The sequence below is a fragment of the Pseudomonas syringae pv. tomato str. DC3000 genome, assembly GCF_000007805.1.
Classification (GTDB): Bacteria; Pseudomonadota; Gammaproteobacteria; order Pseudomonadales; family Pseudomonadaceae; genus Aquipseudomonas; species Aquipseudomonas avellanae.
In genome coordinates this window covers 1002738-1059870 of record NC_004578.1, presented here as the reverse complement: position 1 = coordinate 1059870, position 57133 = coordinate 1002738, and the positions used below count along the sequence as shown (strand labels likewise).

Here is a 57133-nt window from a genome sequence, read left to right as displayed (position 1 = left end):
GCGTCAGGCGCAGAACAACGACCCTTCCGATGCAACGCTGCAAGTGATCGAGGCTCAACAGGCCAGCCGTGAGCTTCTTTCTGCAGACGAAGTTCTGTGCAGCAAGAAAGTGGCGACCAACATTGGCAGCGATCTGGACAGCCTTGTCGACAACCTGCGCCAACGTTTGCCAGGTCTCTGAAACCAACGCATGGCCGTTTAGCGGGTAATGCTTCACGGCCTGACAATGATGGCGATATACTGGCGCCATAATTCCAACGCAATCACAAGCACGAGGCCATCATGAGCCAGCCCAAACAGATCGACTCACCCCTTTATATGCTGCTGCGCCAGGATGATGTCGAAGGTTTCAATCAGGAAAAACCGCGAACCGGCACGATCGACATGACCGGAGGCGACTTTCGAGGGCTGGACCTGCGTGCGCTGGACACAACAGGTATCGATTTCACCGACGCCTACTTTCGCTCCGCCGACCTTCGCGGCCTGGACTTGCGCCATATCCCGATGGAAGGTGCAAGCATCGCCCACGCACAGATCTCCGGCGTATTCTTCCCCGCCGAGCTCTCGGCTGACGAGATACTGATGTCGGTAAACTTCGGGACGCGCCTGCGCTATCGCAGCCACTGAAACTGAAACCGTAAAAACGTTGCAGCCTGCATGCGCAAAGCATGACGGGCTGGCGATGTGTTGCTGATCACCACCCCTCTTGCTTCCTGCATCCCTTCTGAATGTGCAGCCTCTGCGCTTTGTCAGCCGCCTGCGGCGCCACCCGTTTGTGTCAATTGCAGCTCAAGGCCAGTCACCCGCCAGCACGCCGAAGCCGTCCAAAAGAAATGTTGACTTACAAATGAGAATCGTTATGATTATCACGTCCGGTCGCGAGACTGGACGGTAACTGAAAGACCTTGGTTCGGACTTTCAGATTATCTCCTCATCAGGCTAATCACGGTTTTTGACCCGGCTCTTTGCCGGGTCTTTTTTTGCCTGTCTGAAAAGCGACCAAACCCTCAAAAGCCGCTGCTGCTAGCTTCGAGCAGGCCCAGACTTGCCAGCAAATCGTCCAGCAAACTGGAGCCACCCAGCCGCACCCGCCTGATATTGACCCACTGCGGCCCGAAACGGCCACGGGCCATAGCCATGTACGCGCGCGCCTCTTCAAAGGTGCGAAGCCCGCCCGCGACTTTGAGCCCGGCCTGCCCGCCGACATCAGCCAGGGCTCCCAGCATGATGCGTGCAGCCTGTGGCGTGACATGAACGGCTGCCTTGCCGGTGCTGGTCTTGATGAAGTCAGCGCCCGACGCAATCGCATCGCGACAGGCGTCGAGGATCATTTGCGAGTCACGCAGGTCACCGGTTTCAAGCGTCGCCGTCAACGTTGCGCGCCCGCTGCATAACTTCGCACAGGTAGCGAGCAATTCCATACCGGTCTGCCGGTCACCGCCCAGCAGCGCGCGGAACGGATAGACAACATCGATTTCGTCAGCCCCGGACATCAGGGCTGAGCGCACCTCGGAGGCCACCAAATCGACGTTGCTGCCGCCATGCGGGAAGTTGACGACGGCCACCACTTTTATATCCCTCGCGTACATGCGGTCCAGGGTCGTTCGCGCCAGGCACACGAAGCGCTGCTGGACACAAACGGCAGCGACAGGTCCCACGGGCGTCCACGCGCGCTGGCAGACACCGACAATACGCTGCTCGGTATCATCGATATTGAGGGCGAACAGCTCCAGCAACTCTATGGCCTTGCGCGCCAGTCGCTCATCATCTGCCGTCAGTTCTTTCATGTATTCGCGCTCCTTAAACCATGAGCGGGACGATATAGGGCTTGGCGCGCCAACACGCGCCGGCCGGTCACTGCGGGAAGAGAGCTACGCAAATACCGGAAACGTCCGACTCCGCTCGGATTAGGCAATGCGCATGATGCGCTTGCGCGCAGCCGCCCGCATAAGCTGTCAAACTGAGCGGGCCGAGCACCGGCCGTAAAAAACATCTGGAGGCGTCTTGAAATTCCTTTGCGCATCGAGTCACCTGCCCGAAGCCCGGAGCAGAGGTTTCGAGCTGGGTGAACACAAGCTGTTGGCGGTACGTCGCCTGGGAACAGTGTTCATCTACAAAAACCGCTGCCCACACCGAGGCATTGCGCTGGAATGGCAGCCAGACCAGTTTCTGGACAGCAGCGCGAGCCTGATCCAGTGCGCCATGCACGGGGCGCTGTTTTTGATCGAAAGCGGCGAATGCGTAGCAGGGCCTTGCGAAGGTCAATCATTGACCGCGCTGGAATGCCGCGAGGATGGCGAGGGAATCTGGGCATCGCTGCCCGACGACGATAACTGACAGACCATGCCGCGCCCTCGCTTCAATCCGGCCAGTGCACCTCGAGATGCCGGTCGATATATACCGCTTCTGGCGTCAACTGCACCCCATACGCGAGGATCTGCACGCCGGCATCGACCGCTTCGCGTAGTGCAGCGGCGTACGCCGGGTCGATCTCTTTGGCCGGGCGCACAGCCTCTATGCCCGTGAGATTGACGCAGTACAGCAACACCGCTCGCACGCCTTCACGGGCCAGCGTGGCCAGTTCGCGAAGGTGCCGCGCCCCACGCTGGGTGACCGCGTCGGGAAACGCTGCCACCGCAGAGTCGGCGAAACCCAGGGTCACACTTTTTACCTCCAGGTACAGGTAGCCGTCCGGGTATTCCAGACGAAAGTCCACACGGCTTTTTTCCTGCCCGTAGGCCACCTCACGCTTGAGCGCTGTAAACCCCTCAAGTTCGCGGATCACCCCGGCGCGCAATGCTTCTTCGACCAGCGTATTGGCCCGTCCGGTATTGATACAGGCCAAGCGGCCTTGCGGCGTCTCGCTGATTTCCCAAGTGCCCGGCAGCTTGCGCTTGGGGTCATTGGAGCGACTGAACCATACCCGCCCACCGGGCATCATGCAGTTGAGCATCGAGCCGGTGTTGGGGCAGTGAATGGTCAGCAACTCACCGCTGTCGGTTTCGATATCAGCCAGAAAGCGCTTGTAGCGCACCAGCAGGCGACCCTGTTCGAGCTCTGGGGAAAAACGCATCAGGCGCTCCAGCTACGCAAGCCACGAGCAATTCGCTCAACCGCCTGCTCCAGGCGTGGCAGGCTTTGCGTATAAGCGAACCGTACATGATGCCCCGCCTGGAAACGGCCAAAGTCCAGACCGGGCGTAAAGGCGACGTGCTCGGTTTCCAGAAAATGTTTGCAGAACGCGAAGGCATCGCCGCCAAATGCTGAAATATCGGCATACAAATAGAACGCTCCTTCTGGCTCGACGGCAATGCCGAAACCCAGTTCCCGCAGGGCTGGCAGAAGAAAATCCCGACGACGACCGAATTCGGCGCGGCGCTGCTCCAGAATCGCCAGCGTCTGCGGCTCGAAACACGCTAGCGCGGCATATTGCGCCATGCTAGGAGCACTGATGTAGAGGTTCTGCGCCAGTTTTTCGAGATCGGCCACCGCCTCCGGTGGCGCAACCAGCCACCCCAGGCGCCAGCCAGTCATGCCGAAATATTTTGAAAAGCTATTAAGGACGAACGCTTCGTTGTCCACCTCCAGCACGCTGCTGGCGTCCACGCCATAAGTCAGGCCGTGGTAGATCTCGTCCACCACGAGGTGACCGTTGCGGGCTTTGAGCGCGCTGGACAGCGCCGCCAGTTCATCACGCGTCAACAGGGTGCCGGTGGGGTTGGCGGGCGATGCCACCAATGCGCCCACGCTGTTCGGGTTCCAGTGACTCGCCACCAGCTCGGGGGTCAATTGATAACGTTCCTGCGGGCCGACCGGCACCAGTTGCGCCTCGCCTTCGATCAAGCGCAAAAAGTGTCGATTGCACGGGTAACCCGGATCGGCCAGTAACCAGTGCTTGCCCGGATCGACCAGCAGGCTGCTGGCCAGCAACAGGGCTCCGGAGCCACCCGGCGTGACCAGAATTCGCTGCGGATCGATATCGAGCTGGTAGCGCTGGGCGTAGAACCCGGCAATCGCTTCGCGCAGTTGTGGCAGGCCGCGGGCGGCGGTATAGCGGGTCTTGCCGTCTGCCAGCGCCGCCTGTCCTGCCTTGATGATCGGCTCTGCGGTAATGAAGTCAGGCTCGCCAATTTCAAGGTGAATGACATCATGACCTGCCGCCTGCAACTCATTGGCACGCGCCAGCAACGCCATGACATGAAAGGGTTCGATGGCGCGACTGCGAGCGCTGTAGGGCTGGGTCATGGGTATTCCTTTATTGGCGCGAGCATCAAAAACATGATTGTCATGACAACGACGCATGATTCTACCTAACCGCCTGCCCGGAGGTGCGTTCACAGGGTGAAAAACCGGTCGTAGAACACTGGATAAAAGAAAGCTACGACGGTGCACAGCAGCTAGAGTTCATTTAAGTGAAGCGCAGATGCGAAATGGCCATCTCGGCGAGCAGACCGGGTCCTCATGCTCGACAACCGGGAGTAGCGCACTCCGATTTGATCTGGTAAGTTCGCCCGCTTGCAGCTGCAGGGCCGACGGGTGTCGGTGATGGAACAATCCTGCGCAATTGATTAGAAGAGTGAGAGGCGGTCCATACATGCCCACCCCAGAAAAGCAACAGAACCATCTAATCGGCGGCTTTGAACCCTATGTAGCGACAAAGGGCGAAGAGTACATGAGCGAGCCCATGCGCGCGCACTTCACCAAGATCCTGAACAAGTGGAAGCAGGACTTGATGCAAGAGGTCGACCGAACGGTGGATCACATGAAGGACGAAGCTGCCAATTTCCCTGATCCGGCCGACCGTGCCAGCCAGGAAGAGGAATTCAGCCTTGAACTCCGTGCCCGTGACCGCGAGCGCAAGCTGATCAAGAAGATCGACAAGACGCTGCAATTGATCAAGGACGAAGAATACGGCTGGTGCGAATCCTGCGGCGTAGAGATCGGCATCCGCCGTCTCGAAGCACGCCCGACTGCCGACCAGTGCGTCGATTGCAAGACCCTTGCTGAAATCAAGGAAAAACAGGTCGGTAAATGACCTGAGGCCTGCCTTGAACCAGAAAAGACGCTTAGCAGACTGTGTGAAAACCTAGCAATCTGCGCAGCGCTCAAAGAAAATGCTCCGTATCGAAAGATACAGAGCATTTTTCGTTATGGCCTACATCCAAGGTGAGTCCCGCAGCCAGACCAGCCTATTCCCGGTCTCGCTGGAAGAGTTGATCCCCGAGGATCACCTCGTTCGTGTCATTGACCTGTACGTTGCCAAGCTCGATCTGGTGCAACTGGGCTTCGATAAAGCGATTCCAAAAAGCACGGGGCGCCCTGCTTATGATCCCGCCGATCAGCTAAAACTCTACCTCTACGGCTATTTTCAGCGGATTCGCTCATCGCGACGTCTTGAAGCCGAGTGTCAGCGCAACATCGAAGTGATGTGGCTGATCAACCGGCTCAAGCCCGACTTCAAGACCATCGCCGACTTTCGCAAGAACAATAAACCCGCCTTCATCGCGACCTGCCGTGCTTTCGTTCGATTTTGTCGCACAGCAGGCTTGATCGCCGGTGAATTGGTGGCCATCGACGGCAGCAAGTTTCAGGCGGTCGCCTCCTCACGGCGTCATGTGAATTTGAAGCAGCTCAAGCGCCAGGAAGAAAAACTGGATAAGCGCATCGCTCAGTATCTGGCCGAGCTGGATGAGGCCGACAAGGCTGAAACCACAGATTCAATTGATCGCAGCGCAATCAAAGCAGCACTGGCACAGCTTGAGGCTCGACAACAGGATAATCAGAGTTGCCAGGCACTGATGCGTTCGATGGGCATCGAGCAGTTCAACACTCATGAAAGCGATGCCCGAATGATGCGCACGGCCAAAGGGCCACGTGTGGCCTACAACGTGCAAACCGTCGTGGACGCCGAGCATTGCCTGATTTTGCATCATGAGGTCACCCAGGATGGCGATGACCGAAAGCAACTGGAGCCGATGGCCAAGGCCGCCAAAGCAGAGTTACAGCAAGATGAGCTGACGGTCACTGCCGATGCCGGCTACTCCAATGGCAAGCAGTTTCAGGCCTGCGAGGATGCTTCGATTACGGCCTATGTACCGCCCAATCGTTCGAAAAACCCTGGCAGTCAGGAAGAGCAGCTCTTTGAGCGAAAAGACTTTATCTATGAGGCCGGACACGATCGTTTCCAGTGTCCGGCAGGCAAATGGTTAACGCTAAAACAGCACAACAAAGGTGATCGGATCTATCAGGCTGAGGTCGATGACTGCGCCAACTGCGCGCTGAAAACGCAATGCACTCGAGCCCAGCGCCGTTATGTCTCACGACATGCCCATGAAGAGGCTTTCGAGCGGATGGAGCAAAGAATGCAGGCGCATCCTGAGATGATGGCCAACCGAAGATCCATCGTTGAGCACCCCTTCGGCAACCTCAAGCAATGGCTATTTGGTAATGGCCGTTTCTTGCTGCGACAACTGGAGGGGACAAAAGCTGAAATGGCCTTGGCGGTGAATGCTTATAACCTGAAACGAGCGATTAAAGTGCTCGGTGTGCGCCATCTGATGGCTTTGATGGGCTGAGCGGTCATTTTTTCGTCTGCTGCCAATACAAAACAAAACGCCCCGAACAAGTCGGGGCGTTTGCTTGGGCCTTCATCAGTGTGTTTTCACACAGTCTGTTAGGCGTCTTTTTTTGTGCTCGCTCCAGCGTGGATTATCGTACCGACGCTCTGCCTCGCATGCAGTTCTGGACGCTTCGCGTCCGGTCTTGAGCTTGGGATGCCTGAGATTCAGGCTCGACTTGAGTCACCTTTTCGCCCCTCGGCGACCTACTTTGATGGGGCCAAAGTAGGCAAAGCCCCCCGCTCCGTTTCCGGCCCGACTTCGTCGGGTTCCTTCGCCCTGTCACTGATCCGGGGGTCGCCGCAACGGGCCATCCTTGGCCCGGTGCGGCTTGCTCGGCGTCCTGCCTCGCATCCCCCGGATCAGCGACAGGACTCAGCCGTCACTTACGTCGCACTCTGCGTCGTCAGTGCCATCGCGACAGAAAAGCGCTTTTTTATAGGCAGTGACGACGCACAGGGCATGGCGTTGTGTTGCAGCATAACGTGGCGACCCACCGCGTTTCGCTTGCCCACTCAAGCTAGCCACCCGTAACATCCCGCCCATGAAAAAACCGGCCTATATCGGGCGCTTTGCGCCGACTCCCAGTGGTTATCTGCATTTTGGCTCGCTGGTCGCAGCGCTGGCGTCTTATCTGGATGCCCGTGCGGTGGGCGGTCAGTGGCTGTTGCGCATGGAAGACCTCGACCCTCCGCGCGAGGTGGCTGGCGCGCAAGTGGCGATTCTTGAAACACTCGAGCGCTATGGCTTTGAATGGGACGGCGAGATGGTCCGGCAAAGCGAGCGCCATGACGCCTACGCCGATATTCTTCAACGCTGGTTCAATCATGGCCTGGCCTATGCCTGCACCTGCTCGCGCAAGCAGCTCGAGGCCTTTGAAGGCGTGTACCCCGGTTTCTGCCGCGATGCAGGGCATGCGGCGGAGAACGCTGCTATCCGCATTCGCGTGCCGGAGCTGGAGTATCGTTTCGAGGACCGGGTTCAGGGCACATTCCACATGCACCTTGGGCGCGAAAGCGGCGACTTTGTGATCCGCAGGCGCGACGGTCTGTATGCCTATCAACTCGCCGTCGTCATCGATGACGCCTGGCAAGGTGTCACTGATATTGTGCGCGGTGCCGATCTGCTCGACTCCACCCCCCGCCACTTGTATCTGCAGGAATTGCTGGGCCTGCCCCAGCCGCGCTACCTGCATGTACCGTTGATTACCCAGCCGGACGGTCACAAGCTCGGTAAATCCTATCGCTCCCCGCCTTTGCCTGCCGATCAGGCGACACCGCTCCTGCTGCGGGCGCTGCGAGCACTGGGGCAACCGGTCGACGCGCACATGGCCGATGGCACCGCGCAAGAAGTGCTTGCCTGGGGTATCCGGCACTGGAATGCTTCGCTCATACCGCGACAGCGCACTATTGAAGAAGCCCGGATAGCCTGATCCAGAGCGGTCGCTGCAAACTGCGATGCAAGGATGCTTGCAGGTTGTCCGGCATCCGTTAACATGCCGCTCCTCATCTACCAGCGCAGGGAGACCAGATGTACATTTACCGGTTGGTTTTGCTTCTGGTGGTAGGCATTTATCTGTTTTCTCCGGCCATCATGGACTGGTGGATCGACGCGACCGGCGCCTGGTATCGGCCCTACATGCTGTGGCTGATCCTGATCGTGGTGACTTTCATTCTGCAGAGCCAGCGAGATGCCGATGAGCTTTAGCCTGACGCAGATGCTGCTGGTCAGCGCCGCTTATCTGCTGGTGCTGTTCGGTGTGGCCTGGATCAGCGAGCGCGGGCTGATTCCGCGCTGGATCATTCGCCACCCTCTGACCTACACCCTGTCGCTCGGTGTATACGCCAGCGCTTGGGCGTTCTACGGCACGGTCGGTCTGGCCTACCAGTATGGCTACGGCTTTCTGTCCAGCTACCTCGGGGTTTCCGGGGCGTTTCTGCTCGCGCCAGTGCTGCTATACCCGATCCTGAAAATTACCCGCACCTATCAGTTATCATCGCTGGCCGACCTGTTCGCCTTCCGCTTTCGCAGCACCTGGGCCGGCGCGCTGACCACGGTGTTCATGCTGATCGGCGTGCTGCCGTTGCTGGCCTTGCAGATTCAGGCCGTGGCCGACTCCATCGGCATCCTGACCCGCGAACCCGTGCAAGACCGCGTCGCCGTGGCATTTTGCGCGTTGATCACCCTGTTCACGATCTTCTTTGGCTCGCGACACATCGCAACCCGTGAGAAGCACGAAGGCCTGGTGTTCGCCATCGCCTTTGAATCGCTGATCAAGCTGATCGCCATGGGCGGCGTCGGGCTGTATGCCTTGTATGGCGTGTTCGACGGCCCGCAACAGCTCGAGCTGTGGCTGTTGCAGAATCAGACCGCCCTCGCCTCGCTGCACACACCGTTGCAGGAAGGCCCGTGGCGCACGCTGCTGCTGGTGTTCTTCGCCTCAGCCATCGTCATGCCGCACATGTACCACATGACCTTCACGGAAAACCTCAACCCGCGCTCGCTGGTCAGTGCCAGCTGGGGGTTGCCGCTGTTTCTGCTGTTGATCAGCCTGGCCGTGCCGCTGATTCTGTGGGCCGGGCTCAAGCTGGGTGCCACCACCAGCCCGGAATATTTCACCCTCGGAATCGGTATCGCCGCCAACAGCAAGTCGCTGGCCTTGCTGGCCTATGTCGGCGGGCTTTCGGCCGCCAGCGGGCTGATTATCGTCACCACCCTGGCGTTGTCGGGCATGGCGCTCAACCACCTGGTGCTGCCGCTTTATCAGCCACCGGCTGAAGGCAATATCTATCGCTGGCTGAAGTGGACCCGACGCGGCCTGATCGTAGCGATTATCGCGTTGGGTTACGGCTTCTACCTGATGCTGGGCGCACAACAGGATCTGGCCAATCTGGGCATCGTGGCTTTCGTGGCAACCCTGCAGTTCCTGCCCGGCGTGCTGTCGGTGCTGTACTGGCCGACCGCCAACCGGCGTGGCTTCATCGCCGGCCTGCTGGCCGGGATCAGCGTCTGGGCGGTCAGCATGTTGCTGCCGCTGATCGGCAACCTGCAGGGCTTCTATATTCCCTGGCTGAACATGATCTACGTGCTGGACGACACCAGTTGGCACATGGCAGCTATCGCGTCGCTCGCAGCCAACGTGCTGCTGTTTACCCTGATCTCGCTGTTCACCAACGCCAGCCCCGAAGAAGTCAGCGCCGCCGAGGCCTGCGCCGTCGACAACATGCGTCGCCCGCAGCGCCGCGAGCTGCATGCCGTTTCGCCTCAGGAGTTCGCCACCCAACTGGCCAAGCCGTTGGGCGCGAAAGCCGCACAAAAAGAGGTCGAACAGGCGCTGCGCGACCTCTACCTGCCGTTCGACGAGCGCCGCCCTTATGCGTTGCGCCGCCTGCGTGACCGGATCGAAGCCAACCTGTCCGGGCTGATGGGGCCAAGCGTCGCCCAGGACATGGTCGAAACCTTCCTGCCGTACAAGTCAGGCAGTGAAAAATACGTCACCGAAGACATCCATTTCATCGAAAGCCGGCTTGAGGACTACCACTCGCGCCTGACCGGCCTGGCCGCCGAACTCGACGCCTTGCGCCGCTACCACCGTCAGACGCTGCAAGAGCTACCGATGGGCGTCTGCTCGCTGGCCGAAGATCAGGAGATCCTGATGTGGAACCGGGCCATGGAAGAACTGACCGGAATCGTCGCCCAACGGGTGGTCGGCTCGCGCCTGGACACCATTGCCGAACCCTGGAAAGGCCTGCTGACCGGTTTCACCAGCCTTCCCGATGAGCATTTGCACAAGCAGAAGCTCGGGCTGGACGGGCAGACCCGCTGGCTGAACCTGCACAAAGCGGCCATCAACGAGCCTCTCGCGCCAGGCAACAGCGGGCTGGTCGTGCTGGTCGAAGACCTCACCGACACTCAGATGCTCGAAGACAAACTGGTGCATTCGGAACGCCTGGCCAGCATCGGCCGCCTGGCGGCAGGCGTGGCGCACGAGATTGGCAACCCGATCACCGGCATTGCCTGCCTTGCGCAGAACCTGCGTGAAGAGCGCGAAGAAGACGGCGAACTGAAAGAAATCAGCAGCCAGATCCTCGAGCAGACCAAACGTGTGTCGCGCATCGTTCAGTCACTAATGAGCTTCGCCCACGCAGGCGCGCACCAGCACAGCGACGAAGCCGTCTGTCTGGCCGAAGTGGCCCAGGATGCCATTGGTCTGCTGGCCCTTAACCGGCGCAATTTCGAAGTGCACTTCTATAACCTGTGCAACCCCGAGCATTGGGCCGTTGGCGATCCGCAGCGGTTGGCACAGGTGCTGATCAATCTGCTCTCCAACGCGCGCGATGCCTCCCCGGCAGGCAGCGCCGTGCGGGTCAGAAGCGAAGCATCCGAGCACACTGTGGACCTCATCGTCGAAGACGAAGGCAGTGGGATTTCAAAGGCAATCATGGACAGATTGTTCGAGCCGTTCTTCACCACCAAGGACCCTGGCGAGGGAACCGGACTTGGCCTTGCGCTGGTCTATTCCATCGTTGAAGAGCATTATGGACAAATCACCATCGACAGCCCGGCAGATCCCGAGCAGCAGCGTGGTACCCGTATTCGGGTGACCTTGCCACGCCATGTCGACGCGACGTCCACCGCGAACTGAGACCGTCGAGAGAACTGAATCAATGCCGCATATTTTGATCGTCGAAGACGAAACGATTATCCGCTCAGCCCTGCGTCGCCTGCTTGAACGCAATCAATATGAAGTCAGTGAAGCCGGTTCCGTTCAGGAGGCTCAGGAACGCTTCAGCATTCCCTCGTTTGATCTGATCGTCAGCGACCTGCGCTTGCCGGGCGCACCGGGGACCGAACTGATCAAGCTGGGCGAAGGCAAACCGGTGCTGATCATGACCAGCTACGCCAGCCTGCGCTCGGCGGTCGATTCAATGAAGATGGGCGCGGTGGACTACATCGCCAAGCCTTTCGATCACGTCGAAATGCTCCAGGCCGTTTCGCGCATCCTGCGCGATCGCCAGACTGTCAAAAGTCTCCAGGATGAGCGCAGCGTGCTGGCCGCCAAGGCGAGCAGCGCCGACACTCCCGCAGTGCAGAACCACAATGGCGAGATCGGCATCATTGGCTCCTGCCCCCCCATGCTCGATCTCTACAGCAAGATTCGCAAAGTCGCACCGACCGACTCCAACGTTCTGGTTCAGGGCGAGTCGGGCACCGGTAAAGAACTGGTTGCCCGCGCGCTGCACAACCTGTCGCGCCGCGCCAAGGCGCCGATGATTTCCGTCAACTGCGCGGCCATCCCGGAATCGCTGATCGAATCCGAATTGTTCGGTCACGAAAAAGGCGCGTTCACCGGTGCCAGCGCAGGCCGTGCAGGCCTGGTTGAAGCAGCCGACGGCGGCACGCTGTTTCTCGATGAAATCGGTGAACTGCCGCTGGAAGCTCAGGCCCGCCTGCTGCGCGTGTTGCAGGAAGGTGAAATTCGACGCGTCGGCTCGGTGCAATCGCAGAAGGTCGATGTGCGCCTGATCGCCGCGACCCACCGGGACCTCAAGACGCTGGCCAAAAATGGCGAGTTTCGTGAAGACCTGTTCTACCGCCTGCACGTCATAGCCCTGAAGCTGCCGGCCCTGCGTGAGCGTGGCAGCGACATACTGGAAATTGCCCGTGCGTTTCTCGTGCGCCAGAGCGCCAAGGTCGGTCGCGACGACCTCAAGTTTGCCCCCGACGCCGAACAGGCCATCCGTCATTACAGCTGGCCGGGCAACGTGCGCGAACTGGAAAACGCCGTGGAACGCTCAGTGATCCTTTGCGAGAACCCGGAAATCACCGCCGACCTGCTGGGTATCGACATCGAACTGGACGGTCTGGACGACGATGAGTACATGGGCATGGCACCGCTGCCAGGCTCTTCCAGCTCGACAGGCAACGAGCCGGCCGAAGACCTGTCGCTTGAAGACTACTTTCAGCACTTTGTTCTGGAGCATCAGGACCACATGACCGAAACCGAGCTGGCGCGCAAACTGGGCGTCAGTCGCAAGTGCCTGTGGGAACGCCGTCAGCGTCTGGGCATTCCGCGTCGCAAGGGTGTGGCCAACGAAACGTAAAGCGCTGCGCAAGGCTCTGGCACGCGGTGCACAGGGCTGCGTGCAAACTGTTACCGCAAGCACTTCACGTAACAAAAGCCGGGTCTTACGGTAACGCAGGCCCGGCTTTTTTGTGCTCCGGGAAAACCGCCAATCACCGCAAAGCCCCGGTTTATGGGGCTTTGCAAAAGTTGGCACAGCTTCTGCTATATGCTTAGTACAAGAAAAACAACAAGCAGTACGACACCCATAACAAGAACAATACGAATCGACTCACGCATAACAAGAACAACACGGCGGAGGCGCAGCTAACTGATTCTTTTGGAGAGGAGTTGTATTTGGGGCTTGCCCCGCAACCAGGCCGAGAACAATAAAAACTACCCTTAGGTAGCGCCTGAACTGGTTGGATCGAATGATCATTGCAACGCAGCGACCAAAGCAATCCGTTTGCTCTTGACTCCCGACTGGGAGGGTTCACAGACAAAAGTCTCGTGAATGGGCACTCAACAAAAACAAGAAGCCCGTACAGAAAATAAAAATAAAGAGCACACACTTTGGGGGAGCTTCGGCTCCCCCAGTAGCTTCCAGACCCTATCTGCGCCGTAGTGTGTCCCTTCCGCGACAGCTTCCTACACCATCCCTCGACTAAATGCTAGAATCCCCGCCCATCATGCGGTCATTCCACGTTTTTGGCCGAATATTCCTTCAAACAGTGCATCCCATGCTGAAGAAGTTGTTCCAGTCATTTCGTTCCCCACTGCGCAAACCGCAGCAACACACGCGCACCACGCCTGAAGTGCTCAATAGCAGCCAGCATTCGCTGCAACGCAGCCAGTTCAGCCGTTATGCCGTCAATATTGTCGAGCGTCTGCAAAATGCAGGCTATCAGGCCTATCTGGTCGGTGGCTGCGTACGCGACATGATGCTCAATATCACGCCCAAGGATTTTGACGTCGCCACCAGTGCCACGCCTGAACAAGTGCGTGCCGAGTTCCGCAATGCGCGGATCATTGGCCGCCGGTTCAAGCTGGTGCACATCCACTTCGGTCGTGAAATCATCGAAGTGGCGACGTTCCGCGCCAATCATCCACAGGATGATGAAGAAGAGGACAGCAACCAGTCCTCGCGCAATGAAAGCGGACGCATCCTGCGTGACAACGTTTACGGCACGCTTGAAGAAGACGCTCAGCGTCGCGACTTCACGATCAATGCGCTGTATTACGACCCGGTCAGCGAGCGTGTTCTGGATTACGCCAACGGCGTGCATGACATCCGCAATCGTCTGATCCGCCTGATCGGCGACCCCGAGCAGCGTTACAAGGAAGACCCGGTGCGCATGCTGCGTGCCGTGCGCTTCGCGGCCAAACTGGATTTCGGCATCGAGAAGCACAGCGCTCAGCCGATCCGCGCACTGGCACCGATGCTGCGCGATATTCCTTCGGCGCGCCTGTTCGAAGAGGTGCTCAAGCTGTTCCTCTCCGGCTACGCCGCGCCGACGTTCGAGATGCTGGTTGACCTGGAGCTGTTCGAGCCCCTGTTCCCGGCCAGTTCAAAAGCGCTGGAATACAACCCGACCTACACCCACACGCTGATCAGCAATGCGCTGATCAACACTGACCTGCGCATCAAGCAGAACAAACCGGTCACCCCGGCGTTCCTGTTTGCCGCCCTGCTCTGGCCTGCGCTGCCAGCCAAGGTGCTGCGTGCCCAGGAACGTGGCATGCCGCCGATTGCAGCCATGCAGGACGCCGCTCACGAGCTGATCATCGAGCAGTGCCAGCGCATCGCGATTCCCAAGCGCTTTACCCTGCCGATCCGCGAAATCTGGGACATGCAGGAGCGCCTGCCGCGTCGTTCGGGCAAACGTGCCGACCTGTTGCTGGACAACTCGCGCTTCCGTGCCGGCTACGACTTCCTGCTGCTACGCGAAAGCGCGGGCGAGCAGACTGACGGTCTGGGCCAATGGTGGACCGATTATCAGGACTGCAACGACAGCGAACGTCGCGACATGATTCGTGACCTGAGCAACAAGCCAGAAGCCGCCGGCGCTGCTCCGCGCAAGCGTCGTCGCAACAGTGGCGCCAAACGCAAGCGCAGCAGTGGCGAGGCGCAAAGCGGTGAGTAAACCGCTGTTGACCACCGAACGCGTTTACATTGGCCTGGGCAGCAACCTTGCTGACCCGGCCGAGCAATTGCGCAGCGCCCTCAAGGCGCTGGCGCAACTGCCAGACAGCACGCTGATTGGCGTGTCTTCGTTCTATGTCAGCGACTCGCTGCTGCCCGGTCAACCGCGCTTTACCAATGCCGTCGCCGCGCTGGACACCACCCTGCCACCGCTGGCACTGCTTGATGCGTTACAGGCCATCGAGCTGGATCAGGGCCGTGAACGTCACGAACGCTGGGGGCCGCGCACCCTGGACCTCGATATTCTGCTGTTCGGCGAACGAGTCATGGACGAGCCACGCCTCAAGGTGCCGCACTATCACATGCAGGCACGCGCATTCGTGTTGTACCCGCTGGCTGAGCTGGCACCAGAGCTGACCCTGGCCGACGGGCGTGAGCTGACCCACCTGTTGAGTGAATGCCCGTTTACAGGTCTTGAGCGCCTGCCCGCCAGCGTATGAAGCCTGACTGTCACCGCACATGTGTAACCGGTTCGGCACACAGGTAACACCTGCAATTGACTTCACGCCCCCTCCTCACGAAGATAGGCCTCCCGCCGCTGCCGCACTGGCGAACGGGCGCGAAACAGGCCTTTGCAAAACACCGCGACACGACGGTGTGCCTGCTTTTCCAGGATGACTCTCACGCGCTGAGCACTCGGGTTCACAGCGCCTGATGGAGAACTTTACATGCCGAACATAACCGTTACGTCGCTGCTGGCCATGAAGCACAAGGGTGAGAAAATCACCATGCTGACCTGTTACGACGCAACCTTCGCCCACACGGCCTGCCAGGCGGGTGTCGAAGTGCTGCTGATAGGCGACTCGCTGGGCATGGTTTTACAGGGGCACGACAGCACCTTGCCGGTCACCACCGCCGAGACCGCCTATCACGTGGCCTGTGTGAAACGCGGCAATCAGGGCGCGCTGATTCTTGCCGACCTGCCGTTCATGGCCAACGCCACGCTGGAACAGACCTTCATCAACAGCACCACGCTGATGCAGGCCGGTGCGCACATGATCAAGGTCGAGGGCGCTGCGTGGCTGGGCGAATCGATCCGCCTGCTGGCAGAGCGCGGGATCCCGGTGTGCGCGCACATGGGCCTGACACCGCAGTCAGTCAATGTGCTGGGCGGTTACAAGGTTCAGGGCCGACTGGAAGCGCAGGCGCGGCAGATGCGCGCCGACGCCATCGCCCTGGAACAGGCAGGCGCCGCCATGATCCTGCTGGAGTGCGTGCCGAGCGAGCTGGCCGAAGAAATCACCCACGCGGTAAAGATTCCGGTCATCGGCATTGGCGCAGGCAGCGCCACCGACGGCCAGGTGCTGGTGTTGCACGACATGCTGGGCCTGTCCATCACCGGACGCGTACCCAAGTTCGTGAAAAACTTCATGATCGGTCAGCCCGACATTCAGTCGGCCATTCAGGCCTACGTCAGCGCCGTCAAAGACGTCAGTTTTCCGGCTATTGAACACGGATTCTCGGCATGAACACAGTAAAGACCGTACTGGAACTGCGCGCCGCCGTTGCGCGGGCACGCAGCGAAGGCAAGCGGATCGCGTTGACCCCGACCATGGGCAATCTGCACAGCGGCCACGCCGCACTGGTGAGCAAAGCGGCCCAGCGCGCTGACTTCGTGGTGGCGAGCATTTTCGTCAACCCGTTGCAGTTCGGCCCCAACGAAGACCTGGCCACCTACCCGCGTACGCTGGCGGCCGATCAGGAAAAGCTTCTGCAAGCCGGTTGCAACCTGTTGTTCACCCCAGGCGTCGAGGAAATGTACCCGCACGGCATGGCCGATCAGACCCTGGTCAGCGTCCCGCACCTGTCACAAGGCCTGTGTGGCGCCAGCCGCCCCGGCCATTTCGAAGGTGTCGCCACGGTGGTCAGCAAGCTATTCAATATGGTGCAGCCTGATCTGGCGATCTTCGGCGAGAAAGACTTCCAGCAACTGGCGGTGATTCGCGCCATGGTCCGCGACCTGAACATGCCTATCCAGATCATCGGCGAGCCGACCGTGCGCGCCGATGACGGTCTGGCGTTGTCATCGCGCAACGGCTATCTGGATGAAGCGCAGCGCGCTGCGGCACCGGCGCTGTATCAGGCCATTCGCCAGACAGCCGAGGCGATCAGCGCAGGCGAGCAGGACTTCGAGACGCTGTTGAACAGCAAGAAACAGCAACTGCAAGCGGCCGGCTTTCGCATCGACTATCTGGAAATACGTAATGCCGACAGCTTGCGCCCGACCACCGCCGAGGATCCCGACCTGGTGATTCTCGCCGCTGCGTTCATGGGTAAAACCCGCCTGATCGATAACCTGCACCTGACCAGGGGCTGAACGACTGCGCTGGCGGCAGTGAACTAAGCCACACCGCCAGTGCCCTATCGTTAACCATGACCGACAGCATTCGATTGAAAGCCCCGGCTCACCGTGTGCGAAAAAGTACCGGGGTCAAGTAAGGCGAAGCGCAGACAAACAGGTACGCGAAGGGTAGTCTGCTCTGCATAGCCAGTGAGAAAGCGTGCAACCTCGCTCCAATAATATCCAAAGACAGAATCAGTTAAAGGAAACCCGCAGCGATGGCGTACTACCGCAATCCTTCCGATGTGACCGCTATGCCTGCCTGGCAAGCGCTGACCAAACACCGCCAGGCCATGCAGGACTTCAGCATGCGCGAAGCGTTTACGGATGATCCCAAGCGCTTCAGCCAGTTTACGCTCAGCAGCGCCGGTCTGTTTCTGGACTACTCGAAAAACCTGATCACCGCCGAAACCCGTGACCTGCTGGTTGCGCTGGCCGGTGAAGTGGGCCTCAAGGACGCGATCAAGGCTCAATACTATGGCGAGCTGGTCAACTCATCCGAAGGTCGCCCGGCGCTGCACACCGCATTGCGTCGTCCGGTAGGCGACAAGCTGAAAGTCAACGGCGTCGATGTGATACCCGACGTTCACCGCGTGCTTAACCAGATGACCGAGCTGGTCGGCCGCATCCACGACGGCCTGTGGCGCGGTTACACCGAAAAGCCGATCACCGACGTGGTGAACATCGGCATCGGCGGCTCGTTCCTCGGCCCCGAGCTGGTTTCCGAAGCGCTGGTGGCGTACGCGCACAAGGGTGTGCGTTGCCATTACCTGGCAAACATCGATGGCAGTGAGTTCCATGAACTGTCCATGAAGATCCGCGCCGAAACCACACTCTTCATCGTTTCGTCGAAATCCTTCAATACCCTCGAAACCCTGAAAAATGCCCAGGCCGCGCGCGCCTGGTACCTGGCGCAGGGCGGCTCGGAAGTCGAACTGCATCGCCACTTCATTGCGGTCTCCAGCAACAATGCGGCAGCGGTCGCGTTCGGTATCCGTGAAGAAAACATCTTCCCGATGTGGGACTGGGTCGGCGGCCGTTATTCGCTGTGGTCGGCTATTGGTCTGCCTATCGCGCTGGCCATCGGCATGTCCAACTTCAAGGAACTGCTGTCCGGCGCCTACACCATGGACCAGCACTTCCAGAGCGCCCCTTTCGACCAGAACATGCCCGTGCTGCTCGCGCTGCTGGGTGTCTGGTACGGCAACTTCTGGAACGCGCAGAGCCACGCGATCCTGCCGTACGACCACTACCTGCGCAACATCACCAAACACTTGCAACAGCTGGACATGGAATCCAACGGCAAAAGCGTTCGCCAGGACGGCACGCCGGCACTCACGGATACCGGCCCGGTCATCTGGGGTGGCGTAGGTGCCAATGGGCAGCACGCTTACCACCAGTTGCTGCACCAAGGCACACAGATGATCCCGGCCGACTTCATCGTGCCGATCGTCAGCTTCAACCCGGTTGCCGACCACCATCAATGGCTCTATGCCAACTGCCTGTCGCAAAGCCAGGCGTTGATGATGGGCAAGACCCGCGCCGAAGCCGAAGCCGAGCTGCGTGACAAGGGCATGAGCGAGGAAGAGGTGCAAAAACTCGCACCGCACAAGGTCATCCCCGGCAACCGTCCGAGCAACACGCTGGTGGTCGAACGTATCAGCCCGCGTCGCCTTGGCGCGCTGGTGGCCATGTATGAGCACAAAGTGTTCGTACAGAGCGTGATCTGGGGCACCAACGCCTTTGACCAATGGGGTGTGGAGCTGGGCAAGGAAATGGGCAAGGCTGTGTACCAGCGTCTGACCGGCGGCACTGAAGAACCGGCAGACGATGCATCGACCCAGGGCCTGATCAACTACTTCCGCGGCCGTCACCGCGGCTAAGCGCAATAGCCCCCCAGGCTCCGTGCTACACACAAGCTCGCTCTTGATTCTGGCCGAAGGCCGTGGGAGCGAACTTGTTCGCGAAGGGGCCGCTACATTCGCCAAAAATATATCGTCTGAAATACCGTATTCGCGAACAAGTTCGCTCCCACGCCCTGCGGGCAGAAGCTCGGGGCCTCAGGGCTTGTGTCTAACCATGAGTGCGTAACGGGGTTCACTCCCCCCCCCCCGATGCATGAGCCCGACATGGAATTCATCCGTACCCGCATCGAAACCCAGATCATCAGCCTCACCGGCCTGGCCCTCGGTCAACTGGACCTGGAGAACCCCAAAGGCGATCCGGGTCTGTTTGGCCCGCAGTCGGTGTGCTGGAAGGTGCATGGCGACTTCACCAGCATGCTGGTCGGCGGCATCAGCGCGCTGATGTTGCAGGCGCTGCATCCTTTGGCATTGGCGGGTATATGGGACCATTCCAGCTTTCGCCAGGACATGCTCGGCCGGCTGCGGCGTACCGGGCAGTTTCTGTCCGGCACCACCTATGGCTCCACACGGGACGCCAACTGGCTGATCGACAAGGTGCGCACCATTCACCTGAACGTCACCGGCACGGCGCCTGACGGTCGTCCTTACGCCGCCAGCGACCCGGACCTGCTGACCTGGGTGCACGTCGCCGAAGTCAGCAGCTTTCTTGCCGCGCATTTGCGCTATAGCAATCCGGCGCTGTCACTGGCCGACCAGGACCTGTATTACGCCGAAACCGCGCTGATCGCAGAACGCCTGGGCGCCGGCGACGTGCCGCGCTCCCGACAGGCCATCGCGGACTATCTGGCAGACATCCGCGGGCAACTGGTGTGCGATGAGCGCAGCCGCGAGGTGCTGCGCCTGCTGCTCGACGCGCCTGCACCCAACTGGCTGGCCAAACCCTTCGGCGTGCTGATGATGCGCGCCGGAGTCGACCTGTTACCCGACTGGGCCAGCGAGATGCTCAACGTCACTCAAGGCCCGGTGCAACGCAGGCTGATCAGGCTGGGCGTCAACAACACCGCGCCCATCCTGCGCTGGGCAGTGCGCGACGGCTCGGCGCAGCGCGCCAAACGACGCATGGGCATCTAAGCCCCCCACACACGCAGCAAAACGTGACCGAGCGGTTCGCGGTTGGAACCGGCACGCCCATCTGTGACACCATGAGCCTCTTGATCAAAGCGCTACCGCTCTGCCGGTTCAGCCCCAAAAACAATGAGGATCAGCACCATGCAAGACGTCGTTATCGTCGCCGCCACCCGCACCGCCGTGGGCAGTTTCCAGGGTTCACTGGCCGCCGTCCCAGCTGTCGATCTGGGCGCAGCGGTCATTCGCCAACTGTTGGCCCAGACCGGTGTGGACGGCGCGCTGGTCGATGAAGTCATCATGGGCCAGGTGCTGACCGCTGGCGCTGGCCAGAATCCGGCACGCCAGGCCGCTATCAAGGCGGGCCTGCCCTTCTCCGTGCCGGCCATGACCCTCAACAAGGTCTGCGGCTCGGGCCTCAAGACGCTGCACCTGGCGACCCAGGCCATTCGCTGCGGTGATGCCGACATAGTCATCGCTGGCGGACAGGAAAACATGAGCCTGTCCAATTACGTCCTGCCGGGCGCACGCACCGGTTTGCGCATGGGCCATGCCAGCATGATCGACACGATGATAACCGACGGCCTGTGGGATGCCTTCAACGATTACCACATGGGCATCACTGCCGAAAACCTGGCGCAGAAGTACGAGATCAGTCGTGAAGCCCAGGATGCCTTCGCGGCCTTGTCTCAGCAAAAAGCCATCGCCGCTATCGAAGCCGGGCGCTTTGTCGATGAAATCACCCCGATCCTGATCCCGCAGCGCAAAGGCGAGCCGTTGTCCTTCGCCACTGACGAACAGCCGCGGGCGGGCACCACGGCTGAAACACTCGGCAAACTCAAACCCGCCTTCAAGAAGGACGGCACCGTCACGGCGGGCAATGCATCGTCGCTCAACGACGGCGCTGCCGCAGTGATGTTGATGAGCGCGACCAAGGCAGAGCAGTTGGGCTTGCCGGTACTCGCGCACATCGCGGGATACGCCAACGCAGGTGTCGACCCGGCCATCATGGGCATCGGCCCGGTCAGCGCGACCCGCCGCTGCCTGGACAAGGCCGGTTGGTCACTGGACGAACTAGACCTGATCGAAGCCAACGAAGCGTTCGCCGCGCAGTCGCTGTCAGTCGGCAAAGAATTGGGGCTGGACCCGCAGAAGCTCAACGTCAACGGCGGCGCAATCGCCATTGGCCACCCCATTGGCGCATCAGGCTGCCGCGTGCTGGTGACGCTACTGCACGAGATGATCAGGCGTGATGCGAAAAAAGGCCTGGCCACGCTGTGTATCGGCGGTGGCCAGGGTGTTGCCCTCGCGCTGGCACGCTGAGGGCGTTTATAACGTGGTCATTCAGGCGCCGGCGGGCGCCGCTTCCAGCTCGACAGGCTCAGGCCGCTTGATCAGCGCGTAGACCACACCGGTCAGTACGCTACCGGCAACAATCGCCAGCAGATAAAGCAGCGCATGGTTGATGGCGTTAGGGATCAGCATCACGAACAGCCCGCCGTGCGGTGCCATCAGCTTGCAGCCAAAATACATCGACAATGCACCGGTCAGCGCACCGCCAACTACACTGGCCGGAATCACCCGCAACGGGTCCTTGGCGGCGAATGGAATGGCACCTTCCGAAATGAAGCACAACCCCAGCACGAAGGCCGCCTTGCCTGCCTCACGCTCGCTTTGCGCGAACTTGCGGCGCGCCAGGAGGGTGGCGATGCCCATACCGATCGGCGGCACCATGCCAGCAGCCATCGCAGCGGCCATCGGCGCGTAGCTCTGTGACGCCAGCAGGCCGACCGAGAACGCATAGGAGGCCTTGTTGATCGGCCCGCCCAGATCGACACACATCATCGCGCCCAGCAACACGCCCAGCAGAATCGCGTTGGTGGTGCCCATGCTGTCGAGGAAGTGCGTCAGCGCTTCGAGCATGCCCGCCACCGGCTTGCCGACCACGTAGATCATCACCAGACCGGTGAACAGGCTCGACAGCAACGGAATGATCAGGATCGGCTTGAGCGCTTCGACGCTGGCAGGCAGGCGTGCATAACGGTTGATCGCCGCCGCGCTGTACCCGGCCAGAAAACCGGCGATGATACCGCCGATGAACCCGGCACCCAGCGTTGTCGCCAGCAAACCACCGATCATCCCCGGTGCCAGACCCGGACGGTCAGCAATCGAATAAGCAATGTAACCGGCCAGCAACGGCACCATCAGTTTGAACGCAGCTTCCCCGCCAATCTGCATCAAGGCCGCCGCCAGCGTGCCCTGCTCCTTGAACGCGGTAATGCCGAACACGAACGACAGCGCAATCAACAAACCACCCGCCACCACCATCGGCAGCATGAACGACACGCCGGTCAGCAGGTGCTTGTAGACCCCGGTCTTCTCTTGCTTGGCGGGCGACTTGGCGGTCGCCTCGTCAGATTCGACCTGACCTTCTGCCAAGGACTTTTTCAGCGTCGCTTCGGATTGCTTCAGCGCAATCCCGGTGCCGCAACGGTAGATTTTCTTGCCCGCAAAACGGTCGGTGTTGACCTCGATATCGGCAGCCAGCAACACCACGTCGGCATCAGCAATGGCTTGAGCACTGAGTGGATTGCGCGCGCCGACCGACCCCTGGGTTTCGACCTGCAGGTCATAATCCAGACGCTTGGCCGCCTGCTGGATCGCCTCGGCGGCCATGAATGTGTGCGCAACACCGGTCGGGCAGGCCGTGATCGCAACGATGCGCGGTTTTGCCCCGGCGTTGCCAACGGAAGTTCCAGTGGCTTGAGGCGCGGCTGCCTGAGACGCCACATACACCTGTGCCTCTTTCGCGACGCGTTGCAGAAACCCGTCTACATCCTGTAACGCATGGGCAGGCGAGTCCTGAAACAGACGCTTGCCGACAAAGCGGCTCAGGTCTACCGGGCCGGTATTGACCACCAGCACCAGATCAGCGGCCTGGATATCCTCAGGCGACAGCTGCTGATCGGCCTTGTTGGGGTCGATGATTTCGACGCTGGTTTCCCAGCCTTGGCGCAGTGCCGCCGCTTCGAGCAATCGTGCGCTGAGTACGCTGCTGACCTTGCCGTTCGGGCAGGCCGTAACTATGGCTAACTTCATGACGATCCTCTCTTATTGTTCTGTCAGGCTGCGTACAGTGACGCCGCCTTCAAGCCGTTTGAGTTGCGCGGCGTCGGTGATACCGAAACCGATCTGGGTCACGGCCATGGCGGCGATGGCCGTGGCGGTGCGCAAAATCTTCTGTGGCTCATGACCGCCGATCAGGCCGTGGACCATGCCCGCCAGCAGCGAATCCCCTGCACCTACCGTGCTGGCCACCGTGACCTTGGGCGGCAGCGAGTGCAGCGCCACACTCGGGCTGAACCAGTGAACGCCTTCGGAACCCTGCGAAATCACCACGTGTTCGATACCCTGCGCATGCAGGCGCGCAGCCGCCTCAGCTTGCGCGGCGATGGAAATGATCGGCGCGTCGAGCGCGTCGGCCAGTTCCTCGGTATTGGGCTTGATCAGCCACGGCCCGGCAGCAAGACCGGCACGCAAGGCCAGGCCGCTGCTGTCCAGCGCCACCTTCAGACCCAGGCCCTTGAGCATCAGCAAAAGCTTTTGCAGCCACTCGGGCGTGACGCCGCGCGGCAGGCTGCCCGCCACCACCACCACGTCGAAACCGGGGGCGATCTGTTCCACGCGGGCGAACAACGCTTGCTGCGCCGCTTCGCTGACCTGCGGCCCAGGACCGTTGAGGTCAGTGATGCGGCCACTGCTTTCGGCCATCTTGATGTTGCTGCGGGTTTCCCCTGGCACACGCACAAACTCGTCGACAAAGTGGCGACGCTCGAACAACGCCTCGAACGCCTGCTGATTGTCGATGCCGAGAAAACCGGCAACCGTCAGCTCATGGCCCAGGTCAGCCAGCACCTGCGCCACGTTGAGGCCCTTGCCCGCTGCGTGAGTGAGCATTGCATTGCTGCGGTTGACCTGGCCCAGTTCCAACTGCCCCAACTGTAGCGTCAGGTCCAGCGCCGGGTTCATGGTCAGGGTAAGAATCTTCGCCATTACACAGCCTCCACAAGCGCACGGACTTCTGCAGCGCTGCCCGCCGTCAGCGCTTTTTGCGCCAGTTGTTGAGCGCTGCTAAGGGTCAATTCACGGACACAGGCCTTGACCTCGCCAATGCTGCGCGCCGACACACTCAGTTCGTCCACGCCCAGGCCAACCAGCACCGGAACCGCCAGCGGGTCGGCGGCCAGTTCGCCACACACGCCCACCCATTTGCCATTGGCATGCGCGGCACGCACGGTCATGTCGATCAGTTGCAGCACCGAAGGGTGCAGGCCATCAGCCTGAGCCGACAGGGTCGGATGGCCGCGGTCGATGGCCATGGTGTATTGCGTCAGGTCATTGGTGCCGATGCTGAAGAAATCCACTTCCCTGGCCAGCACCGGAGCGATCAACGCGGCCGACGGCACTTCGATCATGATCCCCAGCTGCAGGTCGCTGACCGGAATTTCCGCGCGCAGTCGCTCGGTCATGGCACGCGCCTCACGCCACTCTTCAAGGGTGCCGATCATCGGGAACATGATGCGCAGCGGGCCGCTGTCGGCCGCGCGCAACAAAGCGCGAAGCTGGCTTTCCATGACATCGGGACGCTGCAGGGTCAGACGAATGCCGCGCACCCCCAGGAACGGGTTTTCTTCCTTGGCGATCGGCCAGTAAGGCAACGGCTTGTCGCCGCCGACGTCCAGCGTGCGCACCACCAGCGGACGACCGCCGAGGTCGGTCAGCACGCGGCGGTATTCAGCTTCCTGCGTGGCTTCGTCCGGCGCTTGGGAATGGGCCATGAATAGCAACTCGGTGCGCAGCAGACCAACGCCTTCGGCGCCCTGCTCCACCGCAGCGGGTGTGCCGGTGCTGTCGCCGATGTTGGCGAAGACTTCGACAGCGTGGCCGTCACGGGTCACAGCAGGTTCCATACGCGCTGCCGCTGCGGCCTTGAGTCGCTGCTCGCGGGCATCACGATCCTCAACCGCGCGCTGCAAGGTGGCTTGGTCAGGCGCTACGGTAAGGCGTCCACGCTGGCTGTCGAGCAACAGCACAGTGCCGGGCTTGAGCAGCAGCACTTCGTCACCGGCACCGACCAGCGCGGGAATGCCCAGCGCACGGGCAACAATGGCGCTGTGTGCGGTCGCGCCGCCGCGAGCGGTCAGAATACCGGCGACCTGCGCCGGGTCCAGACGGGCAACGTCGGACGGGCCGACTTCGTCCATCACCAAAATGTAGGGTTCGTCGGGCGCCGCAACGGTTTCAACGCCGCAGATCTGCGCCAGTACGCGCCGACCCACATCACGCAGGTCGGCGGCGCGCTCGGCCAGCAGCGCATCTTTGAGCTGCTCCTGCTGGACAGCCGCCGCTTCGATGACCGTGGCCCAGGCAGCGGCCGCACTTTCGTTGTCGTTCAGACGCTGCTCGACTTCGCGGATCAGTTCCGGGTCATCAAGCATCTCCTGGTGGGTGATGAAGATTTCACGGATGGCCTTGGACTTGCTGCGTTGAATCAGGTTTTCGATGTCGCGGCGCACTTCGCCGATGGCCGTCTGCAGACGCTCGCGCTCGGCCGCAACCGATTCGCCCTTTTGCGGGTAATCGAAGGTCTGCAACACTTGCACGTGCGCAGGGCCGATGGCGATACCAGGCGAGGCCGGCACAGCCGACAGCACACTGCCCGCAGCCGGTGCGTTAATCGGTTTGGCGACAGCAACAGGCGTCGGCGCAGCCTCAGGCTCGCTGGCAGCAGGCAATGGCTCGACTTCTTCGCCAAGCCCCTGCTCTACGGCGGCGATCAGCGCAGGCAGCGCATCGGCAGCGATGCTCGGCTCGGCAATGAACTCCAGTGTCTGACCACGACGCACGCCCAGGCTGAGCAGCTTGCTCAAACTCTTGGCCGACACCGCAGACTCGCCGGTTTCCAGCACGCGCACACGAACTTCGCCTTCGAATTCCTTGGCCAGTTGCGCCAGTATCTTGGCTGGACGGGCATGCAGGCCGTGCGCGTTGGCCAGTTGAATCTGTTGGGTCGGCCATTCAGCAGGCACTTCGCCGCCCAGCGCTTCAAGGACGACACGGCTGTTGGTTGCATGGCCCAGTTCATGGCCACGCCCTTCGATCAGCAGCAGACACAAGCGCTCGAGCAACGCCTGATGCGCTTCACCCAGGCTGGCAAGGCAGAACAGGCCGGTCAGCGGCTGACCCAGATAACGAATCGGTTTGTCTGGCGTCACAAACGCCAGGCCCGGACGCTTGACGGTCTGCTCACTGTGCAGCCACCACAGGCCGTCACCCAGTGAAAGGGCTTCGACCTGTTGCAGCACTGCGGCAAAACCGTTGCTCACACAGTCGGCCTTGCGCAGCAAACGCGCGCCACGCCAGACCAGTTCTTCAAAATCGTCGGCCGATACGCCGAGGCTGATCATCTGCGCATCGAGTGCCAGCTCTTGCGGCGCGCCCTGCAACAGCTTGAGCAGGTCTTCCGGGCTCTTCGCTTCACGCAGCGCCTGGCCCAGATCCTCTTCGCCCAGCGCGCGGGTCAGCAGTTGCAGCAGGCGCAAGTGCTCGTCGGACTTGGCCGCAATGCCAATCGCCAGGTAGACCATTTGCCCGTCCCCCCAATCCACTCCTTCGGGGAACTGCATGAGGCGCACGCCGGTGGTGAATACCAGGTCGCGGGTTTCGGGGGTGCCGTGGGGAATGGCGATGCCCTGACCGAGAAAGGTCGAGCCTTGCTGCTCGCGGTTCATCAGCCCGGTGAGGTAGCCCTCGGCGACCAGGCCATCAGCGACCAGGTGGTCGGCAAGCAGTTTCAGTGCGGCAGTTTTATCCACAGCCGACTGGGCCATGGATATTTGCCCCAGAGTGAGTTCGAGCATTGCCTTGACTCCTGTGCAGCGCCAGGGCGCCACCTGATTCTTGTTTTAATGGCGATCACATGTGATCGACAGCTAAGAGGATGAAAGTGATGCCCATCGAATATCCTATCGGACATCAGTTTCATCTCGATTGCAGCAGACAACAGGCGTGCTGAATCGTTTAATCTACAATTGCCCGGCACGTTACTCGATTCTGTGCGTTCATTGAAGCCCAGTCGGTCCGATCGCTGTAGGAGACTTCCTAAAATACTTGAAGTACTTAGGAATTTCCTACGGTCTGGTGTAATGATCGCCGCCACGGCGAAAACAATTCGACGGTCCTGAGCCGCCTGGCCAACTAAAGGAATTTTCGGGGTGAAACTGAGCGATATTGCACGTCTGGCAGGTGTTTCTGTCACCACCGCCAGCTATGTCATCAACGGCAAGGCCGAACAACAACGCATCAGCCCCGCAACGGTCGAGCGCGTCAAGGCGGTGGTCGAGCAATACGACTTCCGACCCAACCCTCAAGCAGCGGGCCTGCGCAGTCGTCACAGCAAAACGCTGGGCTTCATCCTGCCGGATCTGGAAAACCCCAGCTATGCGCGTATCGCCAAACTGCTCGAGCAGGGCGCGCGCAGTCTTGGCTATCAATTGCTGATTGCCAGCTCCGATGATGACCCGGTCAGTGAACTGCAACTGTTACAGCTGTTTCGCGCACGCCGCTGTGATGCCCTGCTGGTCGCCAGCTGCCTGCCGCCCAGCGACGCGAGCTATCGCGACTTGCAGCTCAAAGGCATGCCGATCATCGCCATCGACCGGGAAATGGACCCGAACTTCTTCTGCTCGGTGGTCAGCGACGACCATGATGCCAGCCTGCAGTTGACGCGCAGCCTGCTGCAAACCCAGCCAAGGCACATTGCCCTGATCGGTGCGCGCCCCGAGCTGAGCATCAGCCGGGCCCGGGCAGCAGGCTTCGAACACGCATTGGATGGTTTTGCCGGCACCACCATCGTCGAGCACGGCGAAGCGTTCAGCCGCCAGTGTGGGCAGCGCCTGATGTCCGAGATGCTGCAACGCCAGGGGCATTTTCCAGATGCATTGATCACCACCTCCTATGTGCTGCTGCAAGGCGTGTTCGACGTACTGCAAAGCCAGTCACTCAACACGACCTCACTGCACCTGGGCACGTTCGGTGATACGCAATTGCTGGATTTTCTGCCGTTGCCCGTCAATGCAATGGCCCAGCAACATCAGTTGATCGCTGACAAAGCGCTGCAACTGGCCTTGGCCGCCATCGAGAAGGACGATTATCAACCTGGCGTGCATGCCATCGCGCGCGCCTTCAAGCAACGCATTCACGGGGTGTGAAGGTGTCGCTGATCGATACCCACACCCACCTGGACTTCCCGGACTTCGATGCCGACCGCGCTCAAGTCCTGGAGCATTGCCGCTCGCTGGGCGTGCAGCGCATGGTGGTACTCGGGGTGTATCAGCGTAACTGGCAGCGGTTATGGGACCTGACCGAAGCCAACCCGCAGTTGCATGCTGCGTTCGGCCTGCACCCGGTTTATATCGATGAGCACCAGGCTGAGCACCTGACCGAACTGGGTGACTGGCTGACCCATCTGAAAAGCCATCCGCAGCTTTGCGCAGTGGGCGAGATTGGCTTGGATTACTACGTCGATCATCTGGACAAGGTGCGTCAGCAGGAAGTCTTTGAAACGCAGTTGCAGTTGGCGTCCGACTTTAACCTGCCTGTCTTGCTGCACGTGCGCCGCAGTCATGCCGATGTGATTGCCACCCTCAAGCGCTATCGGATTAAGCGCAGCGGCATCGTTCATGCTTTCGCAGGCAGCCGTGAAGAGGCGCGCGAATACATAAAGCTCGGTTTCAAACTGGGCCTGGGCGGGGCGGCAACCTGGCCACAGGCGCTGCGCATGCATCGCGTAATCGCCGACCTGCCGCTGGGCAGCGTGGTGCTGGAAACCGATGCACCGGACATGGCCCCCGCCATGTATCCCAATCAGCGCAACAGCCCGGAGCACTTGCCGGACATCTGTCAGGCGCTCGCAGCCCTGATGAACATCAGCCCGCAGCGCCTGGGCGAAGCGAGTACAGAGAATGCCTGCCAGCTGTTTGACTGGCCTCATACAGCCCAGAGTGTGTAAAAACGTCACGAGCGAAGGCAAGACAAGGCAAAAACAGGCGAAAAAGCGGAGTCTAGGTGTTCTAAATGAGCATTTTTCGCCTGTTTTTAACGCAGTATTGCCGAGCGCAGTAGTTTTTACACAGTCTGGGCCAGTCGTTGAGGCAAATCAGCGCAATAGCGTCCACAACGCAAACCCTGCGTACCAGACAATCGCGGCACGCACCAGCAGCTCCCAGAGCATGTCGAGGCTGGTCACCCCTTGCGTCCCGATGACCGGCGGCGGGACTTCGCTGGCGGCGCAGCCAACGCGGGTGATCAATTGCGCGGCGCTGATGTTCCAGTTGAGCAATTCGTGCAGCATCACCCGGCTGACCGCGACAAAATTGCCGACCAGCGCAAAGCTTGCTGCCAGCAACCTGACCGGGACCCAATCGAAGGCATGGCGCAACTGCCCTGCCCGCTCGACCAGCGGGGGTGTCTTGCCATGTTCAGCGGCAAGGGCCAAAAGCCGATAAGCCAGCGCCGCCACCGGACCGAGCACGAAATACCAGAAGATCACTGCGAAAAAACTCTGGAACGCCTGCCAGAGCATGTAACCCTGCACGCCTTGCAGCAATTGCTCGCCATTATCGGCCTCAACGCGCATGTCGCGCTGGGCGACGTGCACCGCGGCCTGCGCGTCGCCACGTCGGCAGGCATCGCGAAACGGGCCGAGCACTGCAATCAGGTCGACCCGCCCCAGGCTGTAGATCAGCACCAGCAGGTGGATGGGCAGCACCAGCCAGCCATACGCCACCGACCCGATAATGGTCAGCGCCAGTTGCAGCAGCAAAACCGGCACCAGAATCAGCAACGCCAGCGTCAGCCAGGGGCGTTTCGCCGTGCGCGGGCTGGCCTCACGCCTGGCAAACGCATTCAGCCACGGTTCATCACGTTGTACGCGCTGACGCAGGGCAGAAAACTTTTCGATAAGCACTGCCAGCAGTAGCACCAGAAAACTCATTGTTCGTCCCTCGGATCAATCCTGCAAAGCCGCTTGAAACCTGCCCCAGTCGAAACAGGGGCCCGGATCAGTCTTGCGTCCCGGCGCTATGTCGCTGTGGCCACAGATGCGCTCGGGGGTAATTGCTATGTAAGCCTGCCGCAACTGACGCGTCAGGTCGATCAGTGCGTTGTATTGCGCGTCGGTGAACGGCTGTTCGTCCGTGCCTTCCAGTTCAATGCCGACGGAGAAGTCATTACACCCCTCACGCTCGTCGAAGCTGGATACGCCGGCGTGCCATGCGCGATCAAGACAAGAGACGAACTGAATGACGTCGCCATCACGTTCGATCAGAAAATGCGCTGAAACGCGCAGATCGGCAATCCCCAGAAAGTAGGGATGCTCGGTGGTGTCCAGTTGGTTCTGGAAGAAAGCCTGTACTTTGCCGGTTTTGAATTGTGCCGGCGGCAGGCTGATGTTGTGGATCACCAGCAGCGATATCTCGCCTGCGGGTCGCGCATTGAAGTTGGGCGAAGGGCAATGCTGCACACCATCGCACCAACCGCTCGCGGGGTCCAGTTGCATGAGTGCTCCTTGTGCGAGCGGATGAGTGGTGTTGATTATGCCCGCGACAGAAACAGATGTGGGGGTTCACTCGCGGACCCGCAACGTAGGAAATGCCCTCTGTACGAGTCTCTTGTTACCTACGCATCGGTGCTCAGCGTTTTACATGAGTCCGGATAAGCCGAGAAAGCGGGGCTGGAACCGCGGCATCAGGCGGAGTACAGGATCCCCGTGGGAGCTTGCTCACGAAGAGGCCGGTACAGCCAATGAAGATTTGCTGAACAGTTAGGCCAACACATAGATGTAGGACCGACAACGTAAAACCGAGCGATCAAGCGCCCTTCAGCTTGCGCAGGTTGATGATTACCGATTCCAGTGCACGGTCGAACAGCAATGCATCATCGAGGACCCGTACAGCACCGCGGCGGAACTCGACGGCGAGGCCGATGCGGGTTTTTTCCAGGACTTTCATACCGGTGCGGTTGACGAACACGTAGCGGCCGGTCGGCTCGACGATGGCGGTCAGTTTGCAACGCAGTTTGTGTTCTTCGTCTTCCTGAATCTCGACCCAGCAGCCGACGCGCAACGTGTCGACCATGCGCAGGCCAGCGTCGTCGTCTGGCAGCTGCACCGTCGGCTCGTTGAGCATGCGTTCTTCCGGGGCGATCAGAACGATTTCCTCGACCACCTCCATCATCGGCGGTCCTTCAGCAGGTTCAGCACCTGTTAAATCTGCATCGCCTGGCAGCCCGTTGCCACTGGCTTCCTGCAGGCGCGAGAAGTGCTGAAATGCCTGAACGTGCAACGACTCCAGCTGGCTGAAGAATTCGCTGGTGGCAAACGGATCGAACGCGGCACTGGTGAGCCCGTCGCGCAGCGACTTGAGCAGCCCCGGAACCAGGTCCAGCAGGCGTTGCAGGGCCTGCGGATCGTCGTGTTGCTCGACGCTCCAGATCAACTCGTCCATGGTCGTCAACCCGGCCTGCCATTCACTGGACTGCTCGCCGTGCTTGAGGCAGGTCAGTAGCAGCACCTTGCTCCAGGCCTCCTGCAACAGGCGCACAACCACTTCAGGCAAGGTTTTGCCGAGCAGACGCTGATTCAGCTCCTGCTGCACCTGGTGCCGGGCCAGTTCGGCGCGTGCGCGGCCTTCTTCGGCGTCGCGGGTGCGTTGTTCAAGCAGCTCGCTGCGACGGCGCTCGTCGCTGGTGAAGGCGAGAAAATCCGCCAGCAATTCGGAAAAGATCGCCGGATCGTCGACAAAGTCATTCAGCAGACGCTGCACGATCTGCTCGACACGCTGATAAAGCGAATCACGCTGAAAATCGTCACGACCGCCCCAGCCCAGTGCGGCTGTCGCGATCTCATTGAGCAAGCGTCGAGCCGGATGGCTGCCGCGACTGAAGAAGCTTTTATCGAGCACCGCGACCTTGAGCATCGGAATCTGCAGACGCCCGATCAGCGCACGCAGCGAAGGCGTCAGGTTGCGATCATCGAGGATGAACTCGAACAGCATGGCGATCAGATTGATCACATCTTCATCGCCGCCGCCGACAATCCTGGATTTGCCGGTCTTGACGTTGACGCGCGTCAGCAACTGTTCCAGTTGATTGCGCAGGTCGAAATCGTCAGCTGCATCCTGAGAAGGCACGTATTGCTGCAGGTGAGACAGCAGACGCAGCAAGTCTTTGCTGGAAATCGGGCGTACTTCAGCATTGGGCTCGTGGCGCGGAACAAGGTTGCCACGCACGCTCAGCAGTAATTCCTGCAAGGCCGAGAAGACTTCCTGCACGCCCTTGTCGAGTTTGTCGGCAGCCTCGTTCAGCGCCGGATCGGACATTTCCGAAACACGACTCCTGGGTGCCGCGCGGTCGGACGAACGACGGGCAGGCAGGGCTTTCATGTCCGGCAGCACACCCGTGGCGATCAGCAACCGGTTCGCTTCGCAATACAGGTGGTCGGTGTTGGTCAGAACGTATTTCTCGAACAACTTGAGAATGATCAGCTTGACCTTGATCTCGACACCAAGGCTGCGCCCGGCCTCCAGAAAGAACCTGCAGAGCATCGCCGGCCCGAAGGGGTTGCTTTCCTCGGTGATGGCTTGCGCAATCAGCACGTTCAGGCGCGCAGTCAGCTGGCCCAGCGCAAGACTGTCGCGACTCATGACCTTGCTGACCATCGCATCGACAGCCACGGTTTTCTCGAGCTCGTCGTTATGCACCAGCGCCAGCTTGTCGAATGAAACGGCGGCTGGCAGGGCGGGCTCCTGAATTTGATACTGGCCTAGCGCCAGAAAAGACTCGTAGAACTTGTCGAGAAAGCAACGCTCTATGCTTTTGCGCTTGAGGCGCAAGTCACGCATGGCTTCAAAGAAGATGTTCTGGTCGGTGTTGTTGGAGGCACGGTCAGCCATTTCGAATAACGTATCGTCCGCGTTATCAAACAGCGCCTGCAGGGCATCCTTAAGCTGTTGCGCCGCTTTATCGCGGACCTGCAACAGCACAACGGGTAATCGGGCCAGAGGCGAACTCGCCCCTTGCGCAGGGAGCAATTTGCTCAACGGCACTACTTTTTCGTCGTTCGGCATTACACCCCCTGACAGGAAACAACCTGAACCCCATCACACACGTGGCTTGCTACCCTCGCACTGTGAAGCGACCCCCTTGGCCTTGCAAAACGTCAAACTCATGACGTCAATTCCAAGTCGGATTATCTTTCAAAACTTGTCATCAACACCAGTGAGACTTTTCCTTCACTCTCGTGAGAAATGTGACAAGGCACTCATATGCAGCGATAGACCACGTTTTTTGCGTTCCATCGCAAACCAATTTGCCTAACCGACCAACTGCACGTTGGGCAAACCGGGCATGAGCGCTGGCGCAGGTGGGTTAGCGCGATGCAGTGCCTTATACTCGGACGACTTTGTCAGTGGAGCCCGCTATGCCGAATTTACGAATTGCCGACCTGAGCGCCGAGATCGAAGCCAATGTGCGTCGCGCATTGCTTGAGGATGTTGGCAGCGGCGATATCACCGCCCAGTTGATTCCGGCAGAACGGCTGGCCAAGGCCACCATCATCTCGCGCGATGCAGCGGTGATCGCCGGCACGGCCTGGGTCGATACGGTCTTTCGCCAGCTGGACCCGCGCGTGGCGGTGCACTGGCAGGTGGTCGATGGTGAACGTGTCAGCCCCGATCAGGCGTTGTTCCACCTTGAAGGCCCTGCCCGTTCGCTGCTCACCGGCGAACGCAGTGCACTCAATTTTTTGCAGATGCTTTCCGGGGTCGCCACACGCGCGAAATATTTCGCCGATATCGTGGCGGGCACTCAGGTCAAACTGCTGGACACCCGCAAGACGCTGCCAGGCCTGCGTATGGCGCAGAAATACGCAGTCACCTGCGGCGGCTGTCATAACCATCGCATCGGTTTGTACGACGCGTTTCTGATCAAGGAAAACCATATTGCAGCCTGTGGCGGCATCGCCCAGGCCGTGACAGCGGCGCACCGGATCGCACCGGGCAAGCCTGTCGAGGTCGAGGTCGAAAGCCTGGGCGAATTGAAACAGGCGCTGGACGCCGGGGCCGATATCGTCATGCTCGACGAGCTTAGCCTGGATGACATGCGTGAAGCCGTGCGCCTGACCGCAGGCCGCGCCCTTCTGGAGGCCAGTGGCGGCATCAACGACGACACCCTGCGGGTCATTGCCGATACCGGGGTGGACTATATTTCCATCGGTGCGATGACCAAGGACGTGAAAGCCGTGGACCTGTCCATGCGCCTGAGCATCTGACGCACCGGGCAGACGACTGTCACCAATCGCTGGGGAGTAGACGCTTTGGAACACTGGTTTGTCATGAATGCGGGCAAGCAGCTCGGCCCGATGGATGACGCTGCGGCGCGGCTGATCGCGCGCGAAGCGCCTGGGGCCTGGTGCTGGAAACAGGGCATGCCGGACTGGCTGCCGATCTATCAGGTGGCGCAGGTGCGCGCCATGAAAAAGGACGGCGTGACACCGTTCCCGGATCCGACGCCGGACATGATTCAGCCCAAGCCCTCAGGCCTGCCCGCACAGGCCGGCCCTGCACCTGCGCCTGTACCCGCCAAACGTCCTTCGTTTACCCCGGACCCGAACGCCTCGGGCGGCTACGGTCAGGGGCAAGCGACCGATGGCGTGGACTTCAAGCTGTACGGCGCAGAAACCCAGTTTGTCGAACTGGAGCTTGATCCCGGCGAAAGTGCCGTCGCCGAAGCCGGGGCGATGATGTACAAGACCTGCGACGTGCAGATGGAGACTATTTTCGGCGACGGCAGCAATCAGTCGTCCGGGCTGCTGGGTTCGCTGTTCGGTGCCGGCAAGCGCATGCTCACCGGCGAAAGCCTGTTCACCACGGTGTTCTCGCAACAAGGCTCGGGCAAGGGCCGAGTCGCTTTCGCTGCACCCTACCCCGGCACCATTTTGCCCCTGAACCTGCGCGATTTCGGCGGCAAGCTGATCTGCCAGAAAGACAGCTTTCTGGCCGGCGCCAAGGGCGTCTCCATCGGCATCCAGTTTCAGAAGAAAATCCTCACCGGACTGTTCGGCGGCGAAGGTTTTGTCCTGCAAAAGCTCGAAGGTGATGGCTGGGTATTCGTGCACATGGGCGGCACGGTGCGCAAGATCGAACTGGCCGCGGGCGAAGCGCTGGATGTGGATACCGGCTGCCTGGCAGCCATGACCCAGACGGTCGATTACGATATCCGCATGGTCGGTGGTGGCATCAAATCCATGCTGTTCGGCGGTGAAGGCGTGTTTTTCGCCAGGCTGACCGGGCCTGGCACGGTATGGCTGCAAAGCCTGCCCTTTTCGCGCCTGGCCGGGCGCATGCTGGCGGCCGGGCCAGCCGGTGTGGGCAGAAGCGAACGTTAATGTAACCACTTCGTCATTTGACCGAGGGCTATCCGACGCCCTCTTTGCCAAGGAAGCGACATGCAGATTACTCAAGGTCAACGCATCCCCCTTTCCACGCTGATTCAGGGCAACGATCTCACGCTGTCGATCGTGATCAAATCCGCGCATGTGATCGACTACGTCTGCTTTGGCGTCGATGCCAACGGCAAGTTGTCGGACGACCGCTATATGATCTTCTTCAACCAACCGACCAGCCCCTGCAACAGCGTAAAACAGGCCAACGGCGGGGATTTCCAGCTCGCGCTGGACAGCTTGCCAGCCTCCATCGATCGGTTGGTGTTCACCGCGTCCATTGATGGCGCGGGCGTCATGAGCGATATCCAGGCGAGTCATTTCAGTATTCAGCATCAGGGCCGCGAAGTGGCTCGTGGCGAATTCTCCGGCGCAACCTTCGCCGCCGAGAAAGCCATCATGGTTGCTGACATCTACCGCAAGAACGGTGAATGGCGCATCGCATCCAACCTGCAGGGCTACAACGCCGGGCTGGATGCGCTGGTGGGGCATTTTGGCGGCGTCGCGGATGCGCCGCCCGCCGCGCCTGCCGCACCTGCACGCATTTCACTCGAAAAGAAAATCGCCGACGCCGCGCCGCAGTTGATCAGCCTGGCGAAGAAGGCCCAGGTCAGCCTGGAAAAAGCCAAGCTGACCGACACCAAGGCGCGGGTCGGCCTGGTGCTGGATGCGTCTGGCTCGATGAACCCGCAATACACCCGTGGTCACGTTCAGGAAGTGGTTGATCGGCTGATCCCCCTTGCCGTGCATTTCGATGACGACGGCGCGCTGGATTGCTGGGCGTTCGGGGCAAAGCCGCAGCAGTTGAATGCGATCACGCTGAAAAACTTCCAGAACTTCATCAAGACCGATCACGGAGGCTGGAAAGACTGGGAACTGGGCTCACGCATCAATGATGAGCCGAAGGCGATGCGCATGGTCATCGACTATTACAAGAAGTCAGGCGACAAAACGCCGGTCTACATCCTGTTCATCAGCGACGGCGGTGTGCATCAAGACCGCGAAATCACCAAACTGATGATCGAAGCCGCCAAACTGCCGATTTTCTGGCAGTTCGTGGGCTTGGGTGGTCGCGGTTACGGCATTCTGGAAAAGCTTGATGACATGGGCGGCAGGGTCGTCGACAACTGCAACTTCTTTGCCCTGGATCGTCTGGATGAAGTGCCGGAAGAGAAACTTTATGACCTGCTGATGGAAGAGTTTCCAGACTGGCTGAATGCGGCCAAGGGTGCGGGGATTCTATAGGGGGTAAGCATGCGCAACGATGATCTCAACTACTGACTATCGTGCGACGCTCCGCGTCGCCATGCCGTTCAGGACGCTCCGCGTCCTCTTTGCGACGCAGAGCGTCGCGAAATGCGTTCCCACGCTGGAGCGTGCGGAACGATAATCTTAACTATCGTGCCACACTGGAGCACGTGAACAGATAGCCTTGTAACTAGCCAATACTTTCAAAAGCCCCAATAAAAACCCCCGCCATCGCTGGCGGGGGGTTTTATCGGGCGTTGCTCGGGTTTAGCCGATTGCCACGCCGTGTGCTTCTGCCAACGGCTTCAGGCCGCCTGCGAAGCCTTGGCCGATGGCCTTGAACTTGAACTCGTCGCCATTGCGATACAGCTCGCCGAAGATCATCGCGGTTTCGGTCGATGCATCTTCCGACAGGTCGTAGCGAGCGATTTCCTTGCCGTCAGCCTTGTTCACAACGCGGATGTAAGCGTTTCCAACCTGACCAAAGCTTTGCTTGCGCTCTTCGGCGGAGTGGATGGTGACCGCGAAAACCAGCTTCTTGACTGCCGCTGCCAGGCCAGTGAGCTTGACCGTTACCGACTCGTCATCACCGTCGCCAGCACCGGAGCGGTTGTCGCCCAAGTGTTCAACCGAACCATCGGTCGATTTCTTGTTGTTGTAGAAAATGAAGCTGTTGTCGTCCAACACCTTGCCATTTTCGCCAACGATGAAGATCGACGCATCCAGATCGAACTCGGTGCCGTCGGTAACGCGTGGATCCCAGCCCAGGCCCACGGTGATTTCTGTCAGGCCCGGGGCCTCTTTCGACAGGGAAACGTTACCGCCTTTACTCAGACTTACTGCCATGTTCGTAATCCTTTTCAGAAAAATGGTTAGGCGTGAATTAGAAATTCATGCCGAAAGAGTTGGCAACCGCTTTCAGGCCACCGGCATAACCTTGGCCAACCGCACGAAACTTCCACTCGCCAGCGTTGCGATACAGCTCGGCAAACACCATTGCAGTTTCGGTCGAAGCGTCTTCTGCCAGGTCATAACGAACAACTTCAGAGCCGGACTTTTCATTCAGGACGCGGATGAACGAGCCACCCACCTGACCGAAATTCTGCTTGCGGCTGTCGGCATCGTGAATGGTCACGACAAAAACGACCTTGTCGACATCGGCAGGTACGCGGGTCAGATCGACCTTGAGCACTTCGTCGTCGCCATCGCCAGCACCGGTACGGTTGTCGCCGGTATGCTCGACGGAGCCATCAGCACTTTTTAGCTGGTTGTAGAAAATGAAGTCAGCTTCACTGCGGACCTTGCCATTGGCGCTCAGCAGGAATGCGCTGGCGTCCAGGTCAAACTCCTGGCCGTCAGTGGCACGCGGATCCCAGCCCAGACCAATCAATACGCTGGTGAGGGTCGGGTCGGTTTTCGACAGCGAAAGGTTGCCACCTTTTTGCAGAGTCAAAGCCATGATTCGTTTATCTCCTTTATCCAGTGTTTACGCTTTTTCTTCGGCAGGTTCTTCTTTACCCGGGAAGAGCAGGCTTGCAACGATACCGATGATCAGCACGACAACCACGACCAGCAAGCTGGCGTTGGCGCTGATTTCGTAACCGTGATGGAACAGATGGTTGGTCGCGTTCAGGCCCAGCTTGATGGCGATGAAGAACAGCAAGGCGATAACTGCCTTTTCCAGATGCACCAGATAACGTTTTAGGGCTTCAAGTACGAAATACAAGGTACGCAGACCCAGAATCGCGAACAGCATGGCCGAGAACACGATCAGAGGCTCACGGCTCACGGCGATGATTGCAGGCACGGAGTCGAAGGCGAACAGTACGTCGGAGATCTCTGCCACGACCAGACACAGGAACAGCGGGGTCGCGAACAGAGCGCCTTTGGCGGCCAGTGTGATACCGGCGTTTTCCGGTTTCTTGACTTCTTCTTCCAGCACCGAGCGACGCACGAAGAAGTTGCTGCCGTGCAGTTTTGGCCACACCGGGAACAGTTTCTTGGCGAAGCGATAAGCCATGTGTTGCGAGTAGTCGACTTCTTCATCGTCGTCATCACCCGCTCTGAGCATCATGATGGCTGTCCAGGCAACGATGACCGCAAACACCACTTCGACCCACGGGCCCAGCGCCAGCAGGCCTGTACCGATGGCGACGAAGATGCCGCGGAAAACGATGGCACCGATGATTCCCCAGTACAGAACGCGGTGGCGCAGGCCATCCGGAATCTTGAACCAGGAGAACAAGGCCATGAACACGAACAGGTTGTCGACGCTCAGTACTTTTTCCAGCGCATAACCGGTCACGAACAGCGTGGCAACTTCGGAGCCGTGCTGCACATACAGGAAACCGGCGAAAGCCAGCGAAATGGCGACCCAGAAAATCGACCACGCCGAAGCTTGCGCGAGGGTGATCGGCTTGTTTCCGCGATGGGAAAACATATCGATAGCCATGGCCGTAATGGCCAGACCGACGAAAACCGCCATCGTGAGTGGAGGGAAGCCTAGAGAGGTGCTTTCCATTTAACTGCGTTCCTTAGGGTAAAAAATTACAGGTCGAAATCGGACGGGTTGAGGCCAAGCTCTCGGCAGATCGTGCGGCAGACTTCCCGCTCTTTCTCATCGAAGCTGCCATCGGCACCACCGATAGCACAGCAGACGCGCACCAGCAAACGGGAGGCGTCTTCTTTCTTTTTGATCTTGCCGATGGTTTTCAACGCTTCGGCACGGCCAATTTCAAAATCGAACTCAAACTTGGAGCAGGCTTCCTGAAAACCCTGAATGACTTCCTTCATGTCGAAAACTTTCAATTCCTGAGAGTTTTGAATGAAACCGGCCATTTTCTGCTTTTCACTGGAGCTGATATCACCGTCAGCGGCCGATACCAGGGCACAGCCGGAAACCACAGCGTCCATGAATTCGCGATTCTTGAACTTCGAGACTTCCGAAGCCAGCTTGTCGCGAGCAGCTGTTGCGTTTGTTTTCAACCAGTCCAGCATGTCTATCTCCCATGAGGCGGCACAGCCAGCCCAGAAATACCACGGTGTTGTTTACTTGGAGCCGGCGGCCCAGCGCATGCCCCAGCCATAGGCCTTGTCCATGTTGCTGTGGCCGTTATGGAAATCGACACAGCGCGTCACCTTGACCGAGCCGTTGTCGTTTTCCAGCAAAGCAATTGCACACATGCCCTGACGACCACCTTCTTCATTGAGGCGAACCTCAATGGGCGGCTGACCTGGCGCGTGGATGGTGACAACTCCGTCGGTTTCTTTCCAGTTTGGCGCACCGTCGTAGATGAAGGCATAGACCAGAATTCGACGGATCTTGTTCCAGTGAGCACCGTTGATGTGCAGCCACTCGCCGTCGCTGATAGAGCCGGTACGGTCATCACCCATCAATTTGATGAAAGGCTCGGCATTGAGCGAACCAAACGAGTCGCCCAGTGCCTGAACAGCGCCTTTGAAACCGTCCTGCAATTCAAAGAGGCAGCCTACATCAAGGTCGATGGCCGTGCTCTTCTTCATCGAGAAGAAGCCGCCGCCTTTGGTGTCGTTGCGACGGTTCCAGTTCAGGTTGACGCGCATCTCGCCGAAGCCGGCACTGGATTTTTCCAGACTGATCGAAGCCCGGGTCTTGTCCAGCGTAATCTTGCTCAGGTTGACGGTCGGCTTGGCCGCTGGCGCTGGAACAGGTGCAGGTGCAGGTGCAGGTGCAGGTGCAGGTGCAGGTGCAGGTGCAGGCTGATCCTGCGGCGCGGAGACTTCAACCCCAAAGTTTTTTGCCAGTGGCTCAAGGCCGCCGGCAAAACCCTGGGCGACGCAACGGAATTTCCACGCGCCCTGACGCAAATAGAACTCGCCCAGAATCAGCGCGGTTTCTTTCATGCCGTTGGTAGGGATATCCGCTTCGATACCGCCGGTGATGTTGAGGGCCAGACGCGACACGCTGCCAAAACTGGCTTTGTTCTCGTAGATGGTCGCGGTCAGGGCAACCTTCTCTATGACCGGGTCAAGGCGGCTGGTATCGAGGCTGAATACCGCACGACCGGCCGACGCTTCCGTCTGCTGGACCGCGCCGCCGTTCACGCTTTTCTGGCCATAGAAACACATGTCCTGATCGCCACGCACCTTGCCAGAACTGGTCAGCAGGAACGCAGATACATCGATATCCGCATCCGCGAGCGGAGAATAAATGATCTCCACCGTTAGCGGACCGGCAGCGACTGGGGCGTTGGCGCCCGGGACAAGTTGGGTCATGCGCGTACAGCTCCAATAGCCAGTTCGACCAGATCATCGGCGGTACGGCCGTTGGTGGCCTGGCCTACGGCGGTGAAATCCCAGCCGGACGGCGTACGCGACAGATAAGACATCACCACGCCCGTGTGCTGGCCTTTCTCGGACAGATCAAAGCGGCCCAGTTCGTTGCGAGTGCCCAGATCCACGATGCGGCAGTAGGCATTGGCGACTTTTTCGAAGTTCTGACCGGTGAACGAGTTGACGGTGAACACCAGATACTTGACCGTCGCTGGTAGTTTTTCCAGGTCAACGCTGATGGTTTCATCATCGCCAGCGCCTTCGCCAGTACGGTTGTCGCCGGAGTGCAGAATGGCACCGTCGCGCGATTGCAACTGACGGAACCAGACCAGATCGAGCGGCTTTTTATCGGCATCGAGCATGATGCACGAGGCATCCAGGTCGATATCGCCCCCACCACCACCGAGCAGTTTGCCGAAGAAACCACTGGCTTTCTCAGGGTCCCATCCAAGGCCCATGCTGACTTTTTTGAGGCCGGTGCCAGCGGTTTTCTCGAGAGAGATCGTCTGGTTCTTTGCCAACGTGAGTGCCATTTTTCGCTCCATGTGGTCGTCGGAATACGGATAAAAGTGTTACAGCCTTACCGTGTTGGCCCGTCTTTGCCATCAGGATTGTGTAACTTGGCGTTAACGGGGCCTTTATAACGGCCTCGACGCCACGTCGGATGGAACAATCGCCAGTGCGCATCCTGAGCAGCGGCAAGCAATTCGTGATCACCTCGCGTGTCGCCCCAGGCGCGAACCCGGAACTGCGTCAGCGGCCCGTAAACGCTTTCAAGACGCGCCACCTTGGAGTCGCAACGGCAATTACTGCCCTCGATCAAGCCGGTCAACTTGCCGTCGATGACTTCCAGATTGGTGCCGATCAGCTCCACTTTCAAGCGATCAGCGAAGGGTTGCAGGACCATAGCAGGCGATGCTGAACAAAGCGTGACAATGGCACCCTTTTCGATTTCAGCCGCGATGGACTCAAGCGCAGCAGGGCGCATCAGGCGTTTCCAGTGCGAATGGCAGAAGGCTTCGGCCTTCTGTTGCAGCCACTGCACTTCAACGCCGCTCAGAAAAGCCTTGATCAGCCGGCCTTTGAGTTCGTCACGGCTCAGGCGCTTGGTCAGGTAGCCAAGGCTGGGCAGCACCAGCCGCGCCATGCGTACGGAGAAAACACGTTGCCCGAAGGCGAACTTGAGAAACGGAACAAAGCTGTCGTGCCGGGTAATCGTCCCATCGAAATCGAACACCGCCAGCAAGCGTTGTTCCACTTCGATTTCAAGATCAGGTCCTACCGGTGCAAGATCAGGTTCTACGGTTTCAAGGTCAGGTTCTATCATCTAGCTAACTGCCTCAGCGAGTCGAATGCTGGCATCCATGATCGAAGCGGGTGTGGGTAACACTCCGTGCCATTTGGCGCGCTCCATGATGTGGGTTGCCCACTTATAGTGGGTGGCCGGTTCACACATCGCATCGTTGTACTTGAACACGGCGGGCGCCACAGAGTTCAAAATCATCCGGGCGGAGTTCATGTCCTCCAGACTGACGCGTAGTGCATTCTGAATGATATTGACCTGCGAGGGGTGAATTGCCGTCTTGCCGACCAACCCATTAGTAATATCGAGCGCCAGTTCCTGTTCCAGAATGTCTGGTGTGGCGAGCTGTTCGAACACCGGCGCGGTGAGCGCAAAGCCCTGCGCGCCCATCACCCCCGCCAGCATCGGGATCACATAACCCATCGGGGTTGAATACAGGGTCATGGCCGGATTGCGGCGCAAGCCCAGGCAGCCCATCAGGTCATTGCCACCGATGCGCAGAGCGATGATCCGCTCGTGCAGGCTGGCTTTGAGCGCCTGCCCCAGCTCGACCATAGCCGTCGGGTTGAACACTTCCGGGGTTTCCAGTGTAGGCATCAATGCCAGCGCAGGGTTGGTAACCGCCTCCTCCCAGCTCGTCAGACTTTTCAGCGACAGCTTGGGGACAACGAACCCGTCAACGTGGGCCATCAACGGCCAGTCGTTGAGAATACGCGCCATCGCCGCATCACGCGGGCGAACGAACAGCAGCGGGCCATTGGCCGGACGACCGCCCCGATCGTGGATGCGGGTCAGCACCTGGCGCAGGTTGAGCAATGCGGTGTCGACATCGATCAGCGCGACCGCATCTTCCAGGCAGACAACCAGCGAACGCAGCTCGGGAATCTTTTCGCCGAACACCACATCGACGATGTCGTCCCGGGTAGCGGGCATGTACAACGTTGCCCCCAGCGCGTAAGGCGAGAATAAGGCCATTAGCCGAGACTCCGTATGATGGTCACCGCCCGGTAGGGGCCCAGGACATCGCCGACTTCTTCAACGGGGATGCCCGCTTTTTGAGTCAGGTGCAGCAGCAATTGCACGTCGCTGTCAGCCAGCTTGCGTACCAGCACGTGATCCGGCACGCGGCGCATGACTGCCCGCGTGGCTTCGGCAATGCCCGGCTTGACGCGATTCAGGTTATTGACGTCGAAGCGCTCGGCCAGCGTGTCGATCACCCGGGATGCCGCAGTCTTGAGTTCGCTTCGCTGCTGAGGCGTCCAGGGTGCCAGCGTCAGCGCACCTTCTTTCTGACGACGCTGGATGTCGATCTGTTCAATAAAACCGCGTGTAACGTCATGCGCCTGCAAATGCTCATAGACCACGCAACCATGCAGCCCGCCGTCGGTCGGCCAGATAGAGCGCGACACCAGCCCGGACACCGTTGCACCCAGAATGCCGGACGGAATTACCCAGTCTTCTGCAGACGCCGCCAGCCAGGCGCTGCCGCATGGATCGGCGAGCACCACCAGGCGCGGGTCCTGGGGAAAACGTGTATCGCCCGCCAGGCTGCGGCGAATCTCACCGGATATCGCGCCTTTGCCGGTCCAGCCGTCAACAAACACGATGTTCTGCGCGCCGTGGGCCTCAATGATGGCCTCCAGCGCTACGGTATCGATGCCGCGATCGCGGACAATGCTGATGCCGTAGTGATGCGTTTCGCGATCAAGGTCAATCAAGGCCCGACGCAACAGCACACCGAGCGGCAAACCGGCGCGCACAAAGGACACCAGAATGATCGGCGAGCCGTCGCATTCACGCTCAAGCGCGTGCGCCAGCGCCTGCACATCAGCAGCCATGCGCGCGCCGTTCTGGCTGAGCGCCAGCTCGTACAGCGCCTGGTGGGCAGCGCTGGGCGCAGATTCCTCGCTGATCATTTCCGAATAGTGCTTTTGCCGCGTCTGGATCAGGCGCTCCTTTTCCTCGACGCTGGTGGTCTGCATGTCGACGCTGCGCAACAGAAAATGCACGTCGTCGCTCAGGTAACTGCCGCTGCCGACCGTGTCGAGCCCGTGAACGGGATCACTCATGTGCTGCTCCGACAAACATTTTCGCCAACTGGCTGCGCGCAGGCGTCGCCCACCAGTGACACTCATCCATGAAACCCAGGTCGGTGATGCTGTCGCCAAAACCGAGCACCGGACGTTCGCCATTGATCGCCAGGTCACGACGCAGCCATTCCTGCACGGCGTAACGCTTGGCCAGCCCCTCGGGCAGGAACGCCAGATTGTTGCCGTTACCGTGGATGTGCATGCCGTCGAGCAAGCCTCGGGCCTGCATTTCGGCGAGTACCTTGGTGAGGATGCTGTCATCGCTTTCGTTGTGCTTGGTCACCACGTAATGAAACAGCTGCGCCTCTTCAACCACCCAGCCACGCAGTGAAAAGCCCATCTCCTGACCGATTGCCAGCGTAGCGGCAGACAATTCATGTAACCGCGATTGATAGCTGGCCAGGGTCTGCTTCATCTGCTCGTTCCAGTCAGGGTCCAGTCGCCCCATGACATCGAGCATCACGCCGCCATGCGAACAGATCGCGCCGGCAGTGAACGGCAACTTCACCCGGCTGTAAGCCTCTACACTGCGCGCGGTCACCGGCACCACATCGGCGTGCGCCAGTAGCCAGTGCGCGAAGGACTTCTGCACGTTGGTCATGTAGCCGTTGGCATTGCCGCTGATATCCAGCGTTGCGACGTGCTTTTCAATGTCAGCCGGTGTTTTGCGCGCGGTCTGGAACAGGGTGTCGTCCAGATCGACGAAGATCAGCGGGCGGTCGTTACTCATCGCAAATCACCTCGGCGTTCAGCGCTTCAATCAGCTCGGCGGGGACGGCCTGCCTGGGGGTTTCGGTGCAGATCAGCACTCGGTCAAACTGACCCGGTCGCACGTTGTAAAGAAAGTTGGGGATGCCCAGCCCGTAGTTGTCCGAGAACGACAGCGCGTGATCGATGGCATGCCCCAGCGCGATCGGCGAACGGCTGGTGGAGCTGAAATGCACATCAGCCCCGGCTTTTTCCAGGCGCTCGGCCAACAGAAAAGGACGCCAGACAAACTCGCTGGTGCCGACCACCAGAACGCGCTCGCCCTTGTTTACCGTAAGGCCAGGCGCCAGCGTATCGGCAACCGCCAGCACGCCCATGCGCCCCCAGTCGTTGGCGGTCAGCAACGGCCAGTCGCCCATCGCAACGGTGCCGACTTCCGGCATGTCCGGCAGCGGCGCGCTGACGTCCTCGTCAAAGGAATACGAGCCCTGCAACAGCGACACCTGCTCAGCCACCGCGCCCATCGACGTGCTGACCGCACCTGCCGACCAATCAGTGAGCACGCAGGTCACCACCCGCTCGATCTTGCTCAGCCCGGCCTCGACCAGCGCCTGATGCAGATTGATGAACGTCTTGCCCGTCGACGCTTCGTCATCGACCAGCACCAGCGAACGTGCACCGAGCATCATGTCGCGCAGCGCAGGATCGGCAGGCAAGTGAATCAAGTGCGCGCTGGCGTGGCTGTGCTCTTCTTCAAAACGGGCGAACAGCTCGGTGCCGGTTGGATGGCGCGTGCTGACCAAGTACAGCGCATCGGAATGCGTTTCGCTGTAGGCACGGTGCACACCGGCACCCAGGCCCACGGCTGTTTCGGCCATACCGATGACCAGCACCGGGCCTGGCAGGTCTACCGGAATCTTGTGCGCCAGGTCCTGAAAACTCTTGAGCATTACGCTCGGGCGCGCCGGGATATGACGCCCGAGCACCCGCGAAACGAACAGAAACGCGCGTTTGGGATTGCGCCGCTCGGCGAAGCCGAACAGTGAATCCGGGGCAATGGTGGACGAATCGACGCTGACGTCGAGGCGACCACGAAGCAGATCAGCACGAAGCTTTGTAGGGTTGGAAAAAGCTGCGCTGCTGTCCATCGATATATTCCTGATTAGCGGGGCCGCGGCCCCTGGCGCCTGCAACATGGGCAGGCAACACCGACTTCATTGGCGAGAGGCTTCGACGAGCCATAACGATGACTGGAAGGTGCGTGAGATTTCTGTGGTGGTGTACGACCTTTCCGCTCGGGCATGCGGCGCATCGATGCGGCACGCCTGTAGAAAGGACATCAGCAGTGCGGATTTCACTGCAAAATTCATGTTTTGCCCGTCCGGTACCGTGGACGTCACCATGCCGATGACTGCGCCGCCGTTGTCGAACAATGGGCTGCCGCTGGAACCGGGCTGAATGGGCGCGGTGAACTGGAACAGGCTGGCGTCGTTGTGCAGGCCGAACAGTCCGGAAATACCGCCCTGCGTCACCTGCAACCCGCCGCCGGAAATGGACGCCAGTGGGTAACCCAGCACCGCCACCGTATCACCCGGTTCGCAGCCCTGCCCTTCGCGGAATGTAACCGCAGACAACGGCGGCGCGCCTTGCACCCGCAGCAAAGCGATATCGTTGCGGCGGTCGATCACCACCGCCTCGGCCTTGTAGCGGCCTTCCAGCGAATTGATATAGAACACGCCCATGTCTTCGATGACATGCGCGCAGGTCATGACGTGCGCCGGCCCGACCACAAACGCGGTGCCGGTGGCCGACTCGTGCCGTGGACCACCCGCCGGTCCACCCGACCCGCCAGACGGACGACGCGGATGACGATCGTCCACTTCCAGACCGATCTTGCGGCCGAACGCCGACAGCCCATACGCCGAGCCTTCGCTCAGCGCGCGAAATTTCCATTGGTCGTTGCGCTTGTAGAACTCGCCGATGATGATCGCAGCTTCGCCGTTATCGCGCAGGTCCAGGCGATGCTCGATATTGGCATCCACTTTGAGACGCAGGCTGGCAAAATCGCGGATCGGGCCCATCGCGGCGTACACGTAAACCATCAGCAATACGCGATCACTGCCCGCCGGGAGCCTGTCCAGCTTGAGCGTGCAGCCAACATCCTGAGGGCCGCCGCTCCACTCCATCCAGCTCTGTTCCTGATGCAACAGCGCCGGGTCGCCCATGGGCTGGCGTTTTTCGTTGACTGCCAGCAGCGCCACGGCGGCGTATTCACCGAACACCGAAGATGTACCGCTCTCCAGGTTCCAGGAGCAGTGGGCGTTAGCTAAAGCAGTGTTTGCACCTGGCGCCAGAAGCTGCATGCCCGATCCTCCTTGATAAGAGCGATTATTGATAGCAAAAATCTATTATCCTGATCAAACCGTAGCCCGTACAGCGACCGTGATGGCCTTGACCCGGATATCCTCAAGCCAATGTGTTTCCGGTTCTTTCAAGCCGAGACGCCGCGCAGCAAAAATGCCCGGCAGGTTAACGCCGGTTTCACGCGTGTAACCGATCCCGCCCGAGTAGCGCGGGTTGATCTCCAGCAAGCGTGGCATGCCATCAGCGTCGTCGCGGGTCTGCACATTGATCAGCCCGTCACAGGCAAAATGCTCGGCGGCTCGTACTGCCAGTTGCACGGCTTCGCTGTCGCGCTCGAACGTCTGATTCAAACCCACCTTGCGCCGCCCGACAAACGCGACCGCCTTGCCATGCTCGCAGACCATGTCCACCGAACACTCGTTGCCGGGCATGTAAGGCATGAGCAGCATCGCCGGGCGCTCATCGGCCTGACGATAGGCATTAAGGTACGCCTGAAACGTCGTTTCGCGCGCATCCGGGTTTGCGAAACATCGAAAATCGTCGACATCGGTCTTGAACCGCCAAAAACCACGGCCATAAATCCCGACTACCGGCTTGATACACACCTCGCCCGAGACCGACAGCGCGTCATAGGCCGCTTGCAGCTCCTCGGTGTTGCAGGCAGTGATTGCCGGGATACACGCCAGCCCCGCTGCCTCGGCCGCCGCCGTGAAACGACTCTTGTCATCGACATCCAGAAACGTTTGCAGGGACGTTCCGCCAGTGACGAGGTCCAAGCCTTCGGCGACAAAACGAGCACGCTGCGCTTCATAAATGCCACCGACCCGCCCGGCGACGATCGTCTTCACGCCCAGCGAGCGAGCGGTTTCGAGCACCCAGTCGATGCGTTCTTCGTTGTCGATCGGCTCTTGCAGCGCCACGTCGGCCTGCCCGGTAATTTCGGAGCGTTGCTGGCGATGGGACGCAATAATTTTCACCGAAGCAGGCAGCGCATCACGCGCACCGATGATCACTTCACGCTGGCTGGATTGCCCTTCAAGGAACCAAATCATGTCAATCTCCGGAAGACTGCGCCGCTTGAAACGGCCTTGTCGAATTTTGTAATAACTGTTTTGCTTCGAATACGTTCGGATTAGGGCAAAGTCACGCAATTTTAAACAGAGGACGCTGGTATGAAGTGGCTTAAAAGGTCGATTTGGCTTGTGGTATTCGTTGCACTCGGGATCGGCGCATTAAGCCTCTACTACGTTCTGCCGCGCCATGATGTCGTGATGATCACCGGCGTGGAAGTCAAAAGAATGGACGCCGACGGCGTGGTCAACGCCGAAAACCCGGCAGACGGCCCGACCCGTGACGTGTACTTCATCAACACCGAAGACCCGGACACCAAGAAAGTCGTGGTCTACCGCAACGAAGACACCGCCTGGAGCTTCCCGTGGTACTTCAAATTCGACTCCGCCGACATCCAGGCCAAAGCCCAGGGCTACTCACGTGATGCACAGCAACTGGCGCTGATTCGTTATTACGGCTGGCGGATAACGATCCTGTCGATGTTTCCCAACGTGACAGAGATTGAGGCTGTGACGAGTCGTGATCAGCCGTTTCCGGTTTTCAATACGGTGTTTTTTGTGGTGGTTGGGTTGCTGGTGGTGATTGTGGTGGTTGGGGTGAGGAGGAGGTTTCGCAGGCAGCCGCGGGTTGATGGGACGCCTCGGTAATTCTTGTACCTTAACCGTTAAGAAAAGCCCGATCTGTGATCGGGCTATATTTTGAGTTGCTGGAACTTGCCTGTCGCAGAGAATCTCCACGGCACACGAAACGCTGCGCCGCCTTTTACCAACAGAGCCTGCTCGGTAATTGATGGCCACCACCGGACCAGATTCTCCGCCTTGTTCCAGTAGTTCATTTGCCACCACTGCCTGGCAAGGCAGAAGATCGGGAGGCCGCATTCCCTGAATGCAAAGCGCTCAGCGTCTCCCTTGGAGAATTTATCCTGTGAGACGACTGCCCACCCGCCTTCTTTTTTGAGGTGGGTGACCCAGTCAATATCTGCAGCGTTTGCAGGAAACCTTTCGCGCAACGAGACTACAGAATGGCCTTCACATTTGGTCAACTCGTTAAGCGCTCTGACAATAGCAGGCGGCAGATTGTTATCAATCAGAAAATTCAAGCCGCGATTCTGTGCTCAAAATTGACTGCGGCTTCCACTGCTGCTGGCGGAATCTCATAGAGTAGTGCCACGCGCTTCGCGCTCTGACCTTCAGCCAGATAGGAATGGTAAATAGCGGCGGTGTCGATTCCGGTGATTGTCAGTACTGGTTTGCCGAAGTTTCTTGCAGGGTCCAACACCACCGCCTTGCTGCGCTTGACCGGATACCAACGTTTTGCCGACTCTTCACCAGCGTAATCAATGCCCTCATACAGCGACGGGGTGATGACCTGTTTGAAGGCATATTGTCGCTTGACCAGATCCAGCAGCGCCTCGTCGCCGGTTTCGTCCAAAACGGTTGCAAATATATCCCGCCCGTCGGTTTGAAAGCGTCTGCACGTAAACGGATAGCGCTGGCCGAACATCTCTCGGGCTTGTAACGAAGCGCTGCGGATCGCTTGCAAGCTGACGCCATGCTGGCGAAACGCATGGACAAAGCGAATTTCCAGCAGGTCGTGGAAGCCGAGCAGCTTGTCGTCAAGAAATGCAATTTCCGGAGCCCAGAGGCCTGGATGTTCAACCCCTGAGGCGCTGTAGCCAAACATCCATCTACGAATGTCCTTTGCCGGAATGCCGGTGTATGAGGACGCTTGCGAAGCGGTGTACAGCCCAACGCCGAGGAGGCGACTGGGTGATGCGGTGGTGTTCATAGCCCCTCCCTTTATGTGTGGAGTCATCAGGTGGGTGATTCTGGGCTCGAATCGGATATCAATCAACGGGCGTTTTGGTCACCAAAGTGGATTAGGAAGTGGCCTAACGTAAAAGCTGAAACGTCCTACGATGCGACCGCGATAACACCGAGCAATCGAATCAAAACGCCCCCGGCGGAGCACATCCACCGGGGGCGTTATCGTTTCGACAGGTGAGTCTGGCCTGGGTTTTTAGCGGGCTCAGGCCTTATTGAACAGTTCGGGTAAACCTTCCGCTTTCAGTACCGCCTTGACGGATGGACGCGCTTCGACTCGAGCCATGAACGCTTGCAAAGCGGGCAGCGCTTCCAGCGAAATGCCAAAATTGACAGACCAGCGGGTTACCGCGAACAAGTAAGTGTCGGCAACGCTGAAGTCATTACCCAACAGGTAATCACGACCATCCGCCAGCAGGCCATTCAGGTAGGTTTGTTTGGCGATGACCGGGCGCTGGGCGTCGGTGGCATCGGCTCCTTTTGCCAGATAAAAAAGCGGTGTCCATGCCTTGTGATATTCAGCGGCCAGGTAATTGAGTATCTCCTGCAACCTTGCACGCGCCAGCGTTCCATTGGCTGGCACCAGCGTTGGCACGAAGTGGTCGCCCAGGTATTGCAGCACGGCAGCGCCTTCGGTCAGAACAGCACCGTCATCCAACCCCAGCGCAGGAACAGTCCCTTTGGGGTTGATCGCGTAATAGTCTTCGCCGGATTCAAGCGTGTGCTGGCGCAGGTTCACCTTGACCAATTCGTGAGCGACACCCGCTTCGTGCAACACGATGTGAGCGCCGAGCGAGCAGGAACCAGGCGAGTAATAGAGCTTCATAAGGACGATTCTTCCGGTGGTTGAGAATGACCCGATCCTAGCACCCGGATAACTTTTGTATAGCTGGTAACTTAAGGTTACTCTCATTCTCCGGTTACCGTTCTGTAACCTGGTTACGCGCTGGAAACTCGCGATTCGACAAAGGAACACCCCGGTAATGTCATTGAAAATGCGCAAAAGCAAAGTCAACCATCCCGTGCCTGAGTGCGCGGTGGCGGCGTGCATGTGGTTGCTGGGCGGCGTCTGGACTCCAAATCTGCTGTGGAGTTTGAGTGGTGGGCCTCGGCGATTCGGCGAACTGCGCGTCGACATCCCCGGCATTTCGGCAAAGATGCTGTCGGTGCGGCTTAAAGAGATGGAAGAGAAAGGTGTGGTGGTTCGGACGGTGCTGGCGACCTCGCCGCCTTCTGCGGAGTACAGTCTTTCGGAGCTGGGGCTGGAGTTGCTGCCGGCGATTGAGGCGATTGCGAAGATTGCGAAGATTGGGTATCGGTTGAGGTTGAAGGGGGAAGGAGAAAGCAAGTAGAGATGATCTCTTATCAAGTGCGCGCTCCAGTCACGCGGCAAGGCATGTAAACAATTGTCACTTCCATATTAACTGTAAAGTCTTATAAAAAGCCCAACCGTTTAAGATTGGGCTTTTGAATACCACACTAAGAAAAGTCCGCTCAACAGATAGCATTTTACATGCATCTGAAACTCAAAGCTGGATATTCAAAACTTAGTTTTTAACATAGCCATTGGTTACACATGCACCTGTGTAGCTCCAAGTTACCGGAGATCCAGCAGCTGCTATAGCAGGCGTTAGACTACAGGTATCGGTAGTCAGGATACCTTTAAATGCGTTCGGAGTAGCAGTAATAGCAGCGCTGGTGGCAGTTATTTCCATCTTATTGACTGCTCCGGTAGTAGCACCTGAAGGCAATGTTACACCTACTTTAGCTGCAGTGTCACAGTCAGCAACGGTACCTTGTTGAGCAGCGCACACACCCACAGCAGTTTTGACGGAGGCCATTGCAGCCAGAACCTCGGTATACGCAGCTTTTTTTGCGTAGTTCTGATATGACGGAATCGCTACCGCCGCCAAGATACCAACAATCGCAACTACGATCATCAGTTCAATCAGTGTAAAACCTTTTTGTGCATTCATTCTTACTCTCCAAGGCGTCAATTATGTAGTGCCCTGCAAGGATAGAAGCATAGGTCGTGCCAACGTAGCGAAAAGGCGCGTATCCGTCAGAACACCTTTCACACAAAGTTCGATGCGTTCAGAAATCTGCAGAAACTGACAATTTTTGTCACATTCCTCACTGCCATTTGGCAGCACCGCTCGACTGCGCTATAACCCAACCATTGTCCGTGTCTGGTGGTTTTATGACTGATGCTGTCCTCACTGGCTTGGCCAAACAATTGGTCCTCGCCGAGCTCCTTACTGAACCTGTTGCGCAGCAAGCTTATCAACAGGCGCGCCGCGACAAGATTTCGTTGGTGAGCTATCTGGTTCAGAACAAACTGGTCAAAAGCCTGACGCTAGCGGAATTGGCTTCTGATCAGTTCGGCGTTCCGTTCATGGACCTCGCCAGCCTGGACAAGGAAAGCCAGCCAAAGGGGCTGGTCAGCGAGAAGCTGGTCAGACAACACCACGCCCTGCCGCTGTGGCGACGTGGTAACAAGCTGTTTATAGGCATCTCGGACCCGACCAACCATCAGGCGGTCACTGACATACAGTTCAGCACTGGCCTGAATACCGAAGCAATTCTGGTCGAAGATGACAAGCTGACCACTGCGATAGATCGATTCTTTGACAGTGACAGCGGTCTGGGCAACCTGGAAGATGTCGATCTGGGTCTGGATATCGAACCGGCTGATGGCAAGGAAACGTCACTCGCGACGCAGAATGACGCTGACGATGCCCCGGTGGTACGTTTCGTCAACAAAATGCTGTTGGATGCCATCCGGTTAGGATCATCAGACTTGCACTTCGAGCCCTACGAAAAGATCTTTCGCGTGCGCTTGCGTACCGATGGCATTTTGCATGAGGTTGCTAGGCCTCCGATTCATCTGGCAAACCGTATTGCTGCACGCCTGAAAGTCATGGCGAGCCTCGACATTTCGGAGCGACGCAAACCGCAGGACGGCCGGGTCAAGTTGCGGGTGTCCAAAACAAAGGCCATCGATTTTCGTATGAACACCTTGCCCACCCTGTGGGGCGAGAAGATCGTGATGCGGATTCTCGACCCGACCAGTGCGCAGATGGGTATTGATGCTCTGGGCTACGAGCCGGAGCAAAAAGCGTTGTATCTGGAGGCACTGAAACAGCCGCAGGGCATGATTCTTGTGACTGGCCCCACGGGTTCCGGCAAGACCGTTTCTCTGTATACCGGTCTGAACATACTCAATACCGTGGACATCAACATTTCCACAGCCGAAGACCCGGTAGAGATCAACCTGGAAGGCATCAATCAGGTCAACGTGAACCCACGCCAAGGATTGGACTTTTCGCAGGCATTGCGCGCCTTCCTGCGTCAAGATCCCGACGTGATCATGGTCGGCGAGATTCGCGACCTGGAAACCGCCGAAATCGCCATCAAGGCGTCACAGACTGGCCACATGGTGCTGTCCACCCTGCATACCAACAGCGCGGCAGAAACCTTGACGCGACTGCATCATATGGGCGTAGCCGCATTCAACATTGCCACAGCAATCAATCTGATTATTGCGCAACGGCTCGCCCGTAAGCTGTGCAGTCATTGCAAGAAAGAGCTCGATATTCCTCGCGAGACACTGATTCGGGAAGGTTTTCCAGAAGCGAAGATTGGCACTTTCAAGATCTATGGACCGGTGGGCTGCGAGCATTGCAACGGCGGTTACAGAGGCAGGGTCGGTATCTACGAAGTCGTCAAGAAAACAGCAGAGCTGGAGCGCATCATCATGGAAGAGGGTAATTCACTGGAGATTTCCAGGCAGATGCGCAAGGACGGTTTCAATGACCTGCGAACCTCGGGCCTGTCAAAAGCCATGCAGGGCATTACCAGCCTTGAAGAAGTCAACCGCGTGACCAAGGATTAAGCATGGCCAGCAAGGCAGTCAAAGTCATCGTTTACACGTGGGAAGGTGTAGACAAGAAGGGTACTAAAACCAGTGGCGAACTGAGCGGCCATAACCTCGCCCTCGTAAAAGCCCAACTGCGCAAGCAAGGCATCAACCCGACCAAGGTGCGCAAGAAGTCTGTATCAATCTTCGGCAAAGGCAAGAAGATCAAGCCGCTGGACATTGCTTTCTTCTCTCGACAGATGGCGACGATGATGAAGGCCGGTGTCCCGCTGCTACAGTCATTCGATATCATCAGCGAGGGCGCAGAAAACCCAAACATGCGGACGCTCGTGGACTCTCTCAAGCAAGAGGTTTCAGCTGGCAATAGCTTCGCAACAGCCCTGCGAAGAAAGCCTGAATATTTCGACGAACTCTTCTGTAACTTGGTAGATGCAGGCGAACAGGCCGGAGCACTTGAAAGTTTGCTTGACCGAGTAGCAAGTTATAAAGAAAAAACCGAAAAACTCAAGGCAAAGATCAAGAAAGCCATGACTTATCCTGCTGCGGTATTAATTGTTGCTGTTATCGTATCAGGAATACTTCTCATAAAGGTTGTACCACAGTTTCAGTCTATATTTGCCAGTTTTGGCGCGGATTTACCTGCATTTACTCTGATGGTTATCGGTCTTTCAGACATTGTGCAAAAATGGTGGTTGATAATCGTCATCGCCTTTTTTGCTACTATTTTTATGCTTAAGCGAGCATACAAAAAATCGCAAAATTTTCGCGACGCCCTTGACCGTTTTCTGCTGAAATTACCCATTATTGGCCCTCTGATTTTCAAATCATCGGTCGCACGCTACGCACGCACTCTCGCAACAACTTTTGCGGCGGGCGTACCGTTGGTAGAAGCCTTGGACTCGGTAGCAGGGGCTACCGGTAATGTAGTATTTAAGAATGCGGTTAACAGGGTTAAGCAGGACGTCTCTACCGGAATGCAGCTGAACTTTTCAATGCGTTCAACTGGAGTATTTCCGAGCTTGGCTATACAGATGACATCGATCGGGGAAGAGTCGGGGGCACTTGATGCGATGCTTGATAAAGTAGCGACCTATTACGAAGAAGAAGTCGATAATATGGTCGACAATCTGACCAGCCTGATGGAGCCCATGATCATGGCGATACTGGGTGTCATCGTCGGCGGCCTTGTTATTGCCATGTACCTCCCCATCTTCAAACTCGGAAACGTCGTCTGACATGCCCCTCCTCGACCTCTTGGCCAGCTCTCCCCTGGCCTTCGTCACCACCTGCTGCCTACTTGGCCTGATCGTCGGAAGCTTCCTCAACGTGGTCGTCTACCGCCTCCCAAAAATGATGGAGCGCGACTGGAAAGTACAATCACGGGAAATGCTAGGCCTCCCTGCCGAACCGGACCAACCCGTCTTCAACCTGATCCTGCCGCACTCAAGCTGCCCGCACTGCGCGCACAAGATCCGCCCGTGGGAAAACCTGCCGGTCATCAGTTACCTGTTGCTGCGCGGCAAATGCTCGCAATGCAAAGCCCCCATCAGCAAGCGCTACCCAGTGGTGGAGCTGACCTGCGCAGTGTTGTCGGCCTACGTCGCCTGGCATTTCGGCTTCGGCTGGCAGGCGGCTGCGATGCTGGTGTTGAGCTGGGGTTTGCTGGCGATGAGTCTGATCGATGCCGATCATCAGCTGTTACCTGACTCTTTGGTGCTGCCACTGCTGTGGCTGGGCCTGATCGTTAACGCCTTTGGGCTGTTCACCTCGCTGAGCGACGCGCTGTGGGGTGCAGTGGCCGGTTATCTGACGCTGTGGTCGGTGTTCTGGCTTTTCAAGTTGGTGACGGGCAAGGAAGGCATGGGCTATGGCGACTTCAAATTGCTGGCCATGCTTGGCGCGTGGGGTGGCTGGCAGATTCTGCCGTTGACCATTCTGTTGTCGTCGCTGGTGGGTGCGGTACTTGGGGTGATCATGATGCGCGTGCGCAGGGTCGAAAGTGGTACGCCGATCCCCTTTGGTCCTTATCTGGCCATTGCGGGGTGGATCGCTTTGCTCTGGGGTGGTCAAATAACCGACTCTTATATGCAGTTTGCCGGTTTCAGATGACTCACCCTGATCAAAAACCCTGGATTCTTGGCCTGACTGGCGGCATTGGTAGCGGTAAAAGTGCAGCGGCACAGTGCTTTATCGACCTGGGCATCGACACCGTGGATGCCGACCACGCTGCCCGCTGGGTGGTCGAGCCCGGGCGTCCGGCGCTGGAGCAGATCGCCACACATTTCGGCAACGGCGTATTGCAGGCCAGCGGCGCGCTGGATCGCGGCGCGCTGCGCAAGCTGATCTTCGAAAACCCAGAGCAGCGACGCTGGCTCGAAGCGTTGCTGCACCCGCTGATCAATCAGGAAATCGTCAGCCATCTGGCCAAGGCCAAATCGCCGTATGCCATTCTGGTTTCGCCACTGCTGATCGAATCCGGGCAATCGCGGATGGTGCAGCGCCTGCTGGTTATTGATGTGCCGCAGCAGGTGCAAATAGAACGCACGATGCTGCGCGACAGTTCC

The 57133-nt window shown here is 59.0% G+C and carries 53 protein-coding genes (2 of these 53 only partly in view); 27 read left to right on the top strand and 26 right to left on the bottom strand.

The window, feature by feature from the left end; genetic code table 11:
* Together PSPTO_RS05140 and PSPTO_RS05135 are read left to right on the top strand one after the other, a co-directional pair.
* A protein-coding gene (locus PSPTO_RS05140) for a bifunctional aminoglycoside phosphotransferase/ATP-binding protein (RefSeq protein WP_011103375.1) crosses the window boundary here: on the top strand, positions 1-181 show its 3' end. The gene continues 1358 nt to the left of window position 1, outside the view; only the last 181 of its 1539 coding nucleotides appear in the window; the start codon falls outside the window, past its left edge; the stop codon is at positions 179-181.
* A 101-nt stretch (positions 182-282) separates the two neighbouring features.
* Positions 283-627, top strand: a complete 345-nt coding sequence (locus PSPTO_RS05135) for a pentapeptide repeat-containing protein (RefSeq protein ID WP_007246096.1) — start codon at positions 283-285, stop codon at positions 625-627.
* A gap of 380 nt (positions 628-1007) precedes the next feature.
* On the opposite strand, the gene deoC is transcribed toward PSPTO_RS05135, so the two are convergent.
* Positions 1008-1787, bottom strand: a complete 780-nt coding sequence (gene deoC, locus PSPTO_RS05130; protein WP_011103373.1) for a deoxyribose-phosphate aldolase — start codon at positions 1785-1787, stop codon at positions 1008-1010.
* Between the two features lie 217 nt (positions 1788-2004).
* Between deoC and PSPTO_RS05125 the strand changes: the two genes are divergently transcribed.
* The gene (locus PSPTO_RS05125) at positions 2005-2337 is read left to right on the top strand and encodes a Rieske (2Fe-2S) protein (RefSeq protein WP_007246097.1); all 333 of its coding nucleotides are present in this window, start codon (positions 2005-2007) and stop codon (positions 2335-2337) included.
* 22 nt (positions 2338-2359) lie between these two features.
* Here the strand turns inward: PSPTO_RS05125 and sfsA are convergent, their stop codons facing one another.
* Positions 2360-3073, bottom strand: coding sequence for a DNA/RNA nuclease SfsA (sfsA, locus tag PSPTO_RS05120; protein ID WP_011103372.1), 714 nt, complete (start codon positions 3071-3073; stop codon positions 2360-2362).
* Positions 3073-4245 carry a pyridoxal phosphate-dependent aminotransferase gene (locus PSPTO_RS05115; protein WP_005770507.1) on the bottom strand — a complete coding sequence of 391 codons (1173 nt, stop codon included), beginning with the start codon at positions 4243-4245 and terminating at the stop codon, positions 3073-3075. Before PSPTO_RS05115 ends, sfsA begins: the two co-directional genes overlap by 1 nt.
* Before the next feature lie 349 nt (positions 4246-4594).
* Between PSPTO_RS05115 and dksA the strand changes: the two genes are divergently transcribed.
* From dksA to PSPTO_RS05050, 13 genes are all read left to right on the top strand, one after another.
* Positions 4595-5035, top strand: a complete 441-nt coding sequence (gene dksA, locus PSPTO_RS05110) for an RNA polymerase-binding protein DksA (protein ID WP_005614892.1) — start codon at positions 4595-4597, stop codon at positions 5033-5035.
* 115 nt (positions 5036-5150) lie between these two features.
* Positions 5151-6575, top strand: a complete 1425-nt coding sequence (locus tag PSPTO_RS05105) for an IS1182-like element ISPsy6 family transposase (RefSeq protein WP_003408269.1) — start codon at positions 5151-5153, stop codon at positions 6573-6575.
* A gap of 586 nt (positions 6576-7161) precedes the next feature.
* Positions 7162-8049, top strand: a complete 888-nt coding sequence (gene gluQRS, locus PSPTO_RS05100; protein ID WP_007246099.1) for a tRNA glutamyl-Q(34) synthetase GluQRS — start codon at positions 7162-7164, stop codon at positions 8047-8049.
* A gap of 98 nt (positions 8050-8147) precedes the next feature.
* Entirely contained in the window at positions 8148-8324 is a 177-nt protein-coding gene (locus PSPTO_RS05095) for a hypothetical protein (RefSeq protein WP_002552060.1), read from the top strand.
* The gene (locus tag PSPTO_RS05090) at positions 8308-11262 is read left to right on the top strand and encodes a sensor histidine kinase (RefSeq protein ID WP_017684227.1); all 2955 of its coding nucleotides are present in this window, start codon (positions 8308-8310) and stop codon (positions 11260-11262) included. Before PSPTO_RS05095 ends, PSPTO_RS05090 begins: the two co-directional genes overlap by 17 nt.
* A 22-nt stretch (positions 11263-11284) precedes the next feature.
* Positions 11285-12721, top strand: a complete 1437-nt coding sequence (locus PSPTO_RS05085) for a sigma-54-dependent transcriptional regulator (protein ID WP_011103371.1) — start codon at positions 11285-11287, stop codon at positions 12719-12721.
* 700 nt (positions 12722-13421) lie between these two features.
* The gene (locus PSPTO_RS05080; protein ID WP_003382274.1) at positions 13422-14825 is read left to right on the top strand and encodes a polynucleotide adenylyltransferase PcnB; all 1404 of its coding nucleotides are present in this window, start codon (positions 13422-13424) and stop codon (positions 14823-14825) included.
* Positions 14818-15324 (top strand): 2-amino-4-hydroxy-6-hydroxymethyldihydropteridine diphosphokinase, encoded by a 507-nt coding sequence (gene folK, locus PSPTO_RS05075; protein WP_011103370.1) that lies wholly within the window; start codon positions 14818-14820, stop codon positions 15322-15324. Before PSPTO_RS05080 ends, folK begins: the two co-directional genes overlap by 8 nt.
* A 228-nt stretch (positions 15325-15552) precedes the next feature.
* Positions 15553-16353 (top strand): 3-methyl-2-oxobutanoate hydroxymethyltransferase, encoded by an 801-nt coding sequence (panB, locus tag PSPTO_RS05070; RefSeq protein ID WP_005770519.1) that lies wholly within the window; start codon positions 15553-15555, stop codon positions 16351-16353.
* Positions 16350-17201 (top strand): pantoate--beta-alanine ligase, encoded by an 852-nt coding sequence (gene panC, locus PSPTO_RS05065; RefSeq protein ID WP_007246105.1) that lies wholly within the window; start codon positions 16350-16352, stop codon positions 17199-17201. Before panB ends, panC begins: the two co-directional genes overlap by 4 nt.
* A gap of 242 nt (positions 17202-17443) precedes the next feature.
* Positions 17444-19108 (top strand): glucose-6-phosphate isomerase, encoded by a 1665-nt coding sequence (gene pgi, locus PSPTO_RS05060; protein ID WP_011103369.1) that lies wholly within the window; start codon positions 17444-17446, stop codon positions 19106-19108.
* Positions 19109-19354: 246 nt separating this feature from the next.
* Positions 19355-20221, top strand: a complete 867-nt coding sequence (locus PSPTO_RS05055; RefSeq protein WP_011103368.1) for an oxygenase MpaB family protein — start codon at positions 19355-19357, stop codon at positions 20219-20221.
* A gap of 138 nt (positions 20222-20359) precedes the next feature.
* Positions 20360-21538, top strand: coding sequence for an acetyl-CoA C-acetyltransferase (locus PSPTO_RS05050; RefSeq protein WP_011103367.1), 1179 nt, complete (start codon positions 20360-20362; stop codon positions 21536-21538).
* Positions 21539-21559: 21 nt separating this feature from the next.
* Here the strand turns inward: PSPTO_RS05050 and PSPTO_RS05045 are convergent, their stop codons facing one another.
* From PSPTO_RS05045 to ptsP, 3 genes are read right to left on the bottom strand one after another with little or no spacing between them, the layout of a single operon-like run.
* Positions 21560-23314 carry a PTS fructose-like transporter subunit IIB gene (locus PSPTO_RS05045; protein WP_011103366.1) on the bottom strand — a complete coding sequence of 585 codons (1755 nt, stop codon included), beginning with the start codon at positions 23312-23314 and terminating at the stop codon, positions 21560-21562.
* A 12-nt stretch (positions 23315-23326) separates the two neighbouring features.
* A complete protein-coding gene (pfkB, locus tag PSPTO_RS05040) occupies positions 23327-24268 on the bottom strand; it encodes a 1-phosphofructokinase (RefSeq protein ID WP_007246110.1) in 942 nt (313 codons plus the stop codon).
* Positions 24268-27135, bottom strand: coding sequence for a phosphoenolpyruvate--protein phosphotransferase (ptsP, locus tag PSPTO_RS05035; RefSeq protein WP_011103365.1), 2868 nt, complete (start codon positions 27133-27135; stop codon positions 24268-24270). Before ptsP ends, pfkB begins: the two co-directional genes overlap by 1 nt.
* A gap of 354 nt (positions 27136-27489) precedes the next feature.
* Between ptsP and cra the strand changes: the two genes are divergently transcribed.
* Together cra and PSPTO_RS05025 are read left to right on the top strand one after the other, a co-directional pair.
* Positions 27490-28485: a catabolite repressor/activator gene (cra, locus tag PSPTO_RS05030; protein ID WP_007246111.1), complete on the top strand. Its 996-nt coding sequence runs from the start codon at positions 27490-27492 to the stop codon at positions 28483-28485.
* Positions 28482-29285, top strand: a complete 804-nt coding sequence (locus PSPTO_RS05025) for a TatD family hydrolase (RefSeq protein ID WP_046463568.1) — start codon at positions 28482-28484, stop codon at positions 29283-29285. The genes cra and PSPTO_RS05025 overlap by 4 nt, the downstream gene beginning before the upstream one ends.
* 147 nt (positions 29286-29432) lie before the next feature.
* Here PSPTO_RS05025 and ampE read toward each other — a convergent pair whose 3' ends face one another.
* The 3 genes from ampE to PSPTO_RS05010 all read right to left on the bottom strand — a co-directional run bounded on the left by ampE (position 29433) and on the right by PSPTO_RS05010 (position 33399).
* The gene (gene ampE, locus PSPTO_RS05020; protein ID WP_011103363.1) at positions 29433-30269 is read right to left on the bottom strand and encodes a regulatory signaling modulator protein AmpE; all 837 of its coding nucleotides are present in this window, start codon (positions 30267-30269) and stop codon (positions 29433-29435) included.
* A gap of 15 nt (positions 30270-30284) precedes the next feature.
* Positions 30285-30833, bottom strand: a complete 549-nt coding sequence (gene ampD, locus PSPTO_RS05015; RefSeq protein WP_011103362.1) for a 1,6-anhydro-N-acetylmuramyl-L-alanine amidase AmpD — start codon at positions 30831-30833, stop codon at positions 30285-30287.
* A 310-nt stretch (positions 30834-31143) separates the two neighbouring features.
* Positions 31144-33399, bottom strand: coding sequence for a DUF1631 domain-containing protein (locus PSPTO_RS05010; RefSeq protein ID WP_011103361.1), 2256 nt, complete (start codon positions 33397-33399; stop codon positions 31144-31146).
* Positions 33400-33752: 353 nt separating this feature from the next.
* Between PSPTO_RS05010 and nadC the strand changes: the two genes are divergently transcribed.
* The 3 genes from nadC to PSPTO_RS04995 are packed head-to-tail and all read left to right on the top strand — an operon-like array spanning position 33753 to position 37016.
* Entirely contained in the window at positions 33753-34601 is an 849-nt protein-coding gene (gene nadC / locus PSPTO_RS05005; protein WP_005770545.1) for a carboxylating nicotinate-nucleotide diphosphorylase, read from the top strand.
* 45 nt (positions 34602-34646) lie between these two features.
* Complete coding sequence (locus PSPTO_RS05000) at positions 34647-35717, top strand: TIGR00266 family protein (protein WP_005770547.1); 1071 nt, start codon at positions 34647-34649, stop codon at positions 35715-35717.
* 60 nt (positions 35718-35777) lie between these two features.
* A complete protein-coding gene (locus PSPTO_RS04995) occupies positions 35778-37016 on the top strand; it encodes a VWA domain-containing protein (RefSeq protein WP_011103359.1) in 1239 nt (412 codons plus the stop codon).
* Positions 37017-37286: 270 nt separating this feature from the next.
* On the opposite strand, the gene PSPTO_RS04985 is transcribed toward PSPTO_RS04995, so the two are convergent.
* The 13 genes from PSPTO_RS04985 to PSPTO_RS04925 form a co-directional block, all read right to left on the bottom strand.
* Positions 37287-37865 (bottom strand): TerD family protein, encoded by a 579-nt coding sequence (locus tag PSPTO_RS04985; protein ID WP_003383244.1) that lies wholly within the window; start codon positions 37863-37865, stop codon positions 37287-37289.
* A 37-nt stretch (positions 37866-37902) separates the two neighbouring features.
* Positions 37903-38478: a TerD family protein gene (locus tag PSPTO_RS04980; protein WP_003383243.1), complete on the bottom strand. Its 576-nt coding sequence runs from the start codon at positions 38476-38478 to the stop codon at positions 37903-37905.
* A 27-nt stretch (positions 38479-38505) separates the two neighbouring features.
* Complete coding sequence (locus tag PSPTO_RS04975; protein ID WP_003383242.1) at positions 38506-39540, bottom strand: TerC/Alx family metal homeostasis membrane protein; 1035 nt, start codon at positions 39538-39540, stop codon at positions 38506-38508.
* Positions 39541-39566: 26 nt separating this feature from the next.
* Positions 39567-40016 carry a tellurite resistance TerB family protein gene (locus tag PSPTO_RS04970; protein ID WP_005614818.1) on the bottom strand — a complete coding sequence of 150 codons (450 nt, stop codon included), beginning with the start codon at positions 40014-40016 and terminating at the stop codon, positions 39567-39569.
* A gap of 51 nt (positions 40017-40067) precedes the next feature.
* Positions 40068-41273 carry a TerD family protein gene (locus tag PSPTO_RS04965; protein WP_011103358.1) on the bottom strand — a complete coding sequence of 402 codons (1206 nt, stop codon included), beginning with the start codon at positions 41271-41273 and terminating at the stop codon, positions 40068-40070.
* Positions 41270-41863, bottom strand: coding sequence for a TerD family protein (locus PSPTO_RS04960; protein WP_005770558.1), 594 nt, complete (start codon positions 41861-41863; stop codon positions 41270-41272). The genes PSPTO_RS04965 and PSPTO_RS04960 overlap by 4 nt, the downstream gene beginning before the upstream one ends.
* Positions 41864-41910: 47 nt before the next feature.
* Positions 41911-42657: an HAD-IB family hydrolase gene (locus PSPTO_RS04955; protein ID WP_024668366.1), complete on the bottom strand. Its 747-nt coding sequence runs from the start codon at positions 42655-42657 to the stop codon at positions 41911-41913.
* Entirely contained in the window at positions 42658-43608 is a 951-nt protein-coding gene (locus PSPTO_RS04950; protein WP_005770562.1) for an HpcH/HpaI aldolase/citrate lyase family protein, read from the bottom strand. It abuts the gene before it with no gap.
* Entirely contained in the window at positions 43608-44702 is a 1095-nt protein-coding gene (locus PSPTO_RS04945) for a cysteine protease StiP domain-containing protein (RefSeq protein WP_011103356.1), read from the bottom strand. The genes PSPTO_RS04950 and PSPTO_RS04945 overlap by 1 nt, the downstream gene beginning before the upstream one ends.
* A complete protein-coding gene (locus PSPTO_RS04940) occupies positions 44695-45453 on the bottom strand; it encodes a hypothetical protein (RefSeq protein WP_005770566.1) in 759 nt (252 codons plus the stop codon). The genes PSPTO_RS04945 and PSPTO_RS04940 overlap by 8 nt, the downstream gene beginning before the upstream one ends.
* On the bottom strand, positions 45446-46579 hold the full coding sequence (locus tag PSPTO_RS04935) for a phosphoribosyltransferase domain-containing protein (protein ID WP_011103355.1): 1134 nt from the start codon (positions 46577-46579) through the stop codon (positions 45446-45448). Before PSPTO_RS04935 ends, PSPTO_RS04940 begins: the two co-directional genes overlap by 8 nt.
* Positions 46580-46645: 66 nt before the next feature.
* Positions 46646-47794 (bottom strand): trypsin-like peptidase domain-containing protein, encoded by a 1149-nt coding sequence (locus PSPTO_RS04930; RefSeq protein WP_007246125.1) that lies wholly within the window; start codon positions 47792-47794, stop codon positions 46646-46648.
* Between the two features lie 54 nt (positions 47795-47848).
* Entirely contained in the window at positions 47849-48847 is a 999-nt protein-coding gene (locus PSPTO_RS04925; protein WP_005770572.1) for an ATP-grasp domain-containing protein, read from the bottom strand.
* Between the two features lie 120 nt (positions 48848-48967).
* On the opposite strand from PSPTO_RS04925, the gene PSPTO_RS04920 reads away from it, so the two are divergent.
* Positions 48968-49513 (top strand): DUF1523 family protein, encoded by a 546-nt coding sequence (locus PSPTO_RS04920; protein WP_003383227.1) that lies wholly within the window; start codon positions 48968-48970, stop codon positions 49511-49513.
* A 44-nt stretch (positions 49514-49557) separates the two neighbouring features.
* Here the strand turns inward: PSPTO_RS04920 and PSPTO_RS04915 are convergent, their stop codons facing one another.
* The 3 genes from PSPTO_RS04915 to gstA form a co-directional block, all read right to left on the bottom strand.
* The gene (locus PSPTO_RS04915; RefSeq protein ID WP_011103354.1) at positions 49558-49965 is read right to left on the bottom strand and encodes a hypothetical protein; all 408 of its coding nucleotides are present in this window, start codon (positions 49963-49965) and stop codon (positions 49558-49560) included.
* Complete coding sequence (locus tag PSPTO_RS04910) at positions 49962-50549, bottom strand: DUF433 domain-containing protein (RefSeq protein ID WP_010208432.1); 588 nt, start codon at positions 50547-50549, stop codon at positions 49962-49964. Before PSPTO_RS04910 ends, PSPTO_RS04915 begins: the two co-directional genes overlap by 4 nt.
* A gap of 345 nt (positions 50550-50894) precedes the next feature.
* The gene (gene gstA, locus PSPTO_RS04905; RefSeq protein WP_011103353.1) at positions 50895-51515 is read right to left on the bottom strand and encodes a glutathione transferase GstA; all 621 of its coding nucleotides are present in this window, start codon (positions 51513-51515) and stop codon (positions 50895-50897) included.
* A gap of 157 nt (positions 51516-51672) precedes the next feature.
* On the opposite strand from gstA, the gene PSPTO_RS04900 reads away from it, so the two are divergent.
* Positions 51673-52041: a winged helix-turn-helix transcriptional regulator gene (locus tag PSPTO_RS04900; RefSeq protein WP_011103352.1), complete on the top strand. Its 369-nt coding sequence runs from the start codon at positions 51673-51675 to the stop codon at positions 52039-52041.
* A 195-nt stretch (positions 52042-52236) separates the two neighbouring features.
* Here the strand turns inward: PSPTO_RS04900 and PSPTO_RS04895 are convergent, their stop codons facing one another.
* Positions 52237-52665 (bottom strand): pilin, encoded by a 429-nt coding sequence (locus PSPTO_RS04895; RefSeq protein WP_011103351.1) that lies wholly within the window; start codon positions 52663-52665, stop codon positions 52237-52239.
* 224 nt (positions 52666-52889) lie between these two features.
* Here PSPTO_RS04895 and pilB point away from each other — a divergent pair, with 224 nt between their 5' ends.
* The 4 genes in view from pilB to coaE are tightly spaced (at most 2 nt apart) and all read left to right on the top strand, a layout consistent with a single transcriptional unit that may run on beyond the window.
* Positions 52890-54584 carry a type IV-A pilus assembly ATPase PilB gene (gene pilB, locus PSPTO_RS04890; RefSeq protein ID WP_011103350.1) on the top strand — a complete coding sequence of 565 codons (1695 nt, stop codon included), beginning with the start codon at positions 52890-52892 and terminating at the stop codon, positions 54582-54584.
* Positions 54585-54586: 2 nt separating this feature from the next.
* Positions 54587-55804 carry a type II secretion system F family protein gene (locus PSPTO_RS04885; protein WP_011103349.1) on the top strand — a complete coding sequence of 406 codons (1218 nt, stop codon included), beginning with the start codon at positions 54587-54589 and terminating at the stop codon, positions 55802-55804.
* 1 nt (position 55805) lies between these two features.
* A complete protein-coding gene (locus PSPTO_RS04880) occupies positions 55806-56678 on the top strand; it encodes a prepilin peptidase (protein ID WP_005770019.1) in 873 nt (290 codons plus the stop codon).
* Positions 56675-57133, top strand: partial view of a dephospho-CoA kinase gene (coaE, locus tag PSPTO_RS04875; protein ID WP_005770017.1) — the 5' portion only. It continues 165 nt past the right edge of the window; only the first 459 of its 624 coding nucleotides appear in the window; its start codon is at positions 56675-56677; its stop codon lies off the right edge, out of view. Before PSPTO_RS04880 ends, coaE begins: the two co-directional genes overlap by 4 nt.

Excerpts from the sequence above, each read along its gene's own strand:
- PSPTO_RS05135 (WP_007246096.1), top strand. The coding sequence starts at position 283 with ATGAGCCAGCCCAAACAGATCGACTCACCCCTTTATATGCTGCTGCGC.
- deoC (WP_011103373.1), bottom strand. The coding sequence starts at position 1,787 with ATGAAAGAACTGACGGCAGATGATGAGCGACTGGCGCGCAAGGCCATA.
- sfsA (WP_011103372.1), bottom strand. The coding sequence starts at position 3,073 with ATGCGTTTTTCCCCAGAGCTCGAACAGGGTCGCCTGCTGGTGCGCTAC.
- PSPTO_RS05115 (WP_005770507.1), bottom strand. The coding sequence starts at position 4,245 with ATGACCCAGCCCTACAGCGCTCGCAGTCGCGCCATCGAACCCTTTCAT.
- dksA (WP_005614892.1), top strand. The coding sequence starts at position 4,595 with ATGCCCACCCCAGAAAAGCAACAGAACCATCTAATCGGCGGCTTTGAA.
- PSPTO_RS05105 (WP_003408269.1), top strand. The coding sequence starts at position 5,151 with ATGGCCTACATCCAAGGTGAGTCCCGCAGCCAGACCAGCCTATTCCCG.
- gluQRS (WP_007246099.1), top strand. The coding sequence starts at position 7,162 with ATGAAAAAACCGGCCTATATCGGGCGCTTTGCGCCGACTCCCAGTGGT.
- PSPTO_RS05095 (WP_002552060.1), top strand. The coding sequence starts at position 8,148 with ATGTACATTTACCGGTTGGTTTTGCTTCTGGTGGTAGGCATTTATCTG.
- PSPTO_RS05090 (WP_017684227.1), top strand. The coding sequence starts at position 8,308 with ATGCCGATGAGCTTTAGCCTGACGCAGATGCTGCTGGTCAGCGCCGCT.
- PSPTO_RS05085 (WP_011103371.1), top strand. The coding sequence starts at position 11,285 with ATGCCGCATATTTTGATCGTCGAAGACGAAACGATTATCCGCTCAGCC.
- PSPTO_RS05080 (WP_003382274.1), top strand. The coding sequence starts at position 13,422 with ATGCTGAAGAAGTTGTTCCAGTCATTTCGTTCCCCACTGCGCAAACCG.
- panB (WP_005770519.1), top strand. The coding sequence starts at position 15,553 with ATGCCGAACATAACCGTTACGTCGCTGCTGGCCATGAAGCACAAGGGT.
- panC (WP_007246105.1), top strand. The coding sequence starts at position 16,350 with ATGAACACAGTAAAGACCGTACTGGAACTGCGCGCCGCCGTTGCGCGG.
- pgi (WP_011103369.1), top strand. The coding sequence starts at position 17,444 with ATGGCGTACTACCGCAATCCTTCCGATGTGACCGCTATGCCTGCCTGG.
- PSPTO_RS05055 (WP_011103368.1), top strand. The coding sequence starts at position 19,355 with ATGGAATTCATCCGTACCCGCATCGAAACCCAGATCATCAGCCTCACC.
- PSPTO_RS05050 (WP_011103367.1), top strand. The coding sequence starts at position 20,360 with ATGCAAGACGTCGTTATCGTCGCCGCCACCCGCACCGCCGTGGGCAGT.
- PSPTO_RS05045 (WP_011103366.1), bottom strand. The coding sequence starts at position 23,314 with ATGAAGTTAGCCATAGTTACGGCCTGCCCGAACGGCAAGGTCAGCAGC.
- pfkB (WP_007246110.1), bottom strand. The coding sequence starts at position 24,268 with ATGGCGAAGATTCTTACCCTGACCATGAACCCGGCGCTGGACCTGACG.
- ptsP (WP_011103365.1), bottom strand. The coding sequence starts at position 27,135 with ATGCTCGAACTCACTCTGGGGCAAATATCCATGGCCCAGTCGGCTGTG.
- ampE (WP_011103363.1), bottom strand. The coding sequence starts at position 30,269 with ATGAGTTTTCTGGTGCTACTGCTGGCAGTGCTTATCGAAAAGTTTTCT.
- ampD (WP_011103362.1), bottom strand. The coding sequence starts at position 30,833 with ATGCAACTGGACCCCGCGAGCGGTTGGTGCGATGGTGTGCAGCATTGC.
- PSPTO_RS05010 (WP_011103361.1), bottom strand. The coding sequence starts at position 33,399 with ATGCCGAACGACGAAAAAGTAGTGCCGTTGAGCAAATTGCTCCCTGCG.
- nadC (WP_005770545.1), top strand. The coding sequence starts at position 33,753 with ATGCCGAATTTACGAATTGCCGACCTGAGCGCCGAGATCGAAGCCAAT.
- PSPTO_RS04995 (WP_011103359.1), top strand. The coding sequence starts at position 35,778 with ATGCAGATTACTCAAGGTCAACGCATCCCCCTTTCCACGCTGATTCAG.
- PSPTO_RS04985 (WP_003383244.1), bottom strand. The coding sequence starts at position 37,865 with ATGGCAGTAAGTCTGAGTAAAGGCGGTAACGTTTCCCTGTCGAAAGAG.
- PSPTO_RS04980 (WP_003383243.1), bottom strand. The coding sequence starts at position 38,478 with ATGGCTTTGACTCTGCAAAAAGGTGGCAACCTTTCGCTGTCGAAAACC.
- PSPTO_RS04975 (WP_003383242.1), bottom strand. The coding sequence starts at position 39,540 with ATGGAAAGCACCTCTCTAGGCTTCCCTCCACTCACGATGGCGGTTTTC.
- PSPTO_RS04970 (WP_005614818.1), bottom strand. The coding sequence starts at position 40,016 with ATGCTGGACTGGTTGAAAACAAACGCAACAGCTGCTCGCGACAAGCTG.
- PSPTO_RS04965 (WP_011103358.1), bottom strand. The coding sequence starts at position 41,273 with ATGACCCAACTTGTCCCGGGCGCCAACGCCCCAGTCGCTGCCGGTCCG.
- PSPTO_RS04960 (WP_005770558.1), bottom strand. The coding sequence starts at position 41,863 with ATGGCACTCACGTTGGCAAAGAACCAGACGATCTCTCTCGAGAAAACC.
- PSPTO_RS04955 (WP_024668366.1), bottom strand. The coding sequence starts at position 42,657 with ATGATAGAACCTGACCTTGAAACCGTAGAACCTGATCTTGCACCGGTA.
- PSPTO_RS04950 (WP_005770562.1), bottom strand. The coding sequence starts at position 43,608 with ATGGCCTTATTCTCGCCTTACGCGCTGGGGGCAACGTTGTACATGCCC.
- PSPTO_RS04945 (WP_011103356.1), bottom strand. The coding sequence starts at position 44,702 with ATGAGTGATCCCGTTCACGGGCTCGACACGGTCGGCAGCGGCAGTTAC.
- PSPTO_RS04940 (WP_005770566.1), bottom strand. The coding sequence starts at position 45,453 with ATGAGTAACGACCGCCCGCTGATCTTCGTCGATCTGGACGACACCCTG.
- PSPTO_RS04935 (WP_011103355.1), bottom strand. The coding sequence starts at position 46,579 with ATGGACAGCAGCGCAGCTTTTTCCAACCCTACAAAGCTTCGTGCTGAT.
- PSPTO_RS04930 (WP_007246125.1), bottom strand. The coding sequence starts at position 47,794 with ATGCAGCTTCTGGCGCCAGGTGCAAACACTGCTTTAGCTAACGCCCAC.
- PSPTO_RS04925 (WP_005770572.1), bottom strand. The coding sequence starts at position 48,847 with ATGATTTGGTTCCTTGAAGGGCAATCCAGCCAGCGTGAAGTGATCATC.
- PSPTO_RS04920 (WP_003383227.1), top strand. The coding sequence starts at position 48,968 with ATGAAGTGGCTTAAAAGGTCGATTTGGCTTGTGGTATTCGTTGCACTC.
- PSPTO_RS04910 (WP_010208432.1), bottom strand. The coding sequence starts at position 50,549 with ATGTTTGGCTACAGCGCCTCAGGGGTTGAACATCCAGGCCTCTGGGCT.
- gstA (WP_011103353.1), bottom strand. The coding sequence starts at position 51,515 with ATGAAGCTCTATTACTCGCCTGGTTCCTGCTCGCTCGGCGCTCACATC.
- PSPTO_RS04900 (WP_011103352.1), top strand. The coding sequence starts at position 51,673 with ATGTCATTGAAAATGCGCAAAAGCAAAGTCAACCATCCCGTGCCTGAG.
- PSPTO_RS04895 (WP_011103351.1), bottom strand. The coding sequence starts at position 52,665 with ATGAATGCACAAAAAGGTTTTACACTGATTGAACTGATGATCGTAGTT.
- pilB (WP_011103350.1), top strand. The coding sequence starts at position 52,890 with ATGACTGATGCTGTCCTCACTGGCTTGGCCAAACAATTGGTCCTCGCC.
- PSPTO_RS04885 (WP_011103349.1), top strand. The coding sequence starts at position 54,587 with ATGGCCAGCAAGGCAGTCAAAGTCATCGTTTACACGTGGGAAGGTGTA.
- PSPTO_RS04880 (WP_005770019.1), top strand. The coding sequence starts at position 55,806 with ATGCCCCTCCTCGACCTCTTGGCCAGCTCTCCCCTGGCCTTCGTCACC.